This window comes from Agrococcus baldri, assembly GCA_900114805.1.
GTDB classification, from domain to species: Bacteria; Actinomycetota; Actinomycetes; order Actinomycetales; family Microbacteriaceae; genus Agrococcus; species Agrococcus baldri.
In genome coordinates this window covers 1-57,671 of the sequence record FOZN01000002.1, presented here as the reverse complement: position 1 = coordinate 57,671, position 57,671 = coordinate 1, and the positions used below count along the sequence as shown (strand labels likewise).

Annotated in this window: 46 protein-coding genes, 2 tRNA genes and 1 other RNA gene (1 of these 49 running past the window's edge); 33 read left to right on the top strand and 16 right to left on the bottom strand. The window is 70.9% G+C overall.

Annotated elements, in window-relative coordinates; all coding sequences use genetic code 11:
- Both BM288_RS04335 and BM288_RS04330 read right to left on the bottom strand, forming a co-directional pair.
- Window positions 1-38, bottom strand: partial view of an amidohydrolase family protein gene (locus tag BM288_RS04335; RefSeq protein WP_092916331.1) — the start only. Its footprint begins 862 nt before the window's first position; the window shows 38 of its 900 coding nt (coding positions 1-38); its start codon is at window positions 36-38; the stop codon falls past the left edge of the window.
- The gene (locus BM288_RS04330; protein ID WP_177220250.1) at window positions 35-841 is read right to left on the bottom strand and encodes an IclR family transcriptional regulator; all 807 of its coding nucleotides are present in this window, start codon (window positions 839-841) and stop codon (window positions 35-37) included. The genes BM288_RS04335 and BM288_RS04330 overlap by 4 nt, the downstream gene beginning before the upstream one ends.
- A 210-nt stretch (window positions 842-1,051) precedes the next feature.
- Between BM288_RS04330 and BM288_RS04325 the strand changes: the two genes are divergently transcribed.
- Both BM288_RS04325 and BM288_RS04320 read left to right on the top strand, forming a co-directional pair.
- Window positions 1,052-3,112: a sialidase family protein gene (locus BM288_RS04325; protein WP_143103018.1), complete on the top strand. Its 2,061-nt coding sequence runs from the start codon at window positions 1,052-1,054 to the stop codon at window positions 3,110-3,112.
- Window positions 3,113-3,134: 22 nt separating this feature from the next.
- On the top strand, window positions 3,135-6,407 hold the full coding sequence (locus BM288_RS04320) for a sialidase family protein (RefSeq protein ID WP_143103017.1): 3,273 nt from the start codon (window positions 3,135-3,137) through the stop codon (window positions 6,405-6,407).
- 72 nt (window positions 6,408-6,479) lie between these two features.
- Here BM288_RS04320 and BM288_RS04315 read toward each other — a convergent pair whose 3' ends face one another.
- On the bottom strand, window positions 6,480-7,274 hold the full coding sequence (locus BM288_RS04315; protein WP_318255332.1) for a DeoR/GlpR family DNA-binding transcription regulator: 795 nt from the start codon (window positions 7,272-7,274) through the stop codon (window positions 6,480-6,482).
- A gap of 57 nt (window positions 7,275-7,331) precedes the next feature.
- On the opposite strand from BM288_RS04315, the gene galT reads away from it, so the two are divergent.
- From galT to galE, 3 genes are read left to right on the top strand one after another with little or no spacing between them, the layout of a single operon-like run.
- The gene (gene galT, locus BM288_RS04310; RefSeq protein WP_318255331.1) at window positions 7,332-8,498 is read left to right on the top strand and encodes a galactose-1-phosphate uridylyltransferase; all 1,167 of its coding nucleotides are present in this window, start codon (window positions 7,332-7,334) and stop codon (window positions 8,496-8,498) included.
- Window positions 8,491-9,633: a galactokinase gene (gene galK / locus BM288_RS04305; protein ID WP_092916323.1), complete on the top strand. Its 1,143-nt coding sequence runs from the start codon at window positions 8,491-8,493 to the stop codon at window positions 9,631-9,633. Before galT ends, galK begins: the two co-directional genes overlap by 8 nt.
- Window positions 9,630-10,598, top strand: coding sequence for a UDP-glucose 4-epimerase GalE (gene galE, locus BM288_RS04300; RefSeq protein ID WP_092916321.1), 969 nt, complete (start codon window positions 9,630-9,632; stop codon window positions 10,596-10,598). Before galK ends, galE begins: the two co-directional genes overlap by 4 nt.
- A gap of 39 nt (window positions 10,599-10,637) precedes the next feature.
- Here the strand turns inward: galE and BM288_RS04295 are convergent, their stop codons facing one another.
- Window positions 10,638-12,023, bottom strand: a complete 1,386-nt coding sequence (locus BM288_RS04295) for an MFS transporter (RefSeq protein ID WP_092916319.1) — start codon at window positions 12,021-12,023, stop codon at window positions 10,638-10,640.
- 85 nt (window positions 12,024-12,108) lie between these two features.
- Here BM288_RS04295 and BM288_RS04290 point away from each other — a divergent pair, with 85 nt between their 5' ends.
- Window positions 12,109-12,555 (top strand): SRPBCC family protein, encoded by a 447-nt coding sequence (locus BM288_RS04290; protein ID WP_092916317.1) that lies wholly within the window; start codon window positions 12,109-12,111, stop codon window positions 12,553-12,555.
- Window positions 12,556-12,640: 85 nt separating this feature from the next.
- On the opposite strand, the gene BM288_RS04285 is transcribed toward BM288_RS04290, so the two are convergent.
- Window positions 12,641-13,291 (bottom strand): hypothetical protein, encoded by a 651-nt coding sequence (locus BM288_RS04285; RefSeq protein ID WP_092916315.1) that lies wholly within the window; start codon window positions 13,289-13,291, stop codon window positions 12,641-12,643.
- A gap of 581 nt (window positions 13,292-13,872) precedes the next feature.
- Here BM288_RS04285 and BM288_RS04280 point away from each other — a divergent pair.
- The 4 genes from BM288_RS04280 to BM288_RS04265 all read left to right on the top strand — a co-directional run bounded on the left by BM288_RS04280 (window position 13,873) and on the right by BM288_RS04265 (window position 19,877).
- Window positions 13,873-15,090, top strand: coding sequence for an amidohydrolase (locus BM288_RS04280; RefSeq protein ID WP_177220247.1), 1,218 nt, complete (start codon window positions 13,873-13,875; stop codon window positions 15,088-15,090).
- The gene (locus BM288_RS04275; protein WP_092916311.1) at window positions 15,087-16,307 is read left to right on the top strand and encodes a multidrug effflux MFS transporter; all 1,221 of its coding nucleotides are present in this window, start codon (window positions 15,087-15,089) and stop codon (window positions 16,305-16,307) included. The genes BM288_RS04280 and BM288_RS04275 overlap by 4 nt, the downstream gene beginning before the upstream one ends.
- A gap of 100 nt (window positions 16,308-16,407) precedes the next feature.
- Window positions 16,408-18,240 (top strand): helicase HerA-like domain-containing protein, encoded by a 1,833-nt coding sequence (locus BM288_RS04270; RefSeq protein WP_092916309.1) that lies wholly within the window; start codon window positions 16,408-16,410, stop codon window positions 18,238-18,240.
- The gene (locus BM288_RS04265; protein ID WP_092916307.1) at window positions 18,237-19,877 is read left to right on the top strand and encodes a sensor histidine kinase; all 1,641 of its coding nucleotides are present in this window, start codon (window positions 18,237-18,239) and stop codon (window positions 19,875-19,877) included. Before BM288_RS04270 ends, BM288_RS04265 begins: the two co-directional genes overlap by 4 nt.
- Here BM288_RS04265 and BM288_RS04260 read toward each other — a convergent pair.
- From BM288_RS04260 to BM288_RS04240, 5 genes are all read right to left on the bottom strand, one after another.
- Window positions 19,842-21,314: a glycosyltransferase family 2 protein gene (locus tag BM288_RS04260; RefSeq protein ID WP_092916305.1), complete on the bottom strand. Its 1,473-nt coding sequence runs from the start codon at window positions 21,312-21,314 to the stop codon at window positions 19,842-19,844. The genes BM288_RS04265 and BM288_RS04260 overlap by 36 nt on opposite strands.
- The gene (locus BM288_RS04255) at window positions 21,311-22,273 is read right to left on the bottom strand and encodes a HEAT repeat domain-containing protein (protein WP_092916303.1); all 963 of its coding nucleotides are present in this window, start codon (window positions 22,271-22,273) and stop codon (window positions 21,311-21,313) included. The genes BM288_RS04260 and BM288_RS04255 overlap by 4 nt, the downstream gene beginning before the upstream one ends.
- Entirely contained in the window at window positions 22,270-22,629 is a 360-nt protein-coding gene (locus BM288_RS04250; protein WP_318255330.1) for a response regulator transcription factor, read from the bottom strand. The genes BM288_RS04255 and BM288_RS04250 overlap by 4 nt, the downstream gene beginning before the upstream one ends.
- Window positions 22,630-22,708: 79 nt before the next feature.
- Window positions 22,709-22,793, bottom strand: a tRNA-Ser gene (locus tag BM288_RS04245).
- A 93-nt stretch (window positions 22,794-22,886) separates the two neighbouring features.
- Complete coding sequence (locus tag BM288_RS04240; protein ID WP_177220246.1) at window positions 22,887-26,810, bottom strand: cell wall-binding repeat-containing protein; 3,924 nt, start codon at window positions 26,808-26,810, stop codon at window positions 22,887-22,889.
- Between the two features lie 130 nt (window positions 26,811-26,940).
- On the opposite strand from BM288_RS04240, the gene pta reads away from it, so the two are divergent.
- Entirely contained in the window at window positions 26,941-29,094 is a 2,154-nt protein-coding gene (pta, locus tag BM288_RS04235; protein WP_092916299.1) for a phosphate acetyltransferase, read from the top strand.
- A complete protein-coding gene (locus BM288_RS04230) occupies window positions 29,091-30,278 on the top strand; it encodes an acetate/propionate family kinase (protein ID WP_092916297.1) in 1,188 nt (395 codons plus the stop codon). Before pta ends, BM288_RS04230 begins: the two co-directional genes overlap by 4 nt.
- A 17-nt stretch (window positions 30,279-30,295) precedes the next feature.
- Here the strand turns inward: BM288_RS04230 and BM288_RS04225 are convergent, their stop codons facing one another.
- A complete protein-coding gene (locus BM288_RS04225; protein WP_092917680.1) occupies window positions 30,296-31,075 on the bottom strand; it encodes a cytochrome b5-like heme/steroid binding domain-containing protein in 780 nt (259 codons plus the stop codon).
- 57 nt (window positions 31,076-31,132) lie between these two features.
- Here BM288_RS04225 and ffs point away from each other — a divergent pair.
- The 5 genes from ffs to BM288_RS04200 all read left to right on the top strand — a co-directional run bounded on the left by ffs (window position 31,133) and on the right by BM288_RS04200 (window position 36,821).
- Window positions 31,133-31,229, top strand: an RNA gene (gene ffs / locus BM288_RS04220) — signal recognition particle sRNA small type.
- Between the two features lie 131 nt (window positions 31,230-31,360).
- Window positions 31,361-33,805 (top strand): DNA polymerase III subunit gamma and tau, encoded by a 2,445-nt coding sequence (locus tag BM288_RS04215; RefSeq protein WP_092916295.1) that lies wholly within the window; start codon window positions 31,361-31,363, stop codon window positions 33,803-33,805.
- A 1-nt stretch (window position 33,806) separates the two neighbouring features.
- The gene (gene recR, locus BM288_RS04210; protein ID WP_092916293.1) at window positions 33,807-34,406 is read left to right on the top strand and encodes a recombination mediator RecR; all 600 of its coding nucleotides are present in this window, start codon (window positions 33,807-33,809) and stop codon (window positions 34,404-34,406) included.
- Window positions 34,407-34,473: 67 nt separating this feature from the next.
- Complete coding sequence (locus tag BM288_RS04205; protein WP_092916291.1) at window positions 34,474-35,748, top strand: aspartate kinase; 1,275 nt, start codon at window positions 34,474-34,476, stop codon at window positions 35,746-35,748.
- A gap of 5 nt (window positions 35,749-35,753) precedes the next feature.
- Window positions 35,754-36,821 (top strand): aspartate-semialdehyde dehydrogenase, encoded by a 1,068-nt coding sequence (locus tag BM288_RS04200; RefSeq protein WP_318255329.1) that lies wholly within the window; start codon window positions 35,754-35,756, stop codon window positions 36,819-36,821.
- Window positions 36,822-36,908: 87 nt separating this feature from the next.
- On the opposite strand, the gene BM288_RS04195 is transcribed toward BM288_RS04200, so the two are convergent.
- A complete protein-coding gene (locus BM288_RS04195) occupies window positions 36,909-37,217 on the bottom strand; it encodes a hypothetical protein (protein WP_092916287.1) in 309 nt (102 codons plus the stop codon).
- Between the two features lie 122 nt (window positions 37,218-37,339).
- Between BM288_RS04195 and BM288_RS04190 the strand changes: the two genes are divergently transcribed.
- From BM288_RS04190 to BM288_RS04180, 3 genes are read left to right on the top strand one after another with little or no spacing between them, the layout of a single operon-like run.
- The gene (locus BM288_RS04190; protein WP_092916285.1) at window positions 37,340-38,857 is read left to right on the top strand and encodes a malate:quinone oxidoreductase; all 1,518 of its coding nucleotides are present in this window, start codon (window positions 37,340-37,342) and stop codon (window positions 38,855-38,857) included.
- A 10-nt stretch (window positions 38,858-38,867) separates the two neighbouring features.
- A complete protein-coding gene (locus tag BM288_RS04185) occupies window positions 38,868-39,491 on the top strand; it encodes a helix-turn-helix transcriptional regulator (RefSeq protein ID WP_143103015.1) in 624 nt (207 codons plus the stop codon).
- 2 nt (window positions 39,492-39,493) lie between these two features.
- On the top strand, window positions 39,494-40,087 hold the full coding sequence (locus BM288_RS04180) for a thymidine kinase (RefSeq protein ID WP_092916281.1): 594 nt from the start codon (window positions 39,494-39,496) through the stop codon (window positions 40,085-40,087).
- An 81-nt stretch (window positions 40,088-40,168) separates the two neighbouring features.
- Here the strand turns inward: BM288_RS04180 and BM288_RS04175 are convergent.
- The 3 genes from BM288_RS04175 to BM288_RS04165 all read right to left on the bottom strand — a co-directional run bounded on the left by BM288_RS04175 (window position 40,169) and on the right by BM288_RS04165 (window position 43,883).
- Window positions 40,169-40,245 (bottom strand) — tRNA-Pro (locus BM288_RS04175).
- Between the two features lie 46 nt (window positions 40,246-40,291).
- Complete coding sequence (locus BM288_RS04170; RefSeq protein ID WP_318255328.1) at window positions 40,292-41,194, bottom strand: metallophosphoesterase; 903 nt, start codon at window positions 41,192-41,194, stop codon at window positions 40,292-40,294.
- 31 nt (window positions 41,195-41,225) lie between these two features.
- Complete coding sequence (locus tag BM288_RS04165; protein ID WP_092916277.1) at window positions 41,226-43,883, bottom strand: transglycosylase domain-containing protein; 2,658 nt, start codon at window positions 43,881-43,883, stop codon at window positions 41,226-41,228.
- A gap of 48 nt (window positions 43,884-43,931) precedes the next feature.
- Between BM288_RS04165 and BM288_RS14565 the strand changes: the two genes are divergently transcribed.
- Both BM288_RS14565 and BM288_RS04160 read left to right on the top strand, forming a co-directional pair.
- Entirely contained in the window at window positions 43,932-44,105 is a 174-nt protein-coding gene (locus BM288_RS14565; protein ID WP_318255327.1) for a Sp36 family protein, read from the top strand.
- Window positions 44,102-44,560: a RidA family protein gene (locus tag BM288_RS04160; protein ID WP_092916275.1), complete on the top strand. Its 459-nt coding sequence runs from the start codon at window positions 44,102-44,104 to the stop codon at window positions 44,558-44,560. Before BM288_RS14565 ends, BM288_RS04160 begins: the two co-directional genes overlap by 4 nt.
- 130 nt (window positions 44,561-44,690) lie before the next feature.
- Here the strand turns inward: BM288_RS04160 and acs are convergent, their stop codons facing one another.
- Window positions 44,691-46,640 (bottom strand): acetate--CoA ligase, encoded by a 1,950-nt coding sequence (gene acs / locus BM288_RS04155; RefSeq protein WP_092916273.1) that lies wholly within the window; start codon window positions 46,638-46,640, stop codon window positions 44,691-44,693.
- 293 nt (window positions 46,641-46,933) lie between these two features.
- Here acs and BM288_RS04150 point away from each other — a divergent pair, with 293 nt between their 5' ends.
- From BM288_RS04150 to BM288_RS04105, 11 genes are all read left to right on the top strand, one after another.
- Window positions 46,934-47,983, top strand: a complete 1,050-nt coding sequence (locus tag BM288_RS04150) for a TadA family conjugal transfer-associated ATPase (RefSeq protein ID WP_318255326.1) — start codon at window positions 46,934-46,936, stop codon at window positions 47,981-47,983.
- Window positions 47,980-48,876, top strand: a complete 897-nt coding sequence (locus BM288_RS04145) for a type II secretion system F family protein (RefSeq protein ID WP_092916269.1) — start codon at window positions 47,980-47,982, stop codon at window positions 48,874-48,876. Before BM288_RS04150 ends, BM288_RS04145 begins: the two co-directional genes overlap by 4 nt.
- Before the next feature lie 51 nt (window positions 48,877-48,927).
- Window positions 48,928-49,050: a hypothetical protein gene (locus BM288_RS14560; protein ID WP_318255325.1), complete on the top strand. Its 123-nt coding sequence runs from the start codon at window positions 48,928-48,930 to the stop codon at window positions 49,048-49,050.
- A gap of 134 nt (window positions 49,051-49,184) precedes the next feature.
- Entirely contained in the window at window positions 49,185-49,358 is a 174-nt protein-coding gene (locus BM288_RS04140; protein ID WP_092916267.1) for a DUF4244 domain-containing protein, read from the top strand.
- Between the two features lie 12 nt (window positions 49,359-49,370).
- Window positions 49,371-49,718 carry a hypothetical protein gene (locus BM288_RS04135; RefSeq protein WP_092917678.1) on the top strand — a complete coding sequence of 116 codons (348 nt, stop codon included), beginning with the start codon at window positions 49,371-49,373 and terminating at the stop codon, window positions 49,716-49,718.
- Window positions 49,719-49,771: 53 nt separating this feature from the next.
- Window positions 49,772-50,236 carry an Rv3654c family TadE-like protein gene (locus BM288_RS14250; protein ID WP_143103014.1) on the top strand — a complete coding sequence of 155 codons (465 nt, stop codon included), beginning with the start codon at window positions 49,772-49,774 and terminating at the stop codon, window positions 50,234-50,236.
- 8 nt (window positions 50,237-50,244) lie between these two features.
- On the top strand, window positions 50,245-52,962 hold the full coding sequence (topA, locus tag BM288_RS04125) for a type I DNA topoisomerase (protein ID WP_404799690.1): 2,718 nt from the start codon (window positions 50,245-50,247) through the stop codon (window positions 52,960-52,962).
- A gap of 44 nt (window positions 52,963-53,006) precedes the next feature.
- On the top strand, window positions 53,007-53,639 hold the full coding sequence (tmk, locus tag BM288_RS04120) for a dTMP kinase (RefSeq protein WP_092916263.1): 633 nt from the start codon (window positions 53,007-53,009) through the stop codon (window positions 53,637-53,639).
- Window positions 53,640-53,677: 38 nt separating this feature from the next.
- Window positions 53,678-54,826 carry a DNA polymerase III subunit delta' gene (locus BM288_RS04115; protein WP_092916261.1) on the top strand — a complete coding sequence of 383 codons (1,149 nt, stop codon included), beginning with the start codon at window positions 53,678-53,680 and terminating at the stop codon, window positions 54,824-54,826.
- Window positions 54,827-54,866: 40 nt separating this feature from the next.
- The gene (locus tag BM288_RS04110; RefSeq protein WP_092916259.1) at window positions 54,867-56,432 is read left to right on the top strand and encodes an alpha/beta hydrolase; all 1,566 of its coding nucleotides are present in this window, start codon (window positions 54,867-54,869) and stop codon (window positions 56,430-56,432) included.
- Between the two features lie 159 nt (window positions 56,433-56,591).
- Window positions 56,592-57,671: DUF222 domain-containing protein (locus tag BM288_RS04105; protein ID WP_177220244.1), on the top strand; the 1,080-nt coding region annotated here is incomplete at its 3' end.

The following is a 57,671-nucleotide window of genomic DNA, read 5'->3' as shown; positions in this document are numbered from 1 at the left end:
TCTGGCTGGTGGCAGTGGCTGTGGACGTCGATGATCATGCCAGTGCCATCCGTGTGCGGAGTGGGGCGAGCGCAGCGTCGAACTCTGGCAGCGCGACGAGTGCTGCTGCCGCTGCATTCAGGATGGGCAAGTACTGCTTGCGAGCTGCTGCATCGAGCTCGGCGCTCGGTGCCGAGATTGACAACGCGAGCATCGGAGCGTCGTTCGTCGGCAGCAGCACCGCCATGCAGGTGACACCCCGGTTTCGTTCCTCGTCGTCGACGCTGTAGCCCGCCTCGCGAATCTGCGCGAGTTCGGCCACGATGCCGGCTCGCGTCGAGATCGTGCGAGGCGTCCACGTTGCGTATGGCTCGCTCTCGGGGAGGTGCGCGTCGATCTCGTCTTCTGGCAGCACCGACATGAGCAGCTTGCCGAGGCCCGTGCAGTAGGCGAAGTCGAGCATGCCGCCGGTCGCGAAGCGCAACGCCCGCTGGGGCTCTGCCACATGCAGATGGAGGACGGAAGGCCCTTCCAGGAGACCGAGGTTTGCGGTGAAGCCCACCTCGTCGGCGAGTTCGCTGAGCACGGGTGCCGTGATCTCGGCCATGCTCACGGGGCGATAGCCTTCGGCGATTTCGTGGATGGCATACCCGATCGAGTAGGCGGGATGTTCGCCGGAGCGACGCACGAAGCCTTCTTCCTCCATGACAAGCAGGAGGCGAACCGCGGTCGATTTCGGCAGGTCGAGCTCCGCGGCAATGGATGCGAGCGTCAGTGGCGTGTTCGACTTGCCGAGGAGGCGAAGTATCCCCAGAGCTCGGTTGAGCCCCTGCGAGTGATACGACTTGGCACGCTGTTCCATGTCAGGGAACCTAGCAAAGGAATCGATGACGTGGAAGGCCGTTCCATGTAACGAATCGATAACTCGACAAGGCACGCGGCGCAGTCGAGCACTCGGAGCGCGGTGGCGCTGGCGCAAAGGTAACGATCCGATAAACCAACGTGAAACGCTCGACATGGAACGGTGCTCCATGTGCATAGTTGCGGCGACCGGCACGCAAAGGAGCGAACCGTGAACAGCCAATATCAGGGCAGAGCCTCAGCCTTTGGCCACCGCCGGTGGTCAGGCATCGCCGCGACAGCGTTCGCCGTGCTCGTGCTCGCAGTCGTACCGGCGCCGATGGCCGTTGCGGCACCGGCCGATGGTGCCGTGCGCACGTTTGATGCTGAGGCGCTCGGTGCGCCGCCGGCCGATTGCAGGATCATCGGCGATGTCACCGTTGCTGAGGCTGGCTTTGGTGGCGCTGCTGACACGAATCGTGCGATGCGCGTGGTTGATCAGAGCAGCACCGTCTATACACGCACCTGGTGCGACTATCCGCTGACGTCGGAGCGGTCGGTCTCGTACCGTTTCTCGCCTGCGCAGTTCGATCGTGGCCCGTATGTCGCGATTCAGGGCGCGCCCGGAGCCAGTGCGAATGGCGTGTGGCGGTTCACGTTCAACCGCGACGGCAACGACATCCGCATCGCCGCCTACGACGGCTCCTCGTTCGCTGATGTCGCACGTGTCGCAGGCGGGGCAGTCCTGGGCGAGTGGGTGGATGTCACGATCAACGCCACGCTCGACCGTGCCGAGCTCATCCTTAACGGCGTCCGCTTTGAGACTGATCGCCGGAACGCGGCTTCTACCGGCATGGGAGAGATCTACTTCGGGTCGGCCGGGGCCAGCCCCACCGGCGTCGACTATTACATCGACGACCTCGCCGTCTCTGGCCAGCTGCCCGCCGACGCCTTCGCCGGCGTCACCATCGAGACACTCTTCGACCTCGCCGTCGAGGGCATCGAGATCGTGGATGCCCCGGTGGCACGCTTCCAGGTGCCCGCTGGCATGGGTGTCGGAGACTTCGCGGTGATGACGACCTGGAACGGAGCCCCGCTGCCCGTGACGGTCACCGACACGGAGGATGGCTGGGCGACCATCTCGACCACGCACGTGTTTCCCACGGCAGGGTCTGGCATCCTGCGCACCGTCATCACCGATCTGAACGGTGTCGTATCAGCGGCAGAGCAGAGCACCAGCGTGCGCTCGTCGAGAACCGTGCCCGACGTCATTGTCGCGACTGCCGAAGGTGACCACGAACCCTACTTTCCCGAGATCGCGCACCTCGACGACGGTCGTCTCGTCACGGTCTATTACTGGGCGAACGAGCACTCGCCGAGCATCCCGGGCGGCGGGCCAGGGCAGGTCAGGTGGACAGAGAGCGTCGATGGCGGGAAGACCTGGTCGGAGGCGCGTGTCGTGATCGACACGCCTGCCGACGACCGCGATCCGCAGATCACGCAATTGCGGGACGGCACGATCGTGCTGACGTGGTTCCAGACGGAATGGATCGGCTACCCGGCCGAGGCTGCCACGATCACCGGCACCTACGTCATCCGCTCTGAGGACGGCGGGCAGACCTGGTCGCAGCCCGCGCAGGTCGAGTCGTCGATGAGTTGCGGATGCGGTGCCCGCAGTGGCGCCTACAACCTCGGCTGGGCTGCCGAATCCGGTGAGGTCGTCGAACTCGACAACGGCGATCTGCTCCTGCCCCTGTACGGGACGAGGCCGGATGCCGCCCTCGGCCGCGCGAGCGTCGCGCGCAGCACCGATGGCGGGCTCACCTGGCCATTAGCGAACGAGGTCATGCTGCCTGCGCCGGCGGGAGTGGGGCTCTCGGAGACAGAGTTGGCGGTACTGGCCGATGGGCGCGTGACTGCGGTCATCCGCCCCGGCTTCGTCAGCGACTCCTTCGACGGCGGCCTCACGTGGTCCGTCGCGACCCGGGTGCCATGGAGCATGCAGGCTCCGGACCTGCTGCGCTTGCCGGGCGGACGGGCACTGCTCACCTACGGCGGCAATGACTACGGTTCGAACGAGCCGGTTGTTGGCCGCTTCCTGTACCCCAATCAGGCCTGGGTCGACACGGTTCCCGTGCCGCTCTACATGTCGCTGCAGAACGTCGACCAAGGCGATCCGAGCAGCGCGGTCGTGCGCGGCAGCCACTTCCTCACGGTGAGCTACGACACGAACATCGGCTCGATTGTCGGCACCTTCAGCTCGCTCGGCGAGTACCCCCGGGTCGCCCCCTGAGGACCGCGTTCCAGCCTCGCCCGTGCACCCACAGCCCGAACCCAACTCCCGCTCTCAGCTTCGGCTGAACCCCCAAGGAGAAGTGAGAACAATGAAGTTCCGAACATCCCGCCCGCGACGCGCTGCGATAGCGCTGGCCGCTACGGCCGCCATGGTGCTCGCGGTACTGCCGGGCCAGATGGCTGCTGCTGCACCAGCCGATGGTGCCGTGCGCACCTTCGACAACGAGCCACTCGGCGCTCCTCCGGCCGACTGCCGCATCATCGGTGATGTCACCGTCGCTGAAGCCGGCTTCGGCGGTGCAGCAGCAACAAATCGTGCCATGCGCGTGAGCGATCAGAGCAACACCGTCTACACCCGCACCTGGTGCAACTACCCCATCACCACCGAACGCTCCGTCTCCTACCGCTTCTCCCCAGCGCAGCTCAACGGCGGCCCCTACGTCGCCATCCAAGGCGCACCCGGCACCAGCGCCAACGGCGTCTGGCGCTTCACCTTCAACCGCGACGGCAACGACATCCGCATCGCCGCCTACAACGGCTCCTCCTTCGCCGACGTCGCCCGAATCCTCGACGGCGCCACCCTCGGCGAATGGGTCGACGTCACCATCAACGCCACCCTCGACCGCGCCGAACTCATCGTCAACGGCATCCGCTTCACCACCGACCGCCGCAACGCAGCCTCCACCGGCATGGGAGAGATCTACTTCGGATCATCTGGAAGCAGCCCCTTCGGCGTCGACTACTACATCGACGACCTCGCCGTCTCAGGCGAACTCCCCGACGACGCCTTCGCCGGCGTCACCATCGAACCCATTTTTGATGCTGCGGGCGTGACACGCGGCACGGAGATCGTCGATGAACCCATTGCCCGCTTCCGTCTGCCGGAGGGCGCCGACGTCGCTGACTACTCCGCAACCGCGGCTTGGCAGGGCGAGGCTGTCCCTGCGCAGCTCAGCGGCCCCGATGCCGACGGCTGGGTCACCGCATCGATGAGTCACACGTTCACCCGAGCGGGCGCAGGAACACTGCGCACCACCGTGACCGACACCGACGGCAACCAGTCCGTCAGCGCTCAGATGATCACGATCGCCGGCGAGTTCTCAGAGCTCACCTTCGAGTCAGACCCCGTCGGCTCGATGCCGGCTGACTGCTCCGCGCTCGACGGCTACCTCCCAGCTGCGGTGAGCGAAGAGGCAGCGTCAGAGGGCAACCATTCGCTCCGGGTGCAGGACACCAGCGCGCAGGCATCCGTCGGTGTCACATGCACGGTCGTGCCGCAGCAAGGCGCCTACCTCTCATTCGAAGTCAACCCGCAGTCCCTGCAAGGCTTCACGTTCGACATCATCGGCACGTCACTGATCGCGACGGGCCAGCCGGCCAACTCGCTGTTCCGCTTGGCACTGCGCGCCGATGGCAGCATCGACTGGTACGAGCAGTGGACGGCGACCTGGCGTGAACTGAGCCCCACCGGCAGCGTTCCACTCGACGAATGGACGCAGATCGAGCTTGCCGTGCCGAGCGACAACGCCGCCGTGCGAGTGAGCGTCGAGGGCGAATACGTCGGCTCAGGCGGACCAACGATCGGCAACAACTCGAGTCAACACAACGAGGTCACAGGCATCACCGGACTCGCGTTCACCACCGGCGCGACCGGCGCTGCCGCCGTCCATGATGACGTCTACGTGGACGACATCACGTTTGGCACTCCTGCGACGACGCCACCCGCAGCAGTCGGCACCGCGCCGTTCGTCATCAGCGACACTACGGCCATCGACAACGACGGCGAGCAGGTCGGCTTTCCGAACCCCGGGGTCGTGGTCTCTGACGGAGACGGTGGGAAGCGCATCCTGATTCCCTACTCGGGACACCCGGATGTCGACGACGCCGGCGGCATCTTCCTCGGCGCCTCGGATGACAGCGGTGCGAGCTGGTTCAGCGGTCAGGATCTGAACCCGATGCCCGACACCTCCGGTGTGACGATGACGCGGCTGCGGAACGGCGACGTGCTCGCGGTCAACTTCCACGCCTACATGGAGCCCGGAACCGACGACCGACAAGCGCTCGTCGAGACCGCGATCTCTGGCGACAGCGGGGCAACGTGGACGCACCGCGAAGGCACGATGACCACGCCCGAACCCATGCGTCCGATCGGTGCTTCCGAACGCCCGGGAACGACGCTGGGCGGCTTCGTGCTGCTCCACACGATCGTCGAAGATCCGGACGGCACGCTGTACATGTCTGCGTACGGCTACTACGACAGCGATGAAGCGTTCCGGCAACTCGTGCTCGTCTCCACCAACGGCGGCATCGATTGGTCGGTTCGAGGAACCGTCGCAGTGGGCGATCCCGAGCAATTCGACATCCAGGCGTATGAAGGACCATGCGAGGGCGCTATCGAGCGACTCGCTGACGGCTCCATGATCATGGTGATGCGTGTCGGTTGGCGGCTGCCGATGATCTACTCGCGTTCGTTCGACGACGGCGCGACCTGGAGCGAGCCGCAGGCGATCGAGGTTGGCCCGGCCGGGCAGGATCTGCTCAGCGTGCAACCCACGATGGAGCTGCTGCCTACCGGCGAGCTGCTCCTCATGGTCGGGCGTCCCGGCGTCGTGATGACCATCTCAGAGAGCGGCCTCGGCGACGACTGGAGCGTGCCGGTCGGCATCGACTACGTCAACACCGAGAACGGCAGCTTCACCGTGCTGGATCCGACGACCGTCGTGGTGGCGGGCGATCGTGGGCGTGCGGCGCCGTGGGAAGTGTGGTCGCGCACCGTCACTGTCGATCCCACGTGCGAGCAGACGATCACCGGCGCGCATGACGGACGAGTCACGGCAGGTGCGGGCGGGCTCTGCCTGATCGATGCGACCATCAGCGGCGCGATCACGGTCAATGACGGCGGCCGACTCATCGTGCAGGATTCGCAGATCACGGGGCAGGTGACCACAAGTGGAGCCTCGACCGTCGCGATCTGCGGGTCGCACATCAATGGTCCAGTTCGCATTGCGGGCACTGCAGGCGGAGTCTCTGTGGGTGACACGACCAGCGGATGCGACGCCTCCACCATCGCGGGACCGCTGCGCATCACCGACACGGCCGGCCCCGTCGTGGCCGACCGTTCAGAGGTCACCGGCCCGGTGACGGTATCTGGCAACAGCGGTCGAATGGCGACGGTCCTGTCTGGGCTCACCGTGCACGGCCCGCTGTTCTGCTCGCAGAACGCGGTCGCGCCGATGGATTCGGGAGTGCCGCTGCAGGTAGACGGCCCCCGCAAGGGACAGTGCGCCATGTAACGGGCGACGCTGGTCATCCGCGCGCGGAGCGTCCGTCGCACGATCGTGCTTCACTTCGGTGAGCTGCCGCAATCAGGCGAGCAGCACTCTGCCGATCGTGCGACGGACCTCACGCGTTTGCGCGTGCGGCAGTGAGGCGTCCGTCACGAGCGTGTCGAGCTCGCCAAGGTCTGCAAACGCGGCGAGGCCCTGTACGCCCCACTTGGAAGCGTCGATCATGGCAACCGTTTCTCGCGTCGCCGCCATGAGTGCCCGGTTCGTCTCGGCCTCCGCGAGGCTCGGAGCCGTGCAGCCGCGATCGGCATCGATGCCGTGCGCGCCGAGGAACAATTGGTCGAGGCCGATCGACGCGGCCGCACGGTTGGCGACTGGGCCGACCAGGGCATCGGAGCGCGAGCGCTCGCCGCCGATCATGACGAGGCTGTCATGGTCAGGCAGTGCGAGGGCGACCGGTAGGGAGTTCGTCACGATCGTGATATCCGGCACGTCAGCGAGCAGCCGTGCCAGCGCAAGGGTGGTGGTGCCGCCGCCGATACCGACGGCGCTGCCTGGCCGAACGAGCGCGAGTGCGGCTCGTGCAATACGCTCCTTCGCTTCGGGATGCAGCGCGGCCTTTTCGGACGGTGCCGGCTCCTCCGTGACCGGAGCTCTCAGGATTCGCACGCCACCGCGCACGCGCTCGATGACACCGCTGGCGGCCAGTTTCTCCGCGTCGCGCCGCACGGTCATCGCCGAAACGCCGAGGGCAACGGCAAGGTCGGCGATGCGAGCGGTGCTTGTGCGCCGGAGATGTGCTGTGATGCGCTCGCGTCGTTCGACGTCGAGCAGGCCCGCTTCCAACGGCGAGCGTGTGCGAACCACAGCCATAGTTACACTTTCGCACATAATCGCGCAGAACTACACAGCACGCGGCAGGATCGGAGCGTGAGCAGCATCCGCCAGACCTCCGCACGACTCGCTGACGGGCGCGAGATCATCTACTTCGACGACGCCGGCACCCAGCCACGAGAGCGGCGCATCGACACGCGTGAACTCGACCCCCGGCCCCCGACGCCGAGCATGCGCTTCGACGTGCTGAGCTCGGAATGGGTCACCGTCGCAACTGCTCGCCAGACCCGTGTGCATCTTCCGTCGGCCGACCTCGATCCGTTGGCGCCGCAATCGGCCGGCAACCCGAGCGAGATCCCCGATCTCTACGATGTGGCGGTGTTCGAGAACCGGTCACCGTCATTCGGTCCCGATTCAGGCAACGAAACGATAGTCGCCTCGACCGATGAGGCGAACGATGCACGTCAGCCTCCGATCGGCGCAGTGCAACTCGCGAGCGGTCGCTGCGAGGTGGTTGCGTTTGACCCCGACCGCGCCGGCACGTTTGGCACGCAGTCGACCGTGCGCGCGCGCACGATCATCGAGGCGTGGGCGGAGCGCACCCGAGCACTGTCTGCGGTGCCCGGCGTGCAGCAGGTCTTCCCGTTCGAGAACCGCGGTGTCGAGATCGGCGTCACGCTGCACCACCCGCACGGGCAGATCTACGCCTACCCGTACGTGCCGCAGCGCATCCGCCGCATCGCGCGCTCGATCGGCGAGCGCGGTCCGGGGCTCTTCGCCGAGATCCTCGAGCATGAGTTGGCCGGGCCGCGGCTGCTGATCGAGGGGGAGCACTTCACCGCGTTCGTGCCGTTCGCGTCCCGCTGGCCGGTCGAGCTGCAGGTGCTGCCGCATCGACACATACCCGACCTCGCTGCGACCACCACAGCCGAGCGCGACGAGCTCGCGAGCATGACGCTGCGCCTCGCGCGCGGACTCGACGCGCTCTACGACGCGCCGCTGCCATATATTGCCGGGTGGTTGCAGGCGCCGGTCGCGGCATACCGCGACGAGTTGCGGCTCGGTTGGAGCGTGACGAGCCCTCGCCGCGCCGCCGACAAGTTGAAGTTCCTAGCAGGCAGCGAAGCCGTAATGGGAGCCTGGGTCGCCGACATCTCCCCTGAGGCCAGTGCCGCACGCCTGCGTGACGCGATCGCCAAGGCCGACGAACAGCATCCGGTCGAGCCGCTCAATCAGCAGTGGGGAGCGATGCGCGATGCATGAGTCGTTCGAGACCCTTTTCGGTCACGAGCCTGACGGCGTCTGGTCGGCTCCGGGTCGCGTCAACCTGATCGGCGAGCACACCGACTACAACGGCGGCCTCGCCCTGCCATTCGCTATCGATCGCCGCACCCGGGTGGCCGTGCGGCAGCGACCGGACCACCGCATCCGCATCACCACCGACTTCGAGGACGCCGACTTGACGAGCGGACTGATCACGGCGACGCTCGCGACAGCCGGGCAGGTGAGCGGATGGAGCCGGTACGTGCTCGGCGTCGTGCACGTGCTGCGCCGCGAGCTCGGCATCGAAGGGTGCGGCTTCGAGGCGCTCGTGACGAGCACGGTACCCATCGCGGTCGGTGTCTCGTCGTCTGCAGCGCTCGAGGCTGCCGTGCTGGTGGCGCTCGACGAACTGTGGGATCTGAGGCTCGAGCGCGGTGAGATGGTGCGACTCGGCCAGCTGGTCGAGAACGAGGTGGTGGGCGCGCCCACCGGCACGCTCGACCAGTCGGCGGTGCTGTTGACCGAGCGCGACCATGCGGTGCTGCTCGACTTTCAAGCGGACACCGCTGAGAAAGTGCCGCTGGGCTTCGATGCCGCGGCACTCGAGATCCTCGTCATCGACTCGCTCGTGCGCCACGATCACGCAACCGGCGGTTACGGCCAGCGCCGCCGCGAGTGCGAAGAAGCGGCGGTGATCGCGGGCGTTCAGTCGCTGCGCGAGATCGACCCGACCGAGGTGGATGCCTGGGCGAGGCGCATGCCGGCGCAGGTGCACCGTCGGCTGCGCCACGTCGTCACCGACACCGAGCGCGCTCGGCTGGTCGCCGAGCATCTGCGGTTGGGTCGGCCCCGCGAGATCGGGCCGATCCTCACCGATGGCCACCGCTCTCAGCGCGATGACTTCGAGAACTCGGTGCCCGCGATCGATGCGGCAGTGGAGACGGCCATTGCCGCGGGTGGTCTCGGTGCGCGTATGACCGGCGGCGGCTTCGGCGGCGCTGCGGTCGCGCTCGTCGAGACGGCCGACGCCGAGCGCATCGCGGTCGAAGTGGCGGATGCGGTGCAGCAGGCGGGGCATGCACGCCCGGTCGTGTTCCCCGTGCGGGCAGCCGATGCGGCGAGGAGAGACGCTTGACCCGCTGGCTCGTGACGGGCGGTGCTGGATACATCGGTGCGCACGTCGCTGCGGCGCTGCTGGAAAGCGGCCGCGAGGTGACGGTGCTCGACGACCTCTCCTCGGGGCATCGGGAGTTCGTGCCGTCGCGGGCGCGGCTGCACACCGGCTCGATCCTTGATCGGGAAGCACTCGCGACGACCCTGCACGACGTCGACGGCGTCGTGCACCTCGCGGGCTACAAGTACGCGGGCGCGTCTGTGACCCGGCCGCTCCACACCTGGCGGCAGAACGTCACGGGCACGATCGAGCTGCTCGACGCGATGCGCCAGCAGGGCGTTGCGCGCATCGTGTTCTCCTCGAGCGCAGGCGTCTACGGCACTCCCGACGTCGAGCGCGTCACCGAGGCCACGCCGCCCGCACCCGAGTCGCCTTACGGCGAGACGAAGGTCGCGGGAGAGCTGCTCCTCGCCGACGAGCGCGCCCGCGCAGCGCTCGACGGCACGGCGTTCCTGGGAGTGGCGCTGCGCTACTTCAACGTGATTGGCTCGGGTGACCCGAGCATCCGCGACACCAGCCCCCACAACCTGGTGCCCAAGGTGCTCGCGGCGCTCGCGCGCGGTGAGGCACCGCAGATTAACGGCGACGACTACGCGACCCCCGACGGCACGTGCGTGCGCGACTGGGTGCACGTCGGCGACGTCGCGCTCGCACACGTGGCCGCTGCCGACCGCATGGAGCGCGGCATGCAGCTGGAGTCGGTCTACAACCTCGGCAGCGGCGACGGCGCCTCGGTGCGCGAGGTGCTCGGCGCGATCCTGCGAGCCGCCGGCAGCGATGCAGAGCCGAAGCGGGCGCCGCGCCGACCGGGCGACCCGGCCCGCATCGTCGCTGATGGCACGCTCGCCGCCCGCGACCTGGACTGGCAGATGCGGCGGTCGATCGACGCGATGGTTGCCTCAGCGGTCGCGGCAGAGCGGCGCTGACGGAGCGGCGGCCAGGCACCACAGCGCAGGAGCATGCGCCTACTCGAGCGCGGTGCCTCGCTGCTCGGGCAGGGTCCAGGCAGCGATCGCCGCGATCGCGAACGCGAGCGCGAACACGCCGAACAGCAGCAGCGGCCCGCCGCCGCTGATCAGGAACGGCACCGTGAGCGGCGCGATGATCGACGCGATGCGGCCGAAGCCGGCCGCCGCGCCCGTGCCGGTGCCGCGCACGTTCGTCGGGTAGAGCTCCGGCCCGATCGCGTACAGCGCGCCCCACGCGCCGAGGTTGAAGAACGACAGCGTGCAGCCTGCCGCGATGATCATCGCCTCGGTCGAAGCGGTGCCGTACCAGGCGGCCGCGCAGGCCGAGCCGATCAGGAAGACGGTCAGCGTCGGGCGCCTGCCCCACTTCTCGATCAGGAACGCCGCCGCCGCGTAGCCGGGCAGCTGTGCGACCGTGATGATGAGCGTGAACTCGAACGAGCGCACGAGCGAGAAGCCCTGGTCGACCAGCAGCGACGGGATCCAGATGAACGCCCCGTAGTACGAGAAGTTGATGCAGAACCAGACCGTCCACAGCGCGATCGTGCGGCGGCGGAGCATCGGCGACCAGATCGAGACCTTCGGGGCGGATGCGTCGGGTGACGCCGCGGAGACCGCGCCATCCGTGCGCCGCGACGGCGACGCATCCGTCGTCTCGGTCTCGCGAGACGGCCCGGCCGGCGCGGGGACTTCCGCCGCGGCCTCGAACTCGCGCACGGTGCGCTCGGCCTCGTCGACGCGGCCCTTCGACAGCAGGTAGCGCACCGACTCGGGCATGCCCCAGCGCACCGCGATCGAGAAGATCGCCGGCGCCATGCCGATCGCGAGCCCCCAGCGCCAGCCGTCGTCGGAGGCGCTGACCACGAAGGTGCCGATGACTGCCGCGATGATCCAGCCGACCGCCCAGAAGGCCTCGAGCCAGACCACCACGCGGCCACGGATCTTCTTGGGCGCGAACTCGCTGATGAGGGTCGAGGCGACCGGCAGCTCGGCGCCGAGGCCCAGGCCCACCATGAAGCGCAGCACCAGCAGCGCCGCGAGCGAGCCGACCAGTGCGGATGCGCCGGTGGCGATGCCGTAGACGAGCAGCGTGAGCGCGAAGACGCTGCGGCGGCCGATGCGGTCGGCGAGCAGGCCGCCGACGGTCGCGCCGATCGCCATGCCGACGAAGCCGATCGAGGCGATCCAGCTGGTCTCGATGCTCGTGAGCGCCCACTGCTGCGCGAGCGCCGCGATCACGAAGGAGATGAGGCCGACGTCCATCGCGTCGAGCGCCCAGCCGATGCCCGCGGTGCCGAGCAGCCTGCCGTGCTTGCGGGTGAAGGGCAGGCGGTCGAGCCGCTCGGAGCGGGTCAGGCCGTCGGCGGTGGGCAGAGCGCTCATGCTGTGGTCTCTCGTCGAGGGCGCGGGAATCGCCGGACGGCACCACGATAGTGCGGGGCGCATCCGGCCCGGATAGCGTGGCGGCATGAGCGAGCCCATCGAGATCCCCGCTGACGCAGAGCGCACCGAGATCACCGCGTTCGTCGTGGCGTCGACGGATGCGGTGTGGCAGCTGTTCACGACGCCCGCGGGCCTCGCCGAGTGGTGGTGGCCGCAGTTCGACGACGCGCAGTACGAGGTCGATCTGCAGGAGGGCGGCATGTACCGGTTCCGCACCGCCACCGGCGGCTTCGGCGTGCAGGGGCGCTACCTGCAGCTCGACGAGCGCAAGCGCATCGTGCAGACCTGGGACTGGCTCGGGGGCGGCGAGGAGCTGCAGGGCGAGGAGCAGCTCGTCATCATCGAGCTCCGCGAGACCGGCGACGGCACACTCGTGCACGTGACGCAGACCGGGCCGCTCGACGAGCTCGACGACCTGCGCGACGGCTGGCAGGACACGCTGACGCGCCTCGAGGAGCACTTCGACGACTGAGGGCGCTCGCTCGCGTGGCGGCCCGAGGCAGGCGGATGCGCGCCGTGCGTTCAGCGCAGGCGGATGAGCGCTGCGAGTGGTCGGGTCAGGCGGATGCGTCGGCGCCGGTCGTGCGGGTGCCGCGCCAGCCGCTGACGGCGTGGCCAGCGCCGAAGGCGAGCAGCGAGAGCGGCTGCAGATAGCTCAGCAGCACGGCGCCGTCTGCACCTGCCTGGCCGAGCCCGATGATGAGCGCATAGGCGCCGTAGATGGCGAGCCCGAAGCAGGCGGCGACGATCAGCATCGACCAGCGGTTGAAGCCGCGCACGGGCCAGCTGGTGGCGATCGCGACGCCGGCGGCGACGCCGATGACCAGGCGCGTGACGTTCCAGCCCTCCCCGCCCGCGGCCCCGAAGAACCACAGCTCGCTGGGCACCAGCACGACCGCGAGCCACCAGCAGTGGAAGAGGATCAGCAGGATGCCTCCGAGCTTGGCCAGGCCGAACGCCGCGTGGTCGCCGACGAAGGCCTTCGCCAGCAGCACGGCGGCGAGCACCATCAGCAGTCCACCGGCGATCGTGCTCACCTGGCCCAGGGGGAGTGGGCTCTGCAGCGGCAGCATGAGCAGCAGCTGGGGCGCCAGACCCAGCAGCGTACCGACGATCGCCGCGCCACCGCCCCACAGCTGCAGCCGCCGGTGCACCTCGTCGCTGCGGCCGACGGTCGTGCTGGCGGCGATGGGCGTGCTGGCGGTCATGGGCACGCCCCCTCTCGTGGGTTGCCCTGATCCTGCCACAGCGCGGCCACGGCAGCCCGCTCGAGGCCGGTGCCGCCGTCCCCGTCGGCCCGTCCGTGATCGAGTGGCGCCTCCCGTGATCGAGTGGCGCCTCCGGTGATCGAGTGGCTCCTCCCGTGATCGAGTGGCTCCTCCGGTGATCGAGCGGCTCCTCCGGTGATCGAGTGGCTCCTCCCGTGATCGAGTGGCTCCTCCCGTGATCGAGTGGCGCCTCCCGGCATCGAGCGGCGCCTTCTGCCTGCGACTCCGGAAGTGGCCACTCATGTGGGGAGTTGGCCACTCACGTGGGGAGTTGGCCACTCACGCGGGGGATTGGCCACTGACGCGGGGGATTGGCCACTGACGCGGGGGATTGGCCATTCACGCGGGGGATTGGCCATTCACGCGGAGGATTGGCCATCCACGCGGGGGATTGGCCATTCACGCGGGGGATTGGCCACTCATGCCCGGAAGTGGCCAATGCCGTCGCGCGGGGCGGGGTCGTTCGCTGGGCTAAGCAGGCGTAGGCTGGCACGACGCTGTCAGACAAGAAGAGGAACTCCATGCTGCTCGCCATCGTCAACGCAACCGTCATCCCCGTGGAGGGCGAGGAGTTCGAGGGCACGATCCTCGTGCGCGACGGACGCATCGCCGAGCTCGGCGCCGACGTGGCGGTGCCCGAGGGAGCGACGGTGCTCGATGTGGCCGGCGCGCAGGTGACGCCCGGCCTGGTCGACGCGCACGTGCACCTGGGCGTGCATCCCGAGGGCGACGGCGGCGCCGCGAGCGACACGAACGAGATGACCAACCCCAACACGGCGGGCGTGCGCACGATCGACGCGATCGACCCCTACGACGAGGGCTTCGACCTGGCGCTCGCGGGCGGCGTCACGACCGTCAACGTCAACCCCGGCTCCGGCAACCCCATCGGCGGCCAGGCCACCACGCTCCACACCCACGGCCGCATCGTCGACCACATGGTGCTGCGCGAGCCCGCCGGCATCAAGAGCGCGCTGGGCGAGAACCCCAAGCGCGTGTACGGCGAGAAGAAGCAGACGCCGTCCACGCGGCTCGGCACCGCGAAGATCATCCGCGACGCCTTCGTCGCCGCGCAGAACTACCAGCGCCGCCACGCCGACCCCGACAACGACAAGCGCCACGACGTCGACCTGACGATGGAGGCGCTCGGCAAGGTGCTCGCCCGCGAGATCCCGTGGCGCCAGCACGCTCACCGCGCCGACGACATCGTCACCGCGCTGCGCATCCAGGCCGAGTTCGGCTACGACCTGGTGATCGACCACGGCACCGAGGCGCACCTGGTCGCCGACCTGCTCGCCGAGCGCGGCGTGCCGGTGCTCATCGGTCCCCTGTTCACGACCAAGTCGAAGATGGAGCTGCGCGGCCGCTCGATCGCCAACCCCGGCAAGCTCGCCGCCGCCGGAGTAGAGATCTCGATCATCACCGACCACCCGGTGATCCCCATCTCCTTCCTCGTGCACCAGGCATCCCTCGCCGTCCGTGAAGGGCTCGACCGCGAGACAGCGCTCAAGGCGATCACGATCAACCCCGCCAAGGTGCTCGGCATCGCCGACCAGGTGGGCACGCTCGAGCCCGGCAAGCGCGCCGACCTGGTCGTCTGGAGCGGCGACTGGATGGACCCGATGGCCCGCCCCCGCACCGTGCTGATCGACGGCGCCGTGGTCTTCGAGCACGACGCCACGACCGGCGAGGAGCGCGTCGCCCCGCGCAGCGACGTGCCGCTCGCGCTCGCGCAGGAGTGAGCAGCGCCCCCGGAGCCGAGTTCGGCAGGCGGCGCCGCGTCACGACGCTGATCGTGCTCGGGCTGCTCGCCGGCCTCGGGCCCTTCACGATCGACCTCTACCTGCCGGCCTTCCCGGCGGTGAAGGACGACTTCGGCACGACGGATGCGGTGGTGCAGCTGACACTGTCGGCCACCACGCTCGGGTTCGCATTCGGGCAGCTGGTGATGGGGCCGCTCTCCGACCGTGTCGGCCGGCGCAGGCCGCTGCTCGTCGCCACCGTCGTGCACGTGCTCGCGAGCGTCGCCGTCGCCATGGCGCCCGACATCGTGACGCTCATGCTCATGCGCGTCGTCCAGGGATTCGGCGCGGCAGCGGGCACGGTGGTCGCGATGGCGATGGTGCGCGATCTCTTCGGCGGCAAGCAGCTCACCACGGCGCTGTCGCGGCTGGCGCTCGTGATCGGCATCGCCCCGATCGCCGCCCCGGTGATCGGCTCCTGGCTGGTCGGCTTCCTGCACTGGCGCGGGCTGTTCTGGGTGCTCGCCGCGTACGCCGTGCTCGTGATCGTGCTGCAGCTGCTCTTCCTGCGCGAGACGCTCCCGCCGCACCTGCGGCAGGAGCGCGGCCACTCGACGCTCGGGCAGCGCTACCGCGCGGTGCTCACCGATCGCGTGTTCATCGGCGTCGTGATCATCGGCGCGAGCATCTTCGGCGGCATGTTCGCCTACATCTCGACCGCCTCGCTGCTGCTGCAGGAGGTCTACGGCTTCACGCCAGGGCAGTTCGGCCTGGTGTTCGCGCTCTGCTCGGTCGGCGTGCTGATCGGCACGCAGACAGCAGGCCGCGCCGCCAACCGCTTCGGGCCGCAGTGGGTGCTGGCGGTCTCGACCGCGCTGCTGGTGATCTCGGCGGCCTGCATCGTCGCGCTCGACATGGCGGGCCTCGGCATCGCCGGCCTCGTGCCGCCGCTGGCCGTGTTCGCCTTCGCGTTCGGCCTGTCGATGCCCTGCGTGCAGACGCTGGCGCTCGTCGGCCACTCCAGCGAAGCCGGCACCGCGGCCTCGCTGCTGGGCGCCTGCAACATGTCGATCGCCGGACTGGTCAGCCCGATCGTGGGCCTGTTCAGCATCGAGAACGCGATCCCGATGGGCACGATCATGTTCTGCTGCGGAGTGCTCGCCACCGTCTCGCTGTGGTTCGTCGTGCGACCGCGCACGGTGCCGACGATCGAGTGAGGCGCACGGACGCGATGGCGGAGACGGGCATCGGCGCCGGCGTCGAGGCACAGGCCCGAAGCGGCCTCTGCTCCAGGTCCCAGCGTGCAAGGATGGCGCCATGACTGACGAGCTCTCGAAGGCCAAGGCTGAACTGGAAGCGGCCCGCAAAGCGCAGCTCGAAGCGGCGGCGAGGCTCGCGGAGCTGCAGGCCAGCGAAGCGCGGGTGCAGGCGGACTCCCCGCCCGCGCCCGCCGACGATGACACGCCGGACGAGGCACCGCCGGTGGCGGAGAGCTTCGAGGAGGCCGCGGTCTCCGCGCCGCAGCCCGCCGACCCCGAGCAGCCGGTCGAACCGGGCGAGACGGTCGAGGCGCATGCGCTCGTCGGGCCGCTCAGCGCCGACGCCGTCGGTGAGATCCGCGCCGGCTACGCCTTCGACGGCGCCGCGCTCGAGATGGGCGCGCTCGTCAACGGCGAAGCCGACGCCGAGACGCCGGTGCGCATCCCGCTGTCCATGGTCAACCGCCACGGCCTCGTCGCCGGCGCGACCGGCACCGGTAAGACCAAGACGCTGCAGGTGCTCGCCGAGCAGCTCTCCGCCGCCGGCGTGCCCGTGTTCGCCGCCGACATCAAGGGCGACCTCTCCGGCATCGCGACCCCCGGTGAGTCGGGCGACAAGCTGCTCGCTCGCACCGCCGGCATCGGGCAGGCATGGGAGCCGGCCGCCTCCCCGGTCGAGTACTTCGCGCTCGGCGGCATCGGCCACGGCGTGCCCATCCGCGCCACCGTGCTCGACTTCGGCCCGACGCTGCTGTCGAAGGTGCTCGGCCTCAACGACACCCAGGAGTCGAGCCTCGGGATCGTCTTCGCCTACGCCGACGAGCAGCAGCTGCCGCTGATCGACCTCAAGGACCTGCGTGAGCTGCTGCTGTGGCTCACGAGCGACAAGGGCAAGGACGAGCTGCGCAGGCTCGGCGGCATCTCGACGCAGACCGCCGGCGTGATCCTGCGCGAGATCACCGCGTTCAGCGGGCAGGGGGCGGATGTCTTCTTCGGCGAACCCGACATCGACACCCGCGAGTTCCTGCGCACCAGCCCCGACGGGCGCGGCATCATCAGCTTGCTCGAGGTGCCGGGCGTCGCCGACCAGCCGGCACTGTTCTCCACCTTCCTCATGTGGCTGCTCGCCGACCTGTTCGAGGACCTGCCGGAGGTCGGCGACGTCGACAAGCCCAAGCTGGTCTTCTTCTTCGACGAGGCGCACCTGCTGTTCAAGGATGCGTCGAAGGACTTCCTGGCGGCCATCGTGCAGACGGTGCGCCTGATCCGCTCCAAGGGCGTCGGCATCTTCTTCGTCACGCAGACGCCGAAGGACGTGCCCGACGACGTGCTCGCGCAGCTCGGCTCCCGCGTGCAGCACCAGCTGCGCGCGCACACGCCTGACGCCGAGACCGCGCTGCGGGCGACGGTGCGCACCTACCCGAAGAGCGCCTACGACCTCGAGGAGGTGCTCACGAGCCTCGGCATCGGCGAGGCGATCGTCACCGTCATGAACGAGAAGGGCGCACCGACGCCGGTCGCCTGGACGCGCCTGCGCGCGCCGCAGGGTTCGATGGATCCCACCCCGGCAGCCGAGATCGACCGCGCGGTGCAGGCCTCCTCGCTGCTGGCGAAGTACGGCGAGGCGGTCGACCGCGAGTCCGCCTACGAGCGGCTGCAGGCCAAGCTGCAGGCGGCGCAGAAGGCGGAGCAGGACGAGCAGGCCCGCGAGGCCGCTGAGGAGGAGGCGAAGCGGCTGGAGGCCGAGGCGAAGCGCAACCGCTCGACCCGCGGCTCCGGCGGCGGCTCGAGCTCCGGCGGCAACATCATCACCGACTTCCTCGGCTCCCGCTCCGGCCAGGCGATGATCCGGGACGTCGTGCGCGGCATCTTCGGCAACCGGCGACGGTGAGCCAGTCCGCTCCGGGCCCCCGCGACATCCGGCCCCGCGTCATCGGGGCGCTGCGCCTCCGGGAGGTGCAGCTGGTCCTGACGCTGATGGTGGCACTGGTGCTGGTGGCGCTCTCGGTCGTCAGTCGGGACGTCTGGGATCACCCGTGGCCGTGGATCGTGGCGATCGGCATGGCAGCGGCGACCCCGCTCGCGCTGGCCGCTCCCTCTGCCGGAGCGCAGATGCGCGTGCTCGTGCCGGCGCTCGACCTGCTGGCGCTGACGGCGCTGATCGCCGACCCGCAGGCGCCGCGCATCGTGGCGCTGCTGGCCGTGATGCCCGCGTTCTGGCTCGGCGTCACGGTGCGCAGCCGCGGCATCGGCATCGTCGCGATCGCGAGTGCGGTGCTGCTGGTGGTGATGGCGCTGCGCATCCCGCACTCCACCGGTGTCACGCTGACCGCCAACGTGGTGGGGGTCGTGATCGTGCCGCTGGCGCTCGTCGCCACCGCGTGGTTCGCCGCCAGCTACGCGCGCACGATCGAGCGGCAGCAGCTCGCCCTCCTGCACCGGGAGCGCGAGATGCAGGCGATCGCGAAGCAGCGCGCGGCCGATGCCGGGCTGCTCGACGCCATCTTCGAGACCGCCCGCGTCGGCCTGCTGCTGCTGGACGCCGATGGCAGCGTGCTGCGCGTCAACTCCACGCTCAAAGGTCACCAGGCGCTCGCGGGCGACGGCTTCGACACCATGCTCGACGGGGCGCGCTTCCTCGAGCTCGACACCCGCCGCGACCTGCCGCCCGCCGAGGTGCCGTTCCTGCGGGCTGCGCGCGGCGAGGCCTTCGACAACGTGGTCTGCTGGGTGGCGCGCCCCGGCCACGAGATGTTCGCGGTCACGATGTCGTCGCGACCGCTCATGATCGACGGCGAGTTCCGCGGCTCGATCGCCTCGGTCGACGACGTGACCGTCTACATGCGCATGCTGGAGGATCGCGACGACTTCGTCGCCCTCGTCTCGCACGAGCTGCGCACGCCGCTGACCTCGATCGCGGGCTTCCTCGAGCTCGCCCTCGACGAGGAGCTGCCCGACTCGCTGCGCTCGTGGCTGTCGATCGTGCAGCGCAACGCCGACCGGCTGCGGGCGCTGGTCGAGGATCTGCTGATCGTCGGCGAGATGAGCCGGGGCGAGGTGCACCTGCAGGCCCGGCCGACCGATCTCCGGGCGCTCGCCGAGGAGGCCGTCGCGACGCTCGACCACCGCGCGCGCCGCCGCGGCGTCACGCTGCGCCTGCTCGACGGCCCGAGGGTGCAGCTCGAGGCCGATGCCCGCCGCATCACGCAGGTGATCGAGAACCTGGTCTCGAACGGAATCAAGTACACCCGCGAGCACGGCATCGTCGACGTGCACGTCGAACTGGTGGGGACGGATGCGGTGGTGCGCGTCGTCGACGACGGCCCCGGGGTGCCGGCCGATGAGGCGGCGCGCGTCTTCGAGCGCTTCTACCGCTCCTCCGAGGCGCGGGCATCCGGTGTGCAGGGCGCGGGCCTGGGCCTGTGGATCTGCCGCATGATCGTGCACGCGCATGGCGGCACGCTCGACTTCACGAGCGAGCGGGGCACGGGATCAGCCGCGTCCTTCCGCCTCCCCGGCGCGGCCTGACGCATCCGTCGCCCCGGCGAAGCCGGCACGCGTCATCTCGCCCCACACCTGCGTGCGGCCCGTCAGGCCCGCCCACCACCCCTGCAGTCGCCAGACGGCTGTGAGCTGGCGGTAGCCGAGGCTCTCGGCCAGCACTGCCCAGAGCGTCGCGCCGAGGTCGCGCCAGCGCTCGTAGCGGTGGAAGCTCGCCTCCTCGACGACCACCGCGGTGAGCGTCACGAGCGTGCCGTAGCCGTAGGAGACCAGGATCAGGAACACGGCCATGCCGGTGTTCAGGGCGCCGGTCGCGAAGCCGAGCACGATCAGCACCAGCCCCAGGATCTCCAGCAGCGGCGCGAACAGCTCGAACAGCCAGTAGTACGGCAGCGCGACCGCGCCGATGCGGCCGTAGCGGGGGCGCAGCAGCATGCCGCGGTACTTCCAGAGCACCTCCCACAGGCCGCGATGCCAGCGGCGCCGCTGCCGGGCGAGCACCTGCAGCGTCGACGGCGCCTCCGTCCAGCTGACCGGCTCCGGCACGTACACGATCCGCTTGTCGCGCCCGCCGTCGCGGATCCAGCGCTGCATGCGCATCACGAGCTCGAAGTCCTCGCCGATCGAGTCGGGGTCGAGCCCGCCGACCTCGAGCAGCACGTCGCGGCGGAACATGCCGAACGCGCCGGAGATCAGCACGAGCGCCTGCAGATCCGACCAGGCGGTGCGGCCGAGCATGAAGGCCCGCAGGTACTCGACCACCTGGATGCGGGCGATGAGCTGCTTCGGCATGCGGATCTCGACGATGCGGCCGCCCAGCACGCGGCTGTTGTTCACGATGCGGATGGCGCCGCCGGTCGCGACGACGCGGTCGGGATCGTCGGCGAAGGGCTTCGAGACCGACAGCAGGGCATCCGGCTCGAGGATCGAGTCGGCGTCGACCATCACCACCAGATCCTTGCTCGCGAGGTCGAGTGCAGCGTTGATCGAGTCGGAGCGGCCGGAGTTCAGCGTGTCGACGACGATCAGCGGCACGACGCCGCCGCGCGAGCGCCACACCGCGACGATGGCGCCGCGCACCGGGAGGCGGCCCGGGATCTCGCGGTCGTCGGGCACCAGGTCGAACTCGTCCCGCAGCACCTGCATGGTCGCATCGGTGCTGCCGTCGTTGACGACGATGACCTCGTGGTCGGGGTAGCGCAGGTCGAGCACCGAGCGCACGCTCGTGCGGATGACGGCGGCCTCGTTGTAGGCGGGCACCAGCACGCTCACACCCGGACTGAGCGGCGACGCGGCCATCGCCTCGCGACCGGTGTGGTCGCTCTCGCGCAAGTGGCGCACGAAGTGCCGCGACGCCATCAGCACCAGCACCAGCATCGCGGTGTTCGAGAGCAGGAAGTAGATGGCGCTCGGCCAGGCCAGCGCCAGGATGATGGCCGAGACGATGTCGTGCAGCCAGCTCATGCCACGGCCCCCCGAGCGATGCCGGCGGCGCGGCGCACGGCCGGAGCGCCCTCCGCCTCGATGCGCGCGAGCGCGGCGGCCGTCCAGGCCGGCGGCATCGCGGCGAGCGTCGTCGCCGCGGCCTCGCCATCGCGGCCGTCGGCGAGCGCGGCGTCGAGCAGCGCCGGCACCGCCGCGGCGACCGGCAGTCGCTCGAGCGAGCGGATCGCGGCCAGCCGCACCGACTCCTCCTCATCCTCGAGCAGTCCCACCAGCCGCTCGGCGACGCCGGGCGCCTGCAGCAGCCCTGCCACGCGCGCGGCGCCGCGCCGCACACCGGCGTCGGGGTGGTCGAGTGCGAGGCGCACGCGGTCGCCGGCCGCGAGGCCCTGCTGCAGCAGCGCCGAGGCCGCAGCGTTGTTGGGCACGCCGCTCCCGATCGCCAGGGCGGCGATGACGCGGTCGACAGCCACAGGCTCGGTGTACGCGCCCAGGGCGCGCACGGCGACGGTGCGCACGGCCGGCGCCGGGTCCGCGGCCAGCCGGCACAGCAGCTCGAGCGAGCCGGGCGGCTGCAGCAGTCCCAGCGCCTCGGCGGCACTCGCCCGCAGCGCGGGGCTGCGGTGCTCGGAGAGTGCGAGCACGCGCGGCACGATGCCGGCGGCGTCGCCCACGGCGCGCAGCCGCTCGGCGGCCTCGCCGGTGACATCGCGCAGCATGCCGAACACGGTGCGGCGCACGTGCGCCCGCTCGTCCGGGCCGAGCGCACGCACCCGGGCGATCAGCGCATCCGTCTCATCGTCCTCGGCGACGGTCGCAGCCAGCACCAGGGGGCGGATGCGCTCGTCGAGCCGCGCGCGCACGCTCGCGCGCCGACGGCGCACGGTGCGCTGCACGACCAGCGAGACGAGCATGCCCAGCGCGATGCCGGCGGTGATGAGCAGGACCGCCTGCATCACCCCGTCGGTCAGCCAGCTCATCCGAGCGCGGCGGTCACGCGCGCGAGCAGGGCGCGCGGGCTGAACGGCTTGGTCACGTAGTCGTCGGCACCCGCGGCGAAGCCCGCCTCGATGTCCTTCTCCTGCCCCCGTGCGGTCAGCAGGATGACGGGCGTGCGGTCACCGCGCTCGCGCACCGCTCGCAGCACGTCGATGCCCGACATGCCCGGCATCATCACGTCGAGCACGATCACCGACCAGCCGCCGGCGAGGGCAGCCTCGAGGCCCTCGGAGCCATCGGGGCGGATGACCACCTCGTGCCCGGCCGACTCGAGCTTGATCGCGACCAGGTCGCGGATGTCACGGTCATCATCGACGACCAGGATGCGGGCGCTCACGACCGGCTCCCTGCGCGGTGCGGGGACCGCGGTTTGCTCTGTCGCATGCGTGCTCCATCGTGACTGGATGCAGTGTCGGCGGAGGATAGGGGATTCGAACCCCTGAGGGCTTGCACCCAACACGCTTTCCAAGCGTGCGCCATAGGCCACTAGGCGAATCCTCCGTGCCGGCCCCGAGAGGCCAACCCTGCGATTCTAGCCCAGAGAAGAGGGGGCGAGCGCCGAAGCGCCCGCCCCCTCCCTGGGTCACTGCCCGATCACGGGCAGATCGCGTACTCCGCGACCGCAGCCGACAGCGTCGACTCGTCACCGAGCAGGAACACCGGCGGCTGGTCGAGCCGCAGGCTCTCCGTCACGATGGACGAGTCGATGCAGGTCGGCTGCGCCAGGTACAGCGGCGAACCCTCGGCAGCAGCGAGCGCGGAAGCGCTCAGTGCGTCGGGGAACTTCATGCCGCTGGCGATGTACATCGCCGGCACCGGTCCAGAGAACATCTCCTGGTTCACCTGCACCGCCGTCAGGAAACGGTTGGCGCCTGCGAAGCGGTGGACCACGAATGCCTCATTGTTCAACTCCAGCTCGATGCCGTTCGACATCGAGTTCTGGTCGCCCATGAGGTACGTGTTCACCACACCGAGACGGTCGAGCTCAGCGATCGTCGCGTCATCCGCGCCGTCCGCCATGCCGTCCACCAGCAGGATCGGCGCGTCGATCGAACCTGCAGCAGCTCCCGCCGACAGTGCGTCGGGGAAGTCGCGGCCGGTCGCGATGAACGCGTTCTCCGAGCTCTCGAAGGCGTACTGCGCGATGAGGCGGCTCGTCTCGAACCGGTTGGCACCGCCGACGCGGTCGACCGTTCCGGCAAGAGCCTCGAGTTCGGCGGCGACCGCAGCCGAGACCGAGGGCTCGCCGCCCACGATCACGATGCGCTCGGGCGACAGGCGCTCGATCTCGTTGATGACGACCTGCGACAGCGCGCCGGCCCTGGTGAGGAGCAGCGGGCCGCCCTCACGAGCTGCGGCGGGAGCCGCAGCCAGGCCGTCCGGGAACCGCTCGCCGCTGGCCACGTAGACGACGCCAGCGCCGTCCGGGTAGCCCTGCTGCGAGATCTCCACCGCGGTCTCGAAGCGGTTGCCCGCCGCGAGTCGGTCCGGCACCGGCATGGTCACATCGCCTGTCGTCACGCGGACGTAGGTGCGAGCATCCGAGTCGCCGTAGCCGATGACGCCGAGGTACTCGGCGTTCGTGTCGAGACCGTTCCACTTCGCCGAGAAGGTGAACGACTCGCCGATCGCTCCGGTGACGGATGCCGGCTCAGCGCGGAAGTTGCCCTCCTGCTGGCCCGGAGTCACAGCGGCGTAGTCCAGCTCGAAGGAGCCGTCCTCGGCCTCGCCATGCGAGTAGACGACGACGATCGCCAGGTAGCTGCCTGCAGCCGGGGACTCCAGGAGCACCGACTCGTCCGCAGCTGCCGTGCCGCCGACCCACTGCTCGACGGGCGTGTCGCCCTCGAGCCGCAGGATGTACAGGTCGTTGTCGCCCGTGTTGTCGGCCCCGTCGAGCGCGAAGTAGCGAGCGAGCTCGCCCTCCGGGATCTCGAACGGGTAGACGAACTCAGCGCCCGGGTCGCCCGCGTCGGCGCCCAGCTGCTCGAAGGGCGCGAGCCCGTTCGCCTGCAGGGCGATCTCGCCTTCGACGCCCGAGACACCGCTGATGGGCGTCTCGCCGACCGTGCCGGTGCCCTCGACCCACTCAGGGACCGCGACAGCGACCGGTCGCACCGCCATGGGCGAGCGGACGGTGTGCGCCGCGCTCGTCCAGGTCAGCGACCCGGTCGAGTACTCGCCCAGCGCCGCATCGGTGGTGGTGAACGTCACCTCGAAGGTCTGCGTCTCACCCGCGGCGAGCTCGATCGTCGAGGGGGTGACCTCGACGTCGACGCCCGGCATGCCGGTGACCGAGGCGGCGTAGCTGCCAGCCTCCAGCGCGGTGACGCTGCGAGTGACCGTCTGGGTACCTGCCAGCGAGCCGACGGCGATCGACGCGATGTTGACGTCGCTCGGGTCGATCGCGCTGCCCACCCATGTGTCGGGCAGGCCATAGCCCAGACCGCGGAGGTAGCCGTACCAATCCTCCGTGCCGTTCTGGTAGATCAGGCCGGGCTCGAGCATCGACTGCGTGTTCACGAAGCCGGCACCCTGCGCCCACGGGTCGGTGCTGGGTGCACCGTCGTCGGTCACGGTGTCGGTCGCCGTGGTCATCATCGCCGACTTCACCTCGGCAGGCGAGGCGTTCGGGTGCTCGCCGAAGTAGATGGCAGCGAGGCCCGCGACGTGCGGAGCGGCCATCGACGTGCCGGAGAGCAGTCGGTAGGTCGGCTCGCCGCCGGCCGGGTTCGGACCCGCTGCGACGATGCCGACGCCAGGTGCCGAGACATCCGGCTTGAGGACGTCGCCGCCCTCAGCCACTGCCGGTCCGCGCGACGAGAAGCCCGCCACGACCGGTGCCGGGGTCTCGACGCCCGAGGTGTTGCCGGGCTCGAACGTGACCTCGGTGCCGGGCGTCTGCGCGGCAGCCAGCAGCTGGTCGCGGTGCTCGGCGTCGAGGTGGATCGTCGGGATCGCGTGGTCGTCCAGGTCGAGCGAGCCGGGCGTGACGTTGACGAGCACCACGCCGATGCCGCCGGCGTCAGCGACGACCTGCGACTTCTCGGCACGAGCGTTGACGCCGCGGTCGCAGAGCACGATCGTGTCTGCGACGGCCGCCGGGTCGAGCGAACCGGGGAGGCAGAGCGCGGCGTCTGCCGCGGTCGCATCTGCGGCAGGCACGTCGCCCGCGTAGATGAACGGGCCGCTGATGACCTCAGCGTCCTCGCCCATCGGCACGGTGACCGATGCGCCCGTCAGGCGCACGTCGCCCGGCAGGACGACGGTCGCCTCGTAGTTGGGCACGCTCGTCGCAGCGACCGTGGTGTACCAGGGCGCTGCGTGGTCGAGAGTCGAAGCGCCAGGGCCCGCGTTGCCGGCCGAGGCCGACACGAACACGCCCGCTGCGGCTGCGCCGAGGAACGAGATGTCCGTCGCCGTGGCGACCGAGGTCGCGGCGCCGCCGCCGATGGAGTAGTTGATGACGTCGACGCCGTCGATCACCGACTGGTCGATGGCCTGCACCAGGTCGCTCGTGGCGCAGCCGTCGTCCGTCGTGACCGCGGGGTCCGGGCCGGTCCAGCAGACCTTGTACGCCGCGATGCGCGCCTCAGGGGCGACACCCGACATCGTGCCCAGGTCGGCGCCGGCGGCCGAGGTGATCGGCACATCCGCGTTGCCCGCCGCCGTGGAGGCGGTGTGCGAGCCGTGGCCGTCGCCGTCGCGGGGCGAGAGGTACTCGCCTACAGCGTCGCCGCCGATGCGGTCGGCGCCGAAGCCGTCGACGTAGTAGCGCGCACTGATGATCTTGGTGGAGCAGTCCTCAGCCGTGAACTGCACGCCCTCCTGGCAGAAGCCGGTGAAGGTGCTGCCGTCGCCCTTCTCGTAGACGATCGTGTCGCCGTCGAGATACGGCTCAGCGCCTGCCGTGGTGCCGAGCGCCTCGCCCGCGAAGAGCGGGTTCTCGGGCGCGATGCCCGTGTCGAGCACGCCGACGACCACGCCTGCGCCGGCCTCGTCGACGCCGCCGACCTGCGACCAGAGGCCCTCGAGGTCGAGGTACTCATTGGCGGGGCTCGCGTTGATGTGCAGGATCTCATCGGGGAACACGTTGGCGACGCGGCCGTCGCGAGCCAGCTCCTGCGCCTGCTCGGCCGTGAGATCGGCGATGAAGCCGTTCATCGTCACGGTCAGGTTCGCGTCGACCTCCGCACCGATGGAGCCGGCGACTGCCGCCTGCTCGCTCTCGAGGTGCGCGGTGTAGGCGTTCGCAGCGGGCGTGTCGACATCGATCTCGGAGTCACCCGCCGGTGCGGTGCGGGCCAGGTTCGGCAGACCGCCCCGATACGTCGCGAGCGCGTCGTCCTCGAGGACGACGATGTAGCGCCCTGCCTCGAAATCGAGCGTCGAGGACGGTGCTGCGATCGCGTGTGCTGTCGTCGCACTCAGGACTGCGCCCGTCGCGCCGAGCGCGACCGCCGTCCCGATCGCGAGCACGCGACGCAGCGCTGTCCGCGCTGTGCTGTGTGAAGTCACGTTCATCTCCTCCAGTGGCAGTGCCGTCGTTGGCACTGTCGTCCATACTGAACCTGTGCTGAAGATGTGATCAAGGTATGCACAAACCGTTACTGATTCGTGACATTCGAGGCGGCGCTAGCCTGGGCGCGTGCCGACACGAATCGTCATCGCTTCTCCAGAGGGCCACGCAGGCAAGTCGATCGTCGCGCTCGGGCTCGTCGAAGCACTGAGCCGCCGCGTCGGCCGGGTCGGGGTCTTCCGCCCCATCGCCCGCTCCGAGCAGGAGCGCGACCGGGTGCTCGAGCTGCTGCTGGCCCACGAGGCCGTCGACCTCTCCTACGAGGAGGCGATCGGTACCACCTACGCCGCCGTGCACGACGACGCCGATGCGGCGCTGGCGACGATCGTCGACCGCTACCACCGCATCGATGAGCGCTTCGACGCGATCGTGATCGTCGGCTCCGACTACACCGACGTCGGCAGCCCCACCGAGCTCGGCTTCAACGCGCGCGTCGCCGCCAACCTGGGCGCCTCCGTGCTGCTCGTGCTCGGCGGGCGCGACCCAGAGACCGACACGGCGCGCACCGCCGACGAGCTTCGGCAGCTCGCCGACGTCACCACCGCCGAGCTGGCGCAGGCCCACGCATCCATCGCCGGCATCATCGTCAACCGCGCGGATCCCGACGCCATCGACGCCATCCCCGCGGCGATGGCGGATGCGGTGCCGAAGGGCGTGCCGATCTGGTCGATCCCGGAGGACCGGCTGCTGAGCGCTCCGAGCGTCGGCACGCTCTTCGCGGCGGCCGAGGCCGAGCTGGTGCGCGGCGACGCCGAGCTGCTGCAGCGCGAGTCGCTCGGCACCGTCGTCGCCGGCATGTCGATGGAGCACGTGCTCGAGCGGCTCATCGAGGGCGGCATCCTCGTGATGCCCGGGGATCGCTCGGACGTGGTGGTCGGCACCCTGCTGGCGCAGCAGGCAGAGACCTTCCCCTCGATCGCCGGCATCATCCTCAACGGCGGCTTCGAGCTGCACCCGGCGGTGCAGCTGCTGCTCGACGGGCTCGATCTCGATCTGCCGATCGGAGCCAGCCCGCACGGCACCTACGAGACGGCGAGGCGCATCGCCACCACCCGCGGCTCGCTCATCGACGGCACGCAGCGCAAGCGCGACGCTGCGCTCGCGCTCTTCGAGCAGCACATCGACAGCGACGCACTGCTCGAGCGGCTCGAGGTGGCGACCACCGACGTGGTCACGCCGCTCATCTTCGAGCACAGCCTCATCGAGCGGGCGCGCCAGGACGTGCGGCACATCGTGCTGCCCGAGGGCGACGACGACCGCATCCTGCAGGCGGCATCCACGGTGCTCGCGCGCGGCATCGCGCGATTGACGATCCTGGGCGACGAGCCGTCCATCCGACAGCGCGCAGCGAGCCTCGGCCTCGACCTCGCGAATGCCAGGATCGTCGCGACCGACGACGCCGAGCTGCGGCCGAAGTACGCCGCTGAGTACCAGCGGCTGCGCGCGCACAAGGGCGTCTCGATCGAGCAGGCGATGGAGCGGCTGCTCGATGTGAGCTACTTCGGCACCCTGATGGTGCACCTGGGCGACGCCGACGGCATGGTCTCCGGCGCCGCCCACACCACCGCCCACACGATCAAGCCCTCCTTCGAGACCATCAAGACCAAGCCGGGCGTCTCGGTGGTCTCGAGCGTGTTCCTGATGGCGCTGGCCGACCGCGTGCTGGTCTACGGCGACTGCGCCGTCATCCCCGAGCCGACGGTCGAGGAGCTCGCCGACATCGCGGTCTCCTCCGCTGCCACGGCGCGCGAATTCGGCATCGAGCCCCGGGTGGCGATGCTCTCCTACTCGACGGGCGAGTCGGGCACGGGCGCCGAGGTCGAGCGGGTGCGCGCGGCGACCGAGCTGGTGCGCGAGCGCGCGCCCGAGCTGCCGGTGGAGGGCCCGATCCAGTACGACGCGGCGGCGGATGCGGCGGTGGCGCAGAAGAAGATGCCCGAATCGCAGGTGGCCGGCCGGGCGACCGTGTTCGTCTTCCCCGACCTCAACACCGGCAACAACACCTACAAGGCCGTCCAGCGCTCCGCCGGCGCGCTCGCGATCGGACCGGTCCTGCAGGGGCTGAACAAGCCCGTCAACGACCTCTCGCGGGGCGCGCTCGTGAGCGACATCGTCAACACCATCGCGATCACCGCGATCCAGGCGCAGGATGGATCGGCGCCGGGAGCCGGGACGGACGCGGCCGGCACCGACAGCGACGGCGCCCAGGAGGCATCCGCATGACCGCATCCGTCTTCGTCATCAACGCCGGCTCGTCGAGCCTGAAGTACCAGCTTGTCGAGGTGGAGTCGGGGGAGGCGCTCGCGAGCGGCCTGATCGAGCGCATCGGCGAGACGACCGGCATCGCCACGCACGAGGTGTCGGGCCGGGACGACGTCACCGAGCGCCGGATGATCGCCGACCACGAGCACGCCTTCGGCTGGGTGCTGCAGCAGTTCGACCGGCACGGGCCCGACCTCGGCGCCGCCAACCTGCTCGGCATCGGGCACCGGGTCGTGCAGGGCGGCGCGCGCTTCGACACCGCCGTGCGCATCGACGACGACGTCGCGCAGCAGATCGACGACCTCGCGCCGCTCGCGCCGCTCCACAACCCGGCGAACCTGCAGGGCATCCGCTCGGCGCGCGCGACCTTCGCCGGTTACCCCCACGTGGCGGTGTTCGACACCGCCTTCCACCTGACCATCCCGCCGGCAGCGCATCGCTACGCGATCGAGTCGCAGGTGGCCGCGGAGCACCGGGTGCGCAAGTACGGCTTCCACGGCACCAGCCACCAGTTCGTCTCTCGCCGCATGGCCGAGCTGCTCGGCAGGCCGCTCGAGGATGTCAACTCGATCGTGCTGCACCTCGGCAACGGCGCGTCGGCCACCGCCGTGCGCGGTGGGCGCAGCGTCGAGACCTCGATGGGCATGACGCCGCTCGCAGGGCTCGTGATGGGCACGCGCTCGGGCGACATCGACCCGGGTGTGATCTTCCACCTGCACCGCGTCGCGGGCATGTCGATCGACGAGATCGACACGCTGCTCAACAAGCGCTCCGGGCTGCTGGGCATGACCGGCACGGGCGACATGCGCGACGTGCAGCAGGCGGCGGATGCGGGGATCGAGCGGGCGGTCGAGGCACTGGACGTCGTGGCGCACCGGCTGCGCGGCACGGTGGGCGCGTACCTGGCACACCTGGGCCGCACGGACGCGATCGCCTTCACGGCGGGCATCGGCGAGAACTCGGCGCCGGTGCGCGCCGCGGCGCTCGCGGGACTCGAGGGGCTCGGCATCGTGCTCGATGCGGAGCGGAACGCCGGCCGCGGCGAGCGCCGCATCTCGGCCGACGGCTCGGCCATCGAGGTGTGGGTGGTGCCGACGAACGAGGAGCTCGAGATCGCCCGGCAGGTGGCCGCACTGGTCGGCTGAGCCGCGCTCGCGCTCGGTCAGCGCTCGGCGAGGGCGCCGATCGCGAACTGGCTGAGCTGCTCGGTCGGCAGCGAGTCGCCCTCGTGCTCGCCCATGAAGTCGGCCGTGGCATCGGTGCCGCAGACGGCGAGGATGCGCTCGGGGCCGCCGGGGTGCAGCGGGATCCACGCGGTGACGTCGTACACCGTGCCCTCGATCGCCACCCAGCAGGAGGCGGAGTCGTCGTGCTGCGCGACCTCGGCGATGCCGATGCCGCCGGCTCCCGTGTCGGCAGGGGCCGAGGGTGCTGCCGGTGCCACCGGTGGCAGCGTCGCGATGCCCGGCCGGTCGCCCCAGGCCGCTGTCGCGCCGGTGTGACCGGTGAGCACGGCGATGATGATCGCGCCGAGTGCCGCGGCCGCGAGCACGGTGCCGAGGATCAGCCCCACGACACCCGTCCGCCGACGGTCCCGCGTCTGCTCGCGCTGCCACAGCCACCAGGCGAGCGTCGCCAGGCACAGCGCCGCCGCGGTCGCGAGCAGCCAGTTGCCGAGCTGCTCGTGCTGGCCCGGGTCGCCGACGCGGTCGGCGAGCGCCTCGCCCGAGAGCTTCGCGACCAGCGCACCAGCCGTCGCGATGCCGAGCACAGCGATCACCGGCCAGGCGAGCGAGGCGCGCCAGCGCGGCACGAGCAGCACCAGCAGCACGCCGATCGCGCCGAGCGGCAGCAGCACCACCGGCACATGCACCGCGAGGGGGTGCAGCGGCAGGCCGAACGCGAGATCGAAGGGGCTGTCCGAGCCGCCGAGCGGATGCATGACGCAACGGTACAGCCCGCTCGGCTTCGCACCCGCCGCGACGTTCGGTAGGATGGATGCGGCTCCCCGCGTGGCGCCATCCAGGCCAACTCCCCCAGGTCGGAGACGAAGCAAGGGCAACCGGGCTCTGGCGGGTGCGCGGGGAGTCCCTCGCGTCTTCGGGGCCGCTCCGCGCGGCCACGCTCGCGGCGCACCCGCTGGTGCCGCGCGCTCGACGCGGGCCACCGCATCCGCCGCCTGTGGAGTCGTCGGCGCACGTCACCGGCGGCAAGTAGCCTGGATGCCATGGTCGCCGCCCTCTACCGCCGCTATCGGCCGGAGTCGTTCGCCGAGCTCATCGGGCAGGCGCACGTCACCGATCCGCTGCGCACGGCGCTGCGCGCCGACCGCGTCAATCACGCCTACCTCTTCTCCGGTCCCCGCGGCTGCGGCAAGACGACGAGCGCCCGCATCCTCGCGCGCTGCCTCAACTGCGCCGAGGGGCCGACGCCCGACCCGTGCGGCGTCTGCGACTCGTGCATCGAGCTCGGCCGCGACGGCGGCGGCTCGCTCGACGTGGTCGAGATCGACGCGGCCAGCCACGGCGGCGTCGACGACGCGCGCGACCTGCGCGAGCGTGCCACCTTCGCGCCCAGCCGCGACCGCTACAAGGTGTTCATCATCGACGAGGCCCACATGGTCACCAGCGGCGGCTTCAACGCGCTGCTGAAGATCGTCGAGGAGCCGCCGGAGCACATCAAATTCATCTTCGCCACCACCGAGCCCGACAAGGTGATCGGCACGATCCGCTCGCGCACCCACCACTACCCCTTCCGCCTCATCGCCCCCGCGCCGATGCTCGAGTACGTGCAGCAGCTGTGCGCGCAGGAGGGCGTCGAGGTCGACCCCGGCGTGCTGCCGCTCGTCGTGCGCGCCGGCGGTGGCTCGGCGCGCGACACGCTCAGCCTGCTCGACCAGCTGATCGCCGGCTCCGAGGCGCGCGTGACGTACGAGAGCGCGGTCGCGCTGCTCGGCTTCACGCACGGCGAGCTGCTCGACGAGATCGTCGGTGCGCTGTCGGCGACGGATGCGTCCAAGCTGTTCGCGTCCATCGACCGCGTCGTGCAGTCGGGTCAGGATCCGCGCCGCTTCGTGGAGGACCTGCTCGAGCGGCTGCGCGACCTGATCGTGGCGCACGCGGCCGCCGATCCGGCGGCCATCCTGCACGGCGTGCCGGAGGAAGAGCTGCGCACGCTCGTCGAGCAGGCGGGCGGCTTCGGCGCGGCCGAGCTCTCGCGCGCGGCCGACATCGTCGCGAAGTCGCTCACCGACATGGCCGGCGCCACGAGCCCGCGCCTGCACCTCGAGCTGATGGCCGCGCGCCTGCTCGTGCCGGAGACCGGCGAGCCGGAGGTCGGCACGCTCGCGCGGGTCGAGCGGCTGGAGCAGCGCCTCGACGGCGCTGCTCCGGCACCCGCTGCCACGCCGACCGCCGCGCCCGCACCCGCTGCCGCATCGAGTGCGACGCCTGCCCCTGTCGGCTCCGCTTCGGCGGACCCCGGATCGGCAGGTCGACCCGAGATCTCGGGTCCGCGATCCGGAACGGGGTCCACCCGCGCGGCGGCAGCCGAGTCGGTGGGGGACGGACCCGCCGAAGCAGCGCCGGCCGCTGCGACCGAGGACCCGATCGAGATCGGCGGACCCGATCCGGCGGGTCCACCCGTCCCGGTGGGGTCCACCGCTGCTGCACCGTCCGCAGCTGCCACCGCTGCCGCGCCGTCCGCAGCTGTGCCACGCGCAGCGGCCGCCGCGGACGCGCCGTCCGCAGCGGCCCCCGCGGCTGCGCCGGTGGTCGCGGCCCCGGCTGCGCCGATCACGTTCCAGCAGCTGCGCGACTCGTGGGACGAGGTGCTGCAGCAGCTCGCCGATCAGCACCGCGCAGCGTGGATGCTCGTGTCCAACACCACGCCGATCGAGCTGCGGGACGGCGACGTGCTGGTGCTCGGCTTCCAGTCGGATGCCGACGTGCAGCGCTTCCGAGAAGGGCACGGCGGCAAGCCCAGTGTCGCCGACCTGCTGCGCACCGCCATCACGTCGCTGCTCGGCATCGAGGTCAAGTACATCCCTCGCATCCGCCAGGGTCAGCGGGCCAGCGGCTCCACGACCGAGCAGCCGTCGGCGGCCGGCGACGACGTGCACCGAGCCGCCTCAGCATCAGCACCCTCAGTTGCCGCACCGGCTGCCGCGACGGCGGCGGCGTCCGCCCCGGTCTCGGGCGTGGCCGTGTCACCCGGCGCGTCCGGCGCACCTGCCTCTCGCAGCGCGTCGGCACCTGCGCCGTCCGGCGCGCCCGGCTCTCGCAGCGCATCCGCACCCGTGTCGGGCGGTCGCGAGGCGTCTCCCGCGGTCGCCGCCGCGGTCACCGGCTGGGCGGTGGCCGCCATCCCGAGCGACGCCGAGGCGCCGCCGGAGGATCTGCCCGAGCAGCCACTGCCGGATGAGCCCGAGCCAGACCCGCTGTCGTTCGTCTCCGCACCAGAGGCGCCCGCGCTGCCCGTGTCGGCGCCCGCCGCTGCGGCCCCGCGCCCGGCGCCCAGCGGCCCGTCGCTCGACGAGCTGGCGCAGTCCGCTCCGGCACCGGAGCCGGCGCTGTCGGCATCGCAGGCCGCCCGCTACGGCGAGGCGGTCGTGCGCGAAGAGCTCGGTGCCGAGCTGATCGAGGAGCGCCCGCGGGTGCGAGGGGAGCGCTGACATGTACGACGGCATCGTGCAGGACCTGATCGACGAGCTCGGCAGGCTGCCGGGCGTGGGTCCGAAGTCGGCCCAGCGCATCGCGTTCCACATCATCCAGACCGAGACCTTCGACGTCGACCGGCTGGCGACCATCCTGCACACCGTGCGCGAGCGGGTGCGCTTCTGCGTGATCTGCGGCAACGTCGGCGAGCAGGAGCGCTGCGCCATCTGCCGCGATCCGCGCCGCGTGCCCACGACGATCTGTGTGGTCGAGGAGGCGAAGGACGTCGTCGCGATCGAGCGCACCCGCGAGTACCGCGGGCTCTACCACGTGCTCGGCGGGGCGCTGAACCCCATGCAGGGCATCGGCCCCGACCAGCTGCGGGTGGCGTCGCTCATGACCCGGCTGCAGGACGCCGCGGTGGAGGAGGTGATCATCGCCACCGACCCGAACGTCGAGGGCGAGGCCACCGCGACCTACCTCATCCGATCGCTGCTGCCGCTGGGCGTGAAGGTGTCGCGCCTGGCGAGCGGGCTGCCCGTCGGCGGCGACCTCGAGTTCGCCGACGAGATGACGCTCGGCCGCGCGTTCGAGGGGCGTCGCGCGGTCGAGCGCTGACGACGGGGGCGGATGCGGCACCCGCCGACGCCTAGACTTGGTGGGTCCAGGGGTGCAGAGGAGCGGTGTGAGCCTCATCGTGCAGAAGTACGGCGGGTCCAGTGTGGGCGACGCCGAGGGGATCAAGCGCGTCGCGAAGCGCGTCGTCGAGTCGCGCCGGCGCGGCGACGACGTCGTCGTGGTGGTCTCGGCGATGGGCGACACGACCGATGAGCTGCTCGACCTCGCGCACCAGGTGGTGCCGAGCCTGCCGACGGGCGGCCGAGAGCTCGACATGCTGCTGACCGCGGGCGAGCGCATCTCGATGGCGCTGCTGGCGATGTCGATCAAGGCGCAGGGCGCCGAGGCGGTCTCGTTCACCGGCAGCCAGGCCGGCATGCTCACCGACGACAAGCACGGCGCCGCCCGCATCATCTCCGTCACGCCCGGCCGCGTGCGCGACGCCCTCGACAGGGGCCAGATCGCCATCGTGCAGGGCTTCGCCGGCTTCAACAAGGTCACCGGCGACATCACCACGCTCGGCCGCGGCGGCTCCGACACCTCCGCGGTCGCCCTCGCTGCGGCGCTCGGCGCCGATGTCTGCGAGATCTACACCGACGTGGACGGCATCTTCTCCGCCGACCCCCGCGTCATCCACCGAGCCCGACGCATCCCCCGTGTCACGAGTGAAGAGATGCTCGAGCTCGCCGCCGGCGGTGCGAAGGTGCTGCACATCCGCAGCGTCGAGTACGCGCGCCGCCACGGCGTCACCCTTCATGTGCGCTCGTCGTTCACGAACGACGAGGGCACCATCGTCTACGACCCAGAGAAAGTGGGGTCCATCATGGAAGAGCCGATGATCGTGGGAGTCGCCCACGACCTGTCACAGGCGAAGGTCACCGTCGCCGGCGCGCCGGACGTGCCCGGCACTGCGGCGGGGATCTTCACCATCGTCGCCGAGACCGGCGCCAACATCGACATGATCGTGCAGAACGTCTCGGAGGTCGGCACCGGCCGCACCGACATCTCGTTCACGCTGCCGATGGAGGAGGCCGGGGCCGTGCTCGACGCGCTCGAGGCGCACCGCGAGTCGATCGGCTACGAGCAGCTGCGCTACGACGACCAGATCGGCAAGCTCGTGCTGGTCGGCGCGGGCATGCGCACGAACGCCGGCGTGTCTGCGCGTCTGTTCAAGGCGCTGTCTGACGCCGACATCAACATCGAGATGATCTCGACCTCCGAGATCCGCATCTCGGTCGTCACGCGGGCCGACCAGCTGATCGAGGCCGTGCGCGTCGTGCACACGGCGTTCGAGCTGGACGCCCAGGAGCAGGCCGTCGTGCACGCGGGGACCGGACGATGATCCGCGTGCTGCGCGACGAGCCGGGGCAGGCGCGCCCGGTGCGCATCGGTGTGGTCGGCGCCACCGGGCAGGTGGGCGGCGTCGTGCTGCAGCTGCTCGCCCAGCGCGAGCTGGCCATCGAGCAGTTGCGGCTGTTCGCGTCCGCACGCTCGGCCGGCAGGACGCTGGAGTTCCGCGGCACCGAGATCACCATCGAGGATGCCGACCAGGCTGACCCGAGCGGGCTCGACATCGCCATCTTCTCTGCCGGCGGCGCGACCTCGCGCCGACTGGCGCCGAAGTTCGCCGAGGCCGGGGTCATCGTCATCGACAACTCCTCCGCCTGGCGGATGGACCCGGAGGTGCCACTGGTGGTCTCCGAGGTCAACCCTCACGCCATCACCGGCGCGGTCAAGGGGATCATCGCCAACCCCAACTGCACCACCATGGCCGCGATGCCGGTGCTCAAGCCGCTCGACCTCGCCTCGGGGCTCGTGCGGCTCGTGGTCGCCACCTACCAGGCCGTCTCCGGCTCGGGCCTCGCCGGTGTCGAGGAGCTGCGCGGGCAGCTCGAGCGGGGCTCTGCGCAGCACCCGGAGCGACTCACGCACGACGGCTCGGCGATCGACTTCGGCGAGCCCGCCGTCTATACGCAGCCGATCGCGCACAACGTGCTGCCGCTGGCCGGCTCGATCGTCGACGACGGCTCGAGCGAGACCGACGAGGAGCAGAAGCTGCGCAACGAGTCGCGCAAGATCCTGCAGCGGCCGGAGCTGCGCGTCGCCGGGACCTGCGTGCGGGTGCCCGTCTTCACCGGACACTCGCTCGCGATCCACGCGGAGTTCGAGCGCGACCTGAGCCCCGAGCAGGCGCGCGAGCTGCTGGCGCACGCTCCCGGCGTGCAGCTGGTCGACGTGCCGACCCCGCAGCAGGCGGCCGGCGCCGACCCCGCACTGGTGGGACGCATCCGTGCCGATCAGTCCGCGGAGCCCGGCAAGGGCCTGGTGCTGTTCGTCGCGAACGACAACCTGCGCAAGGGAGCCGCGCTCAACACGGTGCAGCTCGCCGAGCTCGTCGCGCAGCGGATCGACTGAGCGCTGGAGCTGTGAGCGGAGACCCTTTCGGGTCTCCGCTGCGACGTGCGCTCCCCGGCCCGTGCCGGGCCGGGGCTGCCCTTCGGGTCAGGCGTTGCGGTCGCCCTCTGCACCGGGCTCGACGGCGTCCGCCTGCGGCGCATCCGCGCTGTCGTCGGTGGAGACATCCACCCAGTCGGTCGCGAACTCCCCCCCGCCGCCGCTGCGCGCCTCGGGCGTCGGGTTGCCCGCATCGGAGCCACCGACGCGCGACTCGACCCAGTGCTTCGCGTCCGCGGCCTTGCCGCCGATCGTCTGCCCGGCGTCCTGCGCCTGGTCACCGATCTGCTCCGCACGGTCCTTGACCCAGCCGGCGGCGTCGCCGAGCTTGTCCTTCGCGTCGTCCAGGATTCCCATCTCCGGCTCCTCTCGCCACTGCCGACCGTTCGGTGTCGACGCGCCAATGGTAGGCCTGCCCGCGGGAACCCTCCTGTGTACCCCGGACCCCGGTTGTCGAGGGTTGTTCTAGAATCGGACGCGTGAGCAAGTCCATCGATGTCGCCCTGATCGGCGGAGGGATCATGAGCGCCACGCTCGGAGCCCTCCTGCACCGCCTCGAGCCGTCGTGGTCGATCGAGGTGTTCGAGCGGCTGCCAGAGGTCGGGATGGAGTCCTCCAATCCCTGGAACAACGCCGGCACCGGCCACGCCGCGCTGTGCGAGCTCAACTACATGCCGGAGGGCACGGACGGTTCGATGACGACCGACAAGGCCGTCACCATCAACGAGCAGTTCCAGCTCTCGCGCCAGCTGTGGTCGTCGTTCGTCGAGGACGGCACACTGCCGGACCCGAAGGGCTTCATCTCGCCCACCCCGCACATGACCTTCGTCTGGGGCGAGGACAACGTCGACTACCTGCGTCGCCGCTGGGAGCTGCTGAAGGAAGAGCCGCTGTTCGCCGGCATCGAGTACTCCGAGGACGCCGAGGTGATCCGCGAGTGGGCGCCGACGCTCATCCCCGGGCGCAAGAAGTCGCAGCCGATCGCCGCGACCCGCTCGACCGACGGCACCGACGTCGACTTCGGCGCACTGACGCGGATGCTGATCGGAAAGCTGGAGGAGGGCGGCGCGCGCGTGCACACCAACGTCACCGTCACCGGCCTCAAGCGCCGCTCGGACGGCGAGTGGCGGCTGAAGGTGCGCAGCGAGGTCGGCCAGAACGTCAACGAGGTGCACGCGCGCTTCGTCTTCGTCGGCGCGGGCGGCGGCGCGCTCAAGCTGCTGCAGCAGTCGGGCATCCCGGAGGCCAAGGGCTTCGGGGGCTTCCCCATCACGGGTGCCTTCCTGCGCACCGACAACCCGGAGATCGTCGCCCGCCACACCGCGAAGGTGTACGGCAAGGCCAGCGTCGGCGCCCCGCCGATGTCGGTGCCGCACCTCGACACGCGCGTGGTCGACGGCGAGGCGAGCCTGCTGTTCGGCCCGTACGCGGGCTGGAGCCCGAAGTACCTGAAGACCGGCAGCTACACCGACATGTTCGAGACGATCAAGGGGCACAACCTCTGGCCGATGATCCGCGCGGGGCTCGCGAACTTCGATCTCGTCGGCTACCTGATGGGTGAGGTGTTCGCCTCCCGCAAGCAGCGTCTCGACGCCCTGCGCGAGTTCATGCCCGACGCGAAGGACGAGGACTGGCGCCTCATCACCGCCGGCCAGCGCGTGCAGGTGATGAAGCGCGACCCTGACAAGGGCGGGGTGCTGCAGTTCGGCACCGAGGTGGTCACCGGCGCCGACGGCACGATCGCGGGACTGCTCGGCGCGTCGCCGGGCGCCTCGACCGCCGTGCACATCATGCTGACGATCTTCGAGCGCTGCTTCCCGGAGCGCATGCCCGCGTGGAAGGCGACGCTCACCGAGCTGATCCCGAGCTATGGCACCAAGCTCAATGACGACCCCGAGGCGGCGCGCGAGGTGCTCGCGCGCACTGCGCGCACGCTGCGCCTGGCGGAGGCGCCGGCGCCCGAGCTCGCCGCCGGCGCAGCTCGCTCGACCGTGTGAGGTGACCACCATGGCAGTGACCACCGTCGAGACCGAGGCTCCCCGCATCGTCTCCATCGTCGCGAGCGGCGTGCTCGGCACCGCCCTGCGCGCGGCGGTCACGGCTGATCCGCGGCTGCGGCTGACCGCCGTCGCGCCGCGCTTCACTGACCTGGTCGTCGACGCCGGCTTCCCCGGCGACGTCGTCGTGCTGGCGGAGGAGCCGGGTCGTCAGCTGTTCGCCCACGCCGTCACCGCTGCGGCTGCGGGCGCCGTCGTGGTCGTGCACGCCGATGCCGACGACGAGCTGCGGCAGGCACTCGAGGATGCAGGGGCGGTCGTCGTGCCGCTGGCCGACGCCGCGACGGGCGTCGTCGAGCAGCTCGCGACCGTGCGCGGGGGGCGTCGTCGCGGCCATCGCGTCGCCATCGACGACTCGCACCGGCGTCCGCGCCTGTCGCCGGGCGAGCGGCGAGCGCTCGCGCACTACGTGCAGGGCCTCACGACCGTGCAGGTCGCCGCAGAGATGGGCGTCGGCTACGAGACGGCGAAGACCTTCCTGCGCCGCGTGCGCGCGAAGTACGCCGCGGTCCAGCGACCCGCGGGCAAGCGCATCGAGCTGAGCCTCCGCGCTGAAGAGGACGGCATCCTCTAGTCGTGGCGAAGCTCTACTTCCGCTACGGCGCGATGAACTCCGGCAAGTCCACCGGCTTGCTGCAGACCGCGTTCAACTACGAGGAGCGCGGCCAGCGGGTGCTGCTCGCCAAGCCCGCCACCGACACGAAGGGCGAGCACGACATCGTGTCCCGCCTGGGCGTCACCCGGCACGCCGACTTCCTGGTCGCGCGCGACGAGTCGGTGATCGACCGCTTCGAGGAGGCGGCGGCGCGCAGCGACGAGGCGGTCGCGTGCCTGCTGGTCGACGAGGCGCAGTTCTTCACGGCCGGGCAGGTGGAGGAGCTGCTGCGCATCGCGGTCGAGCGCGGCGTGCCCGTGCTCGCGTACGGCATCCGCACCGACTTCCTCACCCGCGCCTTCCCCGGCTCCGCCCGACTGCTCGAGCTGGCGCATTCGCTCGAGGAGCTGAAGACCATCTGCCGCTGCGGTCGCAAGGCGATGTTCAACGCACGCAAGGTCGGTGACGGATTCGTCTTCGACGGCGACCAGGTCGCCATCGACGGCGAGGCGGTCACCTACGAGTCGCTCTGCGGCTCCTGCTACCTGCAGGAATCGGCCGGCCGGCTCGGCTGAGCGCCCTCCGGTCCGCCTTCAGCCCCGTGTGGAGGCCGCGCATGCAGAGAGCCCCCGCCTATCGGCGAGGGCTCTCATGTCTGGTCGGGGTGACAGGATTTGAACCTGCGACCTCGTCGTCCCGAACGACGCGCGCTACCAAGCTGCGCCACACCCCGATGTCACTGCGCCAGAGCGTAGACCCCGGTGAGCAACCGCACCAGTCTACCCGATGTCGCGGGGTCGCAGCGACACGGCGACGGCCTCCGGGGGAGTGCCGAGCCGGAACGGCGCGTAGATCGACGCACCGATGCCCTGCGAGACATTCAGCGGCACGGCGCGCCCCGCGTGCGCCCAGGTGCTGAGGCCGGAAGCCTGCTCGCGCGGGATGTCGCAGTTGGTGACGATCGCGTGCCCGCCCGGCACCCGCACCTGGCCGCCGTGCGTGTGCCCGGCGAGGATCGCATCCGCCCCCAGGTCGACGAAGGCGTTCAGGATGCGCTGGTACGGCGCGTGCGTGACGCCGAGGGTGACGCGGGGGCCGCCGCCGAGCGCCTTGCGCATGCTCGAGAGTGCGGCCTCGGTCTCGTCGAGCCGATCCCAGTGGCGGTGCGCGTCGGCGACGCCGAACGCCGCGACGCTCGTGCCGCGCACCTCGATCGCGCGGGCGGTGTTGTTGAGGTCCAGCCAGCCGAGCGCTTCGTAGGCACGCTCGAGGCCAGCGGTGTCGAGCCGGCTGGTGTGCGCCGGACCGGGTGGCTTCGACGGCCCGCCGAAGTAGCGCAGCGGATTCTTCGGCTCGGGTCCGTAGACGTCGTTCGAGCCGTGCACGAAGAAGCCGGGCACGCCCTGGAAGACGCGCAGCGCATCCGCCAGCGCGGGGAGGGCGGCTCGGTGCCCGAGGCTGTCGCCGGTGTTGACGATCAGGTCGGGCTCGAGGCTCGTGAGGCCCTCGAGCCACTCGAGCTTGCGCTCCTGCCAGGGTGCGAGATGGATGTCGGCCAGGTGCAGCACCGTGATCGGCCGGGCGCCCGCGGGCAGCACCCGCAGCGTCTCGTGGCGGATGCGGAAGGCCTGCGGCTCGATCGCGGTCGCGTAGGCGGCCACCGCGGCGCCGGCGGCGAGCACGCCGCCGACGACCGCGCCGAGCGCTCTCGGGCTAGCAGCCAGGGTCGCCTCCGGAGGCGTTGGTGCCGACGACGACCGAGATCGGATCGTTGGGCCCGCCGGGGGCGTCGGGCAGCGGATTCTGCGCCAGCACGGTGCAGAGGTTCGCTTCGCCGTGATCCTGCCAGGTGACCTGCATCAGGTCGGGGTTGAAGCCGGCGCTGGCCAGCGTGGATCTGGCGTCGCCGATCGACTGTGCCGAGAGGTCCGGCCACGTCTGTCCGGCCGCATCCGGCGCAGTCGACTCCTCCGGCTGCTCGGCGTCGGGCGCCAGCGCTCCGTTGGAGGGGTAGATGATGATCGGCGTCTGCGTGGTCACGGGCGAGCCCGCGCCGGGCGCGGTGTACTCGACCATGCCGCTGGGCTGGATGCCGTCGATCGGGTCGGCGACCTGGACCTCGAAGCCGGCGGCCTCGAGTGTGGCCTGCGCGTCGGCGACGCTCTGACCGGTCACGTCGGGCAGCGCGTTCGCGTCACCCTGCAGGGTGTCCTGGTCGGGGGTGAGGAACTGCCCACCGGGGTAGCGGTTGATCGCCTCGGTCATCACGCCGCGGAAGATCTGCGAGCGCACGTTCCAGAGGTTCAGATCGTCGAGGTTGTTGCTGCCCGCGATGTTGCCGACCCAGACGGAGGTGGCGACGGTCGGGCTCGCACCGTTGACCCAGGTCTGCCGGACGCCGTTGGTCGTACCGGTCTTCGAGATGACCGGTGTGGTGCCCGCCGGGTTGTTCAGCGGGTTGCGCTGCGTCACCTCCTCCAGCACGAGCTGCATGACCGACGCGACCTCGGGGGTGATCGCCTGCTGGCAGTTCTGCCCCGGAGGGGCGACCTCCGACCCGTCGCGGGCGACGATGCGGTCGATCGCGATCGGCTCGCAGTGGATGCCGCCGTTCGAGATGGTCGCGAAGGCCTCCGCCATGGCCATCGGCGTCACCGGCCACGCGCCGCCGATGACCGAGGAGGGCATCGGCACGAGGTTGTTCTCGATCGGTTCGCCGGTGATCGAACTGATCGAGCCGGCGTCGCCGCGCTCGATGCCCATGGCGGCCGCCGTGTCCATCACGTCGCAGAGGTCGAGCTGGCTCGCCATCCGCAGCGTGCCGGTGTTGACGGAGTTCACCATGATCTCCGTCGGCGTCATGCGCGAGTACTGGTTGCCCTCGTTGTTCTGCGGCTCCCAGCCTCCGGCTGCGATGGCGGTGGCTCCGGGATTGCACGAGGCGGTGAACTCACCGGTCGTCCAGTTCTCCTCGGTCGCATCGACCTGCTCGTTCACCGAGTGCCGGTCGATGATCCACTGCGCAAGGGTGAAGATCTTGAACCCTGACCCGGGCTGGAAGCCGATCGAGCGACCATGGCGGTAGTCGACGTTGTAGTTCACCGCCGTCGCCGTCATCGACGGCGCCTCCTCGCCCTCGGGCAACGAGGGGTCGGCGCGCGGGTCGTAATCCTTGTTCTGCACCATGGAGAGGATGCGGCCGGTGCCGACCTCGAGCTGGGTCACCGCACCACCGAACCAGTCGGCGTAGTCGTTCGGCGCGTAGGCGTCGACGACCGCCTGGTTGGCGTCGTTCAGGCTCAGGTCGATCGAGGTGTAGATGCGGTAGCCGCCCTGGAAGAGGGCGCGGGCGTTGTCGGCCTGCTCGGCGCCGAGGATGTAGTGGCCGTCGACCTTGTCGTTCTGCAGCACGCGCTGCACGTAGTCGCAGAAGAATCGCGCGGAGTCGTGCCCGGCGATGCAGCCGTTGTTGGCGGGCTGAAGGTTCACGAAGTTCTCGTCGACGGGGATCGCGATCGCCTCGTCGCGCTGCTCGGCCGTGATGTGCCCTTCGGAGGCCATCATGCCGATGATGAAGTCGCGGCGCTCCTGATTGCGCGGCCAGTTCTCGGCATTGAAGAGGTTGCGCGTTGAGGGGTTCTGCACGGTGGCGATCAGCGCCGCCGCCTCGGCGACCGTCAGCTCCGATGCAGGCTTGCCGAAGATGCGCTGCGCGCCTGACTCGATGCCGTAGACGTTGCCGCCGAAGTTGGCGAGGTTCAGATAGGCCAGCACGATCTCGTTCTTCGTGTAGACCTGCTCGAGGCCGATCGCGAGCCGCATCTCGGCGAGCTTGCGCTGGTACGACTCGGTGTACTGCGCCGCGCACGTCGCCTGGGCCGCCTCGTCCTCGGGATCGGCGAGGCACGCGTCGATCGCGATCTGCATGCGCACGAGCTGCATGGTGAGCGTCGAGGCTCCCGAGTCGCCGCCGAAGCCCAGCTGCGACATGCCTGCGCGGATGACGGAGGGTGCGTCGACGCCGCCGTGGGTGTAGAAGCGGCGGTCCTCGCCGGCGACCAGGGCGTTCACCGCGTTCGAGGGCACGTCGCTCCACTGCAGCACCTGGCGGTCCTGGGCGTAGAACTGGGCCATCTCCACCGGCTGGCCGTCGCGCATGCCGTAGATGCGGTTGCGCTCGGCCTGCTGGTTGATCTGCGCGTACGAGGGGAGGCTCTCGAAGAGGTCGAGGCCGCTGTTCGCGGTGCTGCTCGCGACGGCGAGCGCGGGCGTCAGGGTCGCCGAGATGAGGATCCCGGCGATCGCGGAGAACCCGATGAGCCCGAGGATCGAGCCCAGCAGGCTTCCTGGCTTGTGTCGTGTTGCGGCCATAGCATGCCAGGGTACGGGAACAACCTATGAGGGCAGGGACGACAGACGATGGCAAGAACGACGTGGGAGTACGTGACGACACCGCTCCTGATCCACCGGGAGACGGCGATCCTGAACACCTGGGGCACCGATGGCTGGGAGCTCGTGCACGTCGCGAACGGCCCAGAGGGCGGCATGGTCGCGTTCCTGAAGCGCCCGGTCGAGTCGGAGGAGACGGCGTGAGCATCGCGGAGCGGTTGAGCGAGCTCGGCATCACGCTGCCGACGGTCGTGCCGCCCGTGGCCTCCTACGTGCCCGCTGTCTCGGCGAACGGCTTCGTCTACACCTCCGGGCAGCTGCCGATGGTCGATGGCGCGATGCCCCGCACCGGCAAGGTCGGCGGCGAGGTCTCGGCCGAGGATGCCAAGGCGGATGCGCGCCAGTGCGCGCTCAACGCGCTCGCCGCGATCGAGGCAGAGATCGGCTCGCTCGACCGCGTCACCCGCATCGTCAAGGTGGTCGGGTTCGTCGCCTCGGCCGACGGCTTCACCGGCCAGCCGGGCGTCGTCAACGGCGCGAGCGACGTGCTGGGCGAGATCTTCGGCGACGCCGGCAAGCATGCCCGCAGCGCCGTCGGCGTCTTCGAGCTGCCGCTCTCGGCACCCGTCGAGGTGGAGCTCGTCGTCGCCTACGCGTAGGCCTACGCCCGCCGGTCGAGGAGCGCCCGGGCGAAGCCCGGACGCGTCTCGAGACCAAGACTCGCGCTCGGGGCGACAGCTGGTCTCGTGACGCGTGCGCCTGCGGCGCGCGCTCCTCGACCCGCGGCGCTCACGCGCCGCGGAACTGCTCCTTGATCGCGTCGACCACGCTCTGGTCGGCCAGGGTCGTGGTGTCGCCGAGCGCGCGACCCTCGGCGAGATCGCGCAGCAGCCGCCGCATGATCTTGCCCGAGCGGGTCTTGGGCAGGTCCGGCACGATGAAGACCTGGCGCGGGCGGGCGATGGCGCCGATGTCCTTCGCCACGTGCTGCCGCAGGATCTGCTCGGCCTCCTCGACCGAGTGCTCCTTCGACGCCGACTCCTTCAGGATCACGAACGCCACGACCGCCTGGCCCGTGGTCGCATCCGTCGCCCCCACCACCGCCGACTCGGCGACGCCCTCGTGCGCGACGAGCGACGACTCGATCTCAGCGGTCGAGAGCCGGTGGCCGGAGACGTTCATGACGTCGTCGACGCGGCCGAGCATCCAGATCTCGCCGTCCTCGTCCTTGCGGGCGCCGTCGCCGGCGAAGTAGGTGTCGCCGAACTTCTCCCAGTAGGTCGTGCGGTAGCGCTCGTCGTCGCCCCAGATGGTCCGCAGCATCGACGGCCACGGCTCGGGGATGACGAGCAGCCCGCCATCGCCGTTCGCGACCGGCGTGCCCGACTCGTCGTACACATCCGCTTCGATGCCCGGGATCGGCACCTGCGCGCTGCCGGGCTTGAGCGTCGTCACCGAGGCGAGCGCCGAGATCATGATCGCGCCGGTCTCGGTCTGCCACCACGTGTCGACCACCGGGGTGTGGCCGCCGCCGACGACGTCGCGGTACCAGATCCAGGCCTCGGGGTTGATGGGCTCGCCCACCGAGCCGAGCACCCGCAGGCTCGACAGGTCGCTCGTCTGCGTGTGCTGCCGGCCGAGCTTCATGAAGGTGCGGATGGCCGTGGGGGCGGTGTAGAAGATGGTGACGCCGTAGCGCTCGATCATCTGCCACGGGCGCTCGGGCGTCGGGGTGTCGAAGGTGCCCTCGTGCATCACCTGCGTGGTGCCGTTGGCCATCGGGCCGTAGACGGTGTAGCTGTGTCCGGTGACCCAGCCGATGTCGGCGGTGCACCAGAAGACATCCGACTCGGGCTTCAGATCGAACACGTGGCGATGCGTGAACGAGGTCTGGGTCAGGTAGCCGGCGCTGGTGTGCAGGATGCCCTTGGGGTTCCCCGTCGTGCCCGAGGTGTAGAGGATGAACAGCGGGTGCTCGGCGGGGAAGGCCTGCGCCACGTGCTCGGCGGGGGCGTCCGCCATCGCCTCGTGGTACCAGACGTCGCGGCCGTCGACCCAGTCGATCTCGTTCTCGCCCCGCTTGACGACCAGCACGTTGCGCACCCCATGACCGGGCTCGCGCAGGGCCTCGTCGACGGTCGGCTTGAGCGCGAAGACCTTGCCCTTGCGCCAGGCGCCGTCGGTGGTGATGACGAGCGTCGCGCCGGCGTCGTCGATGCGGCCGCGCAGGTTCGAGGGGCTGAAGCCGCCGAACACGGCGGTGTGCACGGCGCCGATGCGGGCGCAGGCGAGCATCGCGGCGACCGCCTCCGGCAGCATCGGCAGGTAGATGGCGACGCGGTCGCCGGCCTTGACGCCGAGACCCTCGAGCACGTTGGCGAGGCGCTTGACCTCGGCGGTCATGTCGGCGTAGGTGAGCGTGCGCCGGTCGCCGGGCTCGCCCTCCCAGTGGAAGGCGACGCGGTCGCCATGGCCGGCCTCGACGTGCCGGTCGAGGCAGTTGACGGCCACGTTGAGCGTGCCGTCGTGGAACCACTTCGCGTGCGGCGGCTGCCAGTCGAGCACCTCGGTGAACGGCTTCTCCCACTGCAGCTGCCGCGCCTGCTCGGCCCAGAAGCCCAGGCGATCCTCGCTCGCCTGCTCGTAGAGCGCGGCCGACGTGGCCGAATCGCCTGCCAGCGCCTCCGGCGGCGCGAAGCGGCGGGTCTCGTTCAGCAGGTGATCGATGCGGTCAGACACTGGTTCTCCTCATAGACGGCACTGTCGGGGCGAGCCTACTCGGGCGCCGCAGTCAGATTGCGTCGTGTTGCTCTCACCGGCTGCGAGCTTCCCGCCTACCATGGTCAGCGTCGGCCTGGCCGACGTGAGCAGGTGCACGGCGGATCCCCCATTCGCCCTTCCTGCGGCGGCGCCCGCCTCCCCCAGGTGGGCGCCGCCTTCTCTCGCCGCTGTCCGCGCGTCCGCCGGCGATTCTCCACAGACGGATGCGTCCCGGACGCAGGCAGGCGCGGTGCGGTCGTACCGTGCGAGCCATGACAGCACGAGCCGGGCCCGCGTTCGGGCGGGGAACGGGCATCCCGTTCGTCGCCGGCGCGCGGCCGGCCGTGCCCACCGCGTCGCCTGCCAGGACGGGCTCGGGCGGCAGCTCGCTGCGCGAGTTCGGCGAACTGGCCCCGCTGGTCGCGGAGGCCGAGGTGACGGATGTGTTCGTGACGGCTGGGCAGGTCTGGGTCGACCGCGGTGCGGGTGCGGAGCGCGCACCGCTGCTGCTCGATGCGTCGCGGGCTCGCTCACTCGCCGTCGCGCTCGTGGCCGCAGGCGGCAGACATGTCGACGAGGCGACGCCGTGCGTGGATGTGCGGCTGCACGACGGCATCCGCGTGCACGCGGTGCTGCCGCCGGTCGCCGTCGCGGGCGCGCAGCTGTCGATCCGGCTGCCGCGGGTGGCGGCGCTGTCGCTGACCGAGCTCGAAGCGAGCGGCGCCTTCGCGCTGGTGCCGCTCGAGCGGGTGCGGGCGCTCGTCGATCGGCGCGCGAACGTGCTGGTGACGGGCGCGGGAGGCTCGGGGAAGACCACGCTGCTGGGCGCGATGCTGTCCGCCGCGGCCGGCACCGAGCGCATCGTGACGATCGAGGACGTCGCCGAGCTGCGCATCCGCCACCCGCACGTCGTCGCGCTCGAGGCGCGGCAGGCGAACGCCGAGGGTGCCGGTGCGATCGGCCTCGAGCAGCTCGTGCGGGAGGCGCTGCGCATGCGACCCGACCGGCTGGTGCTGGGGGAGTGCCGAGGGGCAGAGGTGCGCGAGCTGCTCTCGGCGCTCAACACCGGCCACGACGGGGGCGCCGGCACCCTGCACGCGAACTCGCTCGACGACGTGCCCGCGCGGCTCGAGGCGCTCGGCGCGCTCGCCGGGCTGACGCCGTCGGCGCTCGCGCGGCAGGCGGTGAGCGCGATCGATGCAGTGCTGCACGTCGAGCGATCCGAGGGCGCGGGCGCGGGCGCGGGCGCGCCGGTGCGGCTGGTGGCGGCGATCGGCGAGCTCGCGCTCGACGGCGAGCGGCTGGTGGTGCGGCCGACGTGAAGCGCGAGGAGGATGAGGCCGCGGCGACCGTGCACCGGGTGGCGGCCCTGGTGGCCGGCGGGCTGCCGATCGACCGCGCGTGGACGGTGCTGGGCACGGATGCGGCTGCGGTCACCGCGCAGGTCGGCGGCGGCAGCGGAGGCGGTCGGGCGCGCTCCAGCCGGTCGGACGGTGCAGGCGTCCGCGGCGCGGCCGGTGGCGGGCTGATCACCGCAGTGCTCGCGGTGGCACAGCAGACGGGCGCGCCGATGGCGCCGACGCTCGAGCGGCTCGCCGGACTGCTGCGGGAGCAGGCTGCGCAGCGGCGCGCGCTGGAGTCGGCGCTCGCGGGCCCGCGAGCGACCGCGAAGCTCGTCATGCTGCTGCCGATCGTCGGGCTCGGCTTCGGGCTGGCGCTGGGGCTCGACGTGCTGGGCGCTGCGCTCGGCGGCGGCATCGGCACCTGGTCGGTGCTCGCGGGCGGGGTGCTGCTCGTCGCGGCGTGGGCGTGGTCCCGGGCCATCGTGCGGCGCGCCGCGCGCGGCGATGCGGCACCGGGGCTCGCGCTCGACCTGGTCGCGGTGGCGCTCGCGGGCGGCGGTGCGGCCGATCGTGCCAGGGAGCTCGCGGCTGCTGCGCTCGCGGATGCCGGCCTGCCGGCGAGCGGCTGGGACGACGTCGACGCGGCGCTCGACCTCGCCCGCCGGGCGGGCGTGCCGGTGCGCGGCCTGCTGCTCGCGGAGGCGTCGGCGGCGCGCACCCGGGCGCGGCTCGACGGGGAGGCACGCGCGCTGCGGGCGGCCGTGCAGCTGGCGCTGCCGCTGGGCGCGTGCGTGCTGCCGGCCTTCTCGCTGCTGGTGATCGTGCCGCTGGTGGTCTCGATGCTCGAGGGCGCTCTGACGCCGCTCGCCTGATCTCCGACCGCCGGGCGGGGCATCCTCAGGCTCCATCTCTAGGCTCGCGGCATGCGGAACCTCTGGGACGCCATCGTCAACTGGGTTGCCGCGCTCTTCGCCGCCGGCACGGGTGCTCCGCACCCCATGATCGCGACCGACGACCCCTTCGAGCCGGACGACCGCGAGCGCTGAGGCGCTCGAGCGCCGTCGCGCCGTTCCTTGCGCACAGCGCTCCGTAGCCGATCCATCCACAGGCAGCCGCCAGCGCGGCGCGCGCACCTGGTGTGCTGGCGCACTCTGGCCTCCCCGAATGAGAGGAGGCGAGCATGAGGATGCTCGAGAGACTGGTGCAGGAAGAGGACGGCGCCGCGACCGCCGAGTACGTCATCGCGACGATGGCGGCTGTCGGCTTCGCCGGGCTGCTGGTGGTGATCCTGCGCTCGGATGAGGTGCGCGGGATGCTCACCGACATGGTGCAGCGCGCGCTGACGGTGCAGTAGATGCGCCGGGCCGTGCGGGAGACCCGAGCGAGCGCCGAGCGCGGCCGCTTCGGGCTCCTGCGCGGCGAGCTCGGGGCAGTGACCGCCGAGCTCGCTGCAGCGTTGCCCGCGGCGGTGCTGGCGATCGCGATCGCGATCGGAGCGGTCGCCGCGACGGCTGCGCAGGTGAGCCTCGAGCAGTCGGCCGGCGCCGCGGCGCGGGCAGCCGGGCGCGATGACGACCCGGCGCTGTACGCCGATGGGGCCGCACTGCGCATCGAGCAGCAGGGGGAACTGGTCTGCGCGATCCTCACGCGCGAGGCGCTCGGCGGGGCGCTGACGCTGACGGCGCGGAGCTGTGCGCACGGGGGCGGAAGGTGAGATCGCGTCGCCTCGATGCGGCCCTGCGAGCCCACTCGACGTCCCTTGACCGAGTGGCGAGCGAGCGCGGGGCGGGGGCGTCGCTGGCGCTCGCGGTGGCGACGGTCGCGCTGCTGCTGGCGATGCTCGTCGTGGGCGCAGGGACCGCGGCGATCGCGCAGGCGCGGGCGGCGGCGGCCGCCGATGCCGCCGTGCTCGCCGCGGCCGACGCGCTCGCCGGCTACGCCGACGGCAGCCCCTGCGGGCTCGCGCAGACGGTCGCCACGGCGAGCGGTGCGGGGCTCGCAGACTGCCAGATCGACGGGCTGGAGGCGCGCGTGACGGCCACCGTGCCGGTCGGGCCCCTCACCGCATCCGTCACCGCTCGCGCAGGGCCGCCACCGTGGCGCAGCACCCAGATGCGGCCCTCCGCCGCCAGCGAACGCGGCGCATGCGGCTGTGAGCGCGCAATGACACCGTGTGTACAGTGTCGAATCGTGGCCCGGTCGGGCCGACACCCCTTATCTATAGAGCAGTGAGCGTGAGCATGGGCAAGAAGCTCGTCATCGTGGAGTCCCCGGCGAAGGGGAAGACGATCGAGCGGTACCTGGGCGATGGCTACCAGGTGCTGGCGTCGGTCGGGCACATCCGCGACCTCGTGAGCCCGCGCGACCTGCCGGCCGAGCTGAAGAAGGGCTCGTACGGCAAGTTCGCCGTCGACGTCGACAACGGCTTCGCCCCCTACTACGTCGTGAGCGACGAGAAGAAGAAGACCGTGAGCGAGCTGAAGAAGGCGCTCAAGGATGCCGACGAGCTCATCCTCGCCACTGATGAGGACCGCGAGGGAGAAGCCATCGCCTGGCACCTGCTCGAGGTGCTCAAGCCCAAGGTGCCCGTGAAGCGGATGGTGTTCCACGAGATCACCGAGGACGCCATCCAGCAGGCCAAGGACGAGATGCGCGAGCTGAACATGCCGCTCGTCGACGCGCAGGAGACCCGCCGCATCCTCGACCGCCTCTACGGCTACGAGGTGAGCCCCGTGCTGTGGCGCAAGGTGCGACAGGGTCTCAGCGCGGGCCGCGTGCAGTCGCCCACCGCGCGCCTGATCGTCGACCGCGAGCGCGAGCGCATGGCGTTCGTCGCCGCCGGCTACTGGAGCCTCACCGGGCAGTTCGAGGCCGACAGCAGCCGCTTCGGCGCGCGCCTCGTGCGGCTCGACGGCGCGCGGGTCGCCACCGGCAGCGACTTCGACGACCGCGGCCAGATCAAGGGTGTGCGCACCGTGCTCGACGCCGCGGCAGCGGAGTCGCTCGCCAGCGAACTCGAGCAGAGCGCCTTCAAGGTCTCCAGCGTCGAGTCGAAGCCCTACCGCCGCCGCCCCTCGGCACCGTTCACCACCTCGACGCTGCAGCAGGAGGCCGGCCGCAAGCTGAAGCTGTCGGCGAAGCAGACGATGTCGGTCGCCCAGTCGCTCTATGAGCAGGGCTACATCACCTATATGCGCACCGATTCGCCCGCGCTCTCGAAGCAGGCCATCAGCGCCGCACGCGCGCAGGCTGCGGCCCTCTACGGCGCCGGCTCGATCCCGCAGGCCGCGCGGCACTACTCCGGCAAGTCGAAGTCGGCGCAGGAGGCGCACGAGGCGATCCGCCCCTCGGGCGAGAGCTTCCGCACCCCGAGCGAGGTGCGCTCGTCGCTCACCCCGAACGAGCAGCGCCTCTACGAGCTGATCTGGAAGCGCACGGTCGCGAGTCAGATGATCGACGCGACCGGTCAGACCGCGACCATCACCATCGCCTCGGGAACGACCAGCCGTGGCGTCGCCGAGTTCACCGCATCCGGCACCGTCATCACCGAGCCGGGCTTCCTGCAGGCCTACGAGGAGTCGAAGGACCAGGCCCGCTACGCGGACGAGACAGCGGATGCGTCCTCGGGCGAGTCGAGGCTGCCGGACGTCAAGGAGGGCGGCGTCGTCGACCTCGCCGAGCTGGAGCGCAAGGAGCACGCCACCACGCCCCCGCCGCGCTACACCGAGGCGAGCCTCGTGAAGGCGCTCGAGGAGCTCGAGATCGGCCGCCCCTCGACCTACGCGTCGATCATCGACACCATCGTGCGGCGCGGCTTCGTCACGCAGCGCGGCGGCGCGCTGGTGCCGAACTGGATCGCGTTCTCGACCATCAAGCTGCTCGAGGAGAACCTGGGCGACTACGTCGACTACGACTTCACCGCCGCGATGCTCACCGATCTCGACCGCATCGCCGATGGCGAACTCGACCGCAAGGAGTGGCTGCAGCGCTTCTACTTCGGCAGCGAGCAGCACCCGGGCCTGCAGTCGACGGTCGCCAACCTGGGCGACATCGACGCCCGCGCGGTCAACTCGATCCCGGTCGCCGAGGGGGTCACCCTGCGCGTCGGCCAGTACGGTCCGTACCTCGAGGGCCAGGATGCTGCCGGCGAGGTCAAGCGCGCCAACATCCCCGAGGAGCTGACGCCCGACCAGCTCACGCCCGAGAAGGCGCAGGAGCTCTTCGCCGCCGAGCCGGTGCAGGATCGCGTGCTGGGCCAGCACCCCGAGACCGGGCTCGACGTGGCCGTGAAGAACGGCCGCTTCGGCCCCTACATCGAAGAGGTGCTGCCGGTCGAGCTCGACGATGACGGCAAGCCCGTGCCCCCGAAGAAGGGCAAAGCCGCCCCCAAGCCGCGCCGCGCATCCCTGTTCAAGACCATGGAGCCCGAGTCGGTCGACCTGCCGACGGCGCTGAAGCTGCTCGGGCTGCCCCGCGTGGTGGGCGTCGACCCGGAGTCGGGCACCGAGATCACCGCCCGACCCGGCCGCTACGGGCCGTTCCTCTCGAAGGGCACCGACACCCGTTCGCTCGACGACGAGGAGCAGATCTTCACGATCACGCTCGAGGGCGCGCTCGAGAAGTTCGCGCAGCCCAAGTACGGTGCCCGCAAGGCGGCATCGGCGCTCAAGGAGTTCGACGCCGACCCGGTCAGCGGCAAGCCCATCAAGCTGCGCGACGGCCGCTTCGGCCCCTACGTCACCGACGGCGAGACGAACGCGACCATTCCGCGCGGCGAGGACGTCGAGGCCGTCACGTTCGAGCGCGCGGTCGAGCTGCTGCAGATCAAGCGCGACAAGGGCCCGGCGAAGAAGCCCGCGCGCAAGGCGGCCGCGAAGAAGCCCGCGGCCAAGAAGCCGGCGGCCAAGAAGCCGGCCGCGAAGAAGCCGGCCGCGAAGAAGACTCCGCCGGCCGAGTGAGCGAGCACCGATTGAGTGACCACCGACCGAGCGGGCACCGACGCATGACGGGCGCCTTCATCACGCTCGAGGGCGGCGACGGCTCGGGCAAGTCGACGCAGGCCGCACTGCTGCAGGCGTGGCTCGAGGAGCACGGCCGCACGGTCGTGCGCACTCGCGAGCCCGGCGGCACCGAGCTCGGCGTCGAGATCCGCCGGCTGGTGCAGCACACGGAGGGACATGTGGCGCCGCGCGCTGAAGCACTGCTGTTCGCCGCCGACCGCGCGCACCACGTGGCGACGCTCGTGCGCCCCGCGATCGAGCGCGGCGACGTGGTGCTGCAGGATCGCTACCTCGACTCCTCGGTCGCCTACCAGGGCGCGGGCCGCGAGCTCGACGGTGGGCAGATCCGCGACCTGTCGCTGTGGGCGACGGACGGGCTGCTGCCGCACCTGACCATCCTGCTCGACATCGACCCGGCGGTCGGCCGCGAGCGCATGGCCGGTCGCGAGCACGCGCCGTACGACCGCCTGGAGGACACGGGCCTCGACTTCGCAGCGCGCGTGCGAGCCGCCTACCTGGGGCTCGCCGAGGCCGAGCCGAACCGCTTCGCCCTCGTCGACGCATCCGCTGCACCGGAGACCGTCCACGAGAGCGTCGTGTCGCATGTCCGTGCGATGCTCGACGCGCAGCGCTGAGCGCGCTGCAGGAGACGGCTGACGGTGGGGGAGCGCGCATGACGGGCGGCTGGAGCGAGATCGTCGGCCAGGCGGATGCCGTCGCGCAGCTGCAGCGGGCTGCCGGCGACGCACCCGGCGCGATGACCCACGCCTGGCTGCTGACCGGCCCGCCGGGCTCGGGCCGCTCGAACCTCGCCTACGCGTTCGCGGCCGCCCTGCTCTCGCCGCCCAGCGGCATCGACCCCGAGGTCGAGACGCTCGTCACCGCGCGCACGCACCCCGATCTCGTCACGCTCTCGACCGAGGGCGTGCTCATCACCATCGCGCAGGCCCGCGCGGTCGTGCAGCGGGCATCGCTGGCGCCGTCGAGCTCGCGCCACCGCGTGGTGGTCGTGGAGGACGCCGACCGGATGGCCGAGCGCACCTCGAACGCGCTCCTGAAGGCGCTCGAGGAGCCGCCGCCCGAGACAGTCTGGATCCTCTGCGCGCCGAGCGAGGCCGACCTGCTGCCGACCATCCGCTCGCGGGTGCGCACGCTCACGCTGCAGGTGCCCGACCCCGCCGAGGTGGCGCGACTGCTGGTGGAGCGCGACGGGGTGGAGCGGGACGTCGCCGAGCGCGCCGCGCGCGAGGCGCAGAGTCACATCGGGATGGCGCGCCGGCTGGCGCAGAGCCCGGAGGCGCGGGCACGCCGTGCTGAGACGCTCGACATCGCCATGCGCGTATCGACCTCCGCGTCGGCGGTGCTGGCGGCCGCCCGCTATGTCGAGATCGCGACCGCCGACGCCGACGCGCTCTCCGTCGAGCGCGACGAGCTCGAGCGCGCCCAGGCGCTGCGGCAGCTGGGCATCGAGCCCGGCGGCACGGTGCCCCCGCAGCTGCGCAGGCAGCTGAAGGAGCTCGAGGAGGCGCAGAAGCAGCGCGCCAAGCGCGGCATGCGCGACGGCGTCGACCGCATCCTGGTCGACCTGCTCTCGCTCTACCGCGACATCCTCATGACGCAGCTGGGCGTGGGCCGCGAGCTCGTCAACCAGGCGATGCAGCCGACCGTGCAGGCCGCGGCCGACTACCTCGCCCGCGCGGCCGTGATCGACGTGCTCGACGCCATCCGCCTGGCCCGCGAGCGCATCGAGGCGAACGTGCCGCCGCTGCTCGCGCTCGAGGCGATGCTCGTGCAGGCGGCCCGCGCCGCGCAGCGCCGCTGACCCGACGATCGTCATAGCCGAAGGCAATAGCGTGGTGGCCATGCATCGCACCCGTCGCGGTCTCGCCGCGCTCGCCGCCATCGCCGTGTCGACCCTCGCGCTGACGGGGTGCATCCTGCCGCCGCCGCTGCCGGGTGAGCCGCAGATCCCCGGCCAGTCGACCGGCGAGCCGCAGTGGAGCCCCACGGGCGAGCAGGTCGCGCCGGAGCTCGAGCAGTTCTACGGCCAGCAGGTCGACTGGAGCGACTGCGGCACGCTGTGGTGCGGCACCGTCACGGCCCCGATGAACTGGGACGACCCATCCGCCGACACCATCGAGCTCGCCGTGACGGTCGCCCCAGCCACCGGCGAGCGGCAGGGCGCGATCCTCTACAACCCGGGCGGGCCCGGCGCATCCGGCATCGAGTATGTGCGCGACTACGGCGACTACCTGCTGCACCCGGACGTGCGGGAGCACTACGACCTTGTGGGCTTCGACCCGCGAGGTGTCGGTGCCTCGACCCCGATCAGCTGCTACGACGACCCGGCGGAGCTCTACGACTGGCTGTGGGAGATGCCGCCCGGGCCGGCGCCCGAGCCGCTCAGCGATGCCGACCTCGAGCAGCAGCTCGAGTCGGCGCAGTGGTTCGCCGACGCCTGCCTCGAGCACACCGGCCCGTATCTGGAGTTCGTCGGCACCGAGCAGGTCGCGAGCGACATGGATCTGCTGCGGGCGCTGTTCGGCCAGGAGAAGCTCAACTATCTGGGCGTCTCGTACGGCACGCTGATCGGCTCGACCTACGCCGACCTGTTCGCCGACAACGTCGGGCGCATGGTGCTCGACGCGGCCGTCGCCCCCGACGCCGCCGACTTCGAGGGCACGCTGCACCAGGCTGCCGGCTTCGAGCTCGCCTACGGCAACTTCGTGGCCGACTGCCTCGGGCAGAGGGACTGCCCCTTCGAGGGCGACAAGGCGGATGCGCTGGCCCAGACCCGCGAGCTCATCGACCAGCTCGATGCGAACCCCATCGCGGTCAACGACGGCCGACAGCTCGGCTCGGGTGCGCTGTTCATCGCGATCGCCGCCAATCTGTACAGCGACTTCCAGTGGCCGACGCTGCGGCAGATCCTCGCGGACGTCGCCAGCGGCAGCGGCGAATCGGCGTATGCCGCCGCCGACGAGTACTACGGCGTCAACCCCGACGGCACCTTCGCCGACAACTCGCTCGAGTCGCTGATCGCGGTGAACTGCCTCGACTCGCCGGCCGTGACCGACTTCGACGAGATACGCGCGAACGCCGAGCAGATCATGGCCGCTGCGCCCACGCTCGGCCCCGACTTCGTCGGCGTCGGCTCGTGCGCCGCCTGGCCGTTCGAAGCCACCCGTCAGCCGCACGAGATCACTGCATCCGGGGCAGACCCGATCATCGTCATCGGCGGTTTGAACGACCCCGCCACCTCGTACCAGCAGGCGGTCGACCTGGCGGGGATGCTCGAGTCGGGCGTGCTCATCTCGGTCGGCGCCGAGGGCCACGGCCAGTACAACAACGGCAACGCGTGCGTCGACCGGCCGGTCAACGCCTACTTCCTGACGGGCACGGCGCCGACGGGCGACATCGACTGCTGAGCCAGTCGGGCATCCGTTCCGTCTGGCGCGGGCTGGTTGTCCACAGCCCGCCGCCCTGTCCGCGCCCGCGTGGGTGGCCTCGTCTAGCCTGCTCGAACAGGCATTCGAGAGTCGTGTGGGTGGCCGCATCTACTCTCGTCGCAACGGACGGAGTCGATGGTGACCGAGCAGGAGATGGGCGCAGCGGTGGAAGCCGCGCGCGCTGTGCTCGGGGGCATCGATGCGCTGGCGATGGCGCCGGTTGCGGAGGTAGGGGAGCTGCTGGAGGGCACGGCGGCGCTGTCTCGGATCGTGGATGCGCTGCAGGTGCGGCTGGCGGGTCTGCTCGAGGAGCGCTCGACCGGGCCGGCCGACCAGCAGCTGTGCCGCGCGCTGGGGCGCCGGAGCGCGAAGGAGGCGATCGCGCAGTCGTTCGGAATCCGTGGCCGCCAGGCGCAGCGGCTGCTGTCGCTGGCGGCGATGACGAGCCCGGGAGTGTCGCTCACCGGCGGCGACATCGCGGTCAAGTACCCGCGGGTGGCGGCCGCGCTCGATGACGGTGCGCTCTCGCTCGCGCAGGCGCGGGTGATCGTCGGCACCTTGGAGCCGGCGGCGCCGCGCGCGGATCTGGAGCGGCTGGCGTGGGCGGAGGGCCTGCTGGTCGATGCCGCCACCGATGCCGACTTCCCGCTGGTGCCCGAGCGGCTGGCCGATCAGGCGCGCCTCTACGTGGCGGCGATCGATCCGGACGGGGTGCTGCCGGCGGACGAGCGGCAGCGCACCGAGCGGTCGTTCCGCATCTGGCGGGCCGCGCATGGCGGCTGGTCCTGCCGCGGCGACTTCACCGCCGAGGACGGCTCGCTGCTGAAGTCGGTGCTCGATGCCACGTCGGGACCGCGCGTGAAGGTCGCCTTCCGCACCGACGGCCACGACGGCTGCAGCGACGGGTGCGGCGAGGACTGCGAGGCGGGCAGGCAGGTCGATGCGAACGGGCAGCCCAGCGCCGACGGCGTCGGGATCGTCGATGACCGCACGCTGGCACAGAAGCACGCCGACGTGCTGATCGGCATCGCCCGTGGGTATGCCGCTTCCGGCGATGCGCCGGTCGCGGGCGGTGAGGCGCCGACGCTGGTGTTCACCGGCACCATCGAGGCGTACGACGCGTACCTGCACGACCGGCCGACACCGGATCGGACCCTGACGATCGAGCATACGGGCGCGCTCGTGCCAATCGAGACCGTCGGGCGGCTCGCGTGCGAC

Excerpts from the sequence above, each read along its gene's own strand:
- BM288_RS04140 (WP_092916267.1), top strand. The coding sequence starts at position 49,185 with ATGAGGATGCTCGAGAGACTGGTGCAGGAAGAGGACGGCGCCGCGACC.
- BM288_RS04285 (WP_092916315.1), bottom strand. The coding sequence starts at position 13,291 with ATGACCGCCAGCACGCCCATCGCCGCCAGCACGACCGTCGGCCGCAGC.
- BM288_RS04295 (WP_092916319.1), bottom strand. The coding sequence starts at position 12,023 with ATGAGCGCTCTGCCCACCGCCGACGGCCTGACCCGCTCCGAGCGGCTC.
- BM288_RS04110 (WP_092916259.1), top strand. The coding sequence starts at position 54,867 with ATGCATCGCACCCGTCGCGGTCTCGCCGCGCTCGCCGCCATCGCCGTG.
- BM288_RS04225 (WP_092917680.1), bottom strand. The coding sequence starts at position 31,075 with ATGCATCCGCTCGGCGGCTCGGACAGCCCCTTCGATCTCGCGTTCGGC.
- BM288_RS04280 (WP_177220247.1), top strand. The coding sequence starts at position 13,873 with ATGCTGCTCGCCATCGTCAACGCAACCGTCATCCCCGTGGAGGGCGAG.
- BM288_RS04215 (WP_092916295.1), top strand. The coding sequence starts at position 31,361 with ATGGTCGCCGCCCTCTACCGCCGCTATCGGCCGGAGTCGTTCGCCGAG.
- BM288_RS04185 (WP_143103015.1), top strand. The coding sequence starts at position 38,868 with ATGGCAGTGACCACCGTCGAGACCGAGGCTCCCCGCATCGTCTCCATC.
- recR (WP_092916293.1), top strand. The coding sequence starts at position 33,807 with ATGTACGACGGCATCGTGCAGGACCTGATCGACGAGCTCGGCAGGCTG.
- BM288_RS04255 (WP_092916303.1), bottom strand. The coding sequence starts at position 22,273 with ATGAGCTGGCTGACCGACGGGGTGATGCAGGCGGTCCTGCTCATCACC.
- BM288_RS04230 (WP_092916297.1), top strand. The coding sequence starts at position 29,091 with ATGACCGCATCCGTCTTCGTCATCAACGCCGGCTCGTCGAGCCTGAAG.
- galK (WP_092916323.1), top strand. The coding sequence starts at position 8,491 with ATGCATGAGTCGTTCGAGACCCTTTTCGGTCACGAGCCTGACGGCGTC.
- topA (WP_404799690.1), top strand. The coding sequence starts at position 50,245 with ATGGGCAAGAAGCTCGTCATCGTGGAGTCCCCGGCGAAGGGGAAGACG.
- BM288_RS04150 (WP_318255326.1), top strand. The coding sequence starts at position 46,934 with ATGACAGCACGAGCCGGGCCCGCGTTCGGGCGGGGAACGGGCATCCCG.
- BM288_RS04290 (WP_092916317.1), top strand. The coding sequence starts at position 12,109 with ATGAGCGAGCCCATCGAGATCCCCGCTGACGCAGAGCGCACCGAGATC.
- tmk (WP_092916263.1), top strand. The coding sequence starts at position 53,007 with ATGACGGGCGCCTTCATCACGCTCGAGGGCGGCGACGGCTCGGGCAAG.
- BM288_RS14565 (WP_318255327.1), top strand. The coding sequence starts at position 43,932 with ATGGCAAGAACGACGTGGGAGTACGTGACGACACCGCTCCTGATCCAC.
- BM288_RS04270 (WP_092916309.1), top strand. The coding sequence starts at position 16,408 with ATGACTGACGAGCTCTCGAAGGCCAAGGCTGAACTGGAAGCGGCCCGC.
- BM288_RS04195 (WP_092916287.1), bottom strand. The coding sequence starts at position 37,217 with ATGGGAATCCTGGACGACGCGAAGGACAAGCTCGGCGACGCCGCCGGC.
- BM288_RS04115 (WP_092916261.1), top strand. The coding sequence starts at position 53,678 with ATGACGGGCGGCTGGAGCGAGATCGTCGGCCAGGCGGATGCCGTCGCG.
- BM288_RS04165 (WP_092916277.1), bottom strand. The coding sequence starts at position 43,883 with ATGGCCGCAACACGACACAAGCCAGGAAGCCTGCTGGGCTCGATCCTC.
- BM288_RS04260 (WP_092916305.1), bottom strand. The coding sequence starts at position 21,314 with ATGAGCTGGCTGCACGACATCGTCTCGGCCATCATCCTGGCGCTGGCC.
- BM288_RS04330 (WP_177220250.1), bottom strand. The coding sequence starts at position 841 with ATGGAACAGCGTGCCAAGTCGTATCACTCGCAGGGGCTCAACCGAGCT.
- BM288_RS04315 (WP_318255332.1), bottom strand. The coding sequence starts at position 7,274 with ATGGCTGTGGTTCGCACACGCTCGCCGTTGGAAGCGGGCCTGCTCGAC.
- BM288_RS14560 (WP_318255325.1), top strand. The coding sequence starts at position 48,928 with ATGCGGAACCTCTGGGACGCCATCGTCAACTGGGTTGCCGCGCTCTTC.